This window comes from Microbacterium sp. zg.Y1084, from assembly GCF_024623595.1.
In the GTDB taxonomy this organism is placed as follows: domain Bacteria; phylum Actinomycetota; class Actinomycetes; order Actinomycetales; family Microbacteriaceae; genus Microbacterium; species Microbacterium wangruii.
Genome location: NZ_JANJGV010000012.1, coordinates 57,180 through 105,556, shown reverse-complemented (window position 1 = coordinate 105,556; position 48,377 = coordinate 57,180). Strand labels below are relative to the sequence as shown.

The window sequence follows — 48,377 nt, the reverse complement described above, 5'->3', positions numbered from 1 at the left end:
GCCCGCGAATGTGGCGCCGGTGGCGGTGTTCACGTCGGCGGTGTCGGGGTTGTCGGTGTCGGTGGATGGTTCGGGTTCGTCGGATGCTGATGGGTCGATCGCGTCGTATGCGTGGGACTTCGGTGACGGCGGCACGGGTGCCGGGGCGACGGCGTCGCACGCGTTCGCTGCGGCGGGGACGTACACGGTGCGGTTGACGGTGACCGACAACGGCGGCGCGGCGGCGACGACGACGGCTGAGGTGACGGTGGCGGCTCCGGTGGAGCCGCCGGCGGGTCAGCTGTTCGCGGATGCGTTCGGTCGCACGGTGGCGTCGGGTTGGGGTTCGGCGGACGTCGGAGGCGCGTGGACGCTGCGTACGGGGGCGAACCGGTTCGCGGTCGCTGATGGCGTGGGTCGGATCACGATGCCGGGGTCGTCGACGGTCAATGTCGACAGCGCGGTCATCGACAGCACATCGACGTCGTTCACGGGGGAGTTCGCTGTCGACAAGATCAACGACGCGATGTACATCGGGTTGATCGCGCGTCGGGTGGGAGACGACCAGTACATGGTGCGCATCCGCACGGCGGCCGACGGTAGTGCTCGGCTGAACGTGCTGCGGGGCGGAAGCACCGCGGTGGGTGCGGCGGTCGAGACGGGTGTCGTGATCGAGCCTGGTGCGAAGTATCTGTTCCGGGTCGATACGAAGACCGCCGCGGGGGTCACCACGATCTCGGCGAAGGTGTGGAAGGACGGCACGCCCGAGCCGGGCTGGCAGGTCGAGCGCACCAACAACGTCGCCGGACTGCAGGCGCCTGGTTCCGTCGGGGTTTACGCTTTCGTTCCGAACGCCGCCACCCGGGTGCCCGTCACCCTCACCTTCGACAACCTCCAGGTCGTGAATCCGGATTCCGTCGTGGTTCCGCCGGTCGATCCTCCCGTCGACCCGCCCGCGAATGTGGCGCCGGTGGCGGTGTTCACGTCGGCGGTGTCGGGGTTGTCGGTGTCGGTGGATGGTTCGGGTTCGTCGGATGCTGATGGGTCGATCGCGTCGTATGCGTGGGACTTCGGTGACGGCGGCACGGGTGCCGGGGCGACGGCGTCGCACGCGTTCGCTGCGGCGGGGACGTACACGGTGCGGTTGACGGTGACCGACAACGGCGGCGCGGCGGCGACGACGACGGCTGAGGTGACGGTGGCGGCTCCGGTGGAGCCGCCGGCGGGTCAGCTGTTCGCGGATGCGTTCGGTCGCACGGTGGCGTCGGGTTGGGGTTCGGCGGACGTCGGAGGCGCGTGGACGCTGCGTACGGGGGCGAACCGGTTCGCGGTCGCTGATGGCGTGGGTCGGATCACGATGCCGGGGTCGTCGACGGTCAATGTCGACAGCGCGGTCATCGACAGCACATCGACGTCGTTCACGGGGGAGTTCGCTGTCGACAAGATCAACGACGCGATGTACATCGGGTTGATCGCGCGTCGGGTGGGAGACGACCAGTACATGGTGCGCATCCGCACGGCGGCCGACGGTAGTGCTCGGCTGAACGTGCTGCGGGGCGGAAGCACCGCGGTGGGTGCGGCGGTCGAGACGGGTGTCGTGATCGAGCCTGGTGCGAAGTATCTGTTCCGGGTCGATACGAAGACCGCCGCGGGGGTCACCACGATCTCGGCGAAGGTGTGGAAGGACGGCACGCCCGAGCCGGGCTGGCAGGTCGAGCGCACCAACAACGTCGCCGGACTGCAGGCGCCTGGTTCCGTCGGGGTTTACGCTTTCGTTCCGAACGCCGCCACCCGGGTGCCGGTCACCCTCACCTTCGACAACCTCCAGGTCAACGCCCTGCCGTGATGAGCGTCTCCACTTCGCAGTTTCCACTCACACGCCCGGGGCGTCCGGTCGCCGATGCTGTCGGCCGGACGCCGAAGGTGAGAACGATCGTGCAGATCTACGAGGTGGTGCGCACCGCGCATCTCGAGCGCGCAGTTGAACTGGGCGAGGGGGTCACGATCCTTTACCGCGGTCGGCGCTACGACTTCGACGCCGACGTCGCCCGGGGCGTCGACGTGCTGCGGCGAGGCCTCCTGGCATCCACCTGGCATGCCCTTACACATCGCGTCGACGTGATCGAGGTCAACGAGCCGCTCGTGGTCAGAGCTGCCACGCGCAGCCTCGCCTTCATCGTCGCGGCTCGCCTGCGCGCCCGGGTCGTGGGAGACCCGCGGCCGGTGGCGGTGGCCTACGCCATCGGCAACATGCCTACCGCGCAGATGCTGCGCAACCTGCCGCTGAAGGCGGGGGCGAGGCATCGGCTGCAGCGGCTGCTCGCGCCCGCGGTGTGGCGGGCGCTGGATCGCGTCGCCTTCGGGACGTCACAGGCGGCGCAGCTCTACGGGGAAGAACTGAGCGGGCGTCGTGATCCCGAGACCGAGCTGATCGAGGCGCTTCCCACGCGTGACCCGGAGGCGACCGGGGACCCACGCCCGGAGACATTGGCATTCGTGGGCGATCTGTCCGAGCGCAAGGGATTTCCCGCGTTGCTCGCGGCTTGGCCGGCGGTGCGCGCATCGGTGCCCGGCGCGCGGTTGGTGATCGTGGGGCGGGGCGCAGGTGAGGACGACGCGCGGCGGCTGGCCGACGCCGACCCACAGGTGTCGCTGCTCATCGATCCGCCCCGCGAGGAGATCTACCGCGCGCTCAGAGGGGCGAAGGTGCTCACTCTGCCTTCTCGCCGTCGACCGCTGTGGCGCGAGCAGGTCGGCCTGCCCATCGCTGAAGCCCTCGCGCAGGGGTGCGCCGTCGTGACCACCGACGAGACGGGTATCGCACGCTGGCTTCGCGATCACGGGCACCACGTCGTGCCGGAGGAGGCCGTCGAGCGGGAGCTGTCTGCGGAACTCGTCGCAGCGCTGACATCACGCCGCACGCCGGAGGATGTCTGGTCCGATCTGCCCTCCCGCGATGGGCGGGAGTCGGCCCGCGCGTGGATGTACGCCGACGGCGAGGAGGAGCAGCCGTGACCGATGCAACCCACTCGAAGCGAGGCATCCTGCGACGGCTTCTGGCCCACCGTAAGCACCTTGTCGCCTACGGGCGGGGGGTGCTGCGGGGTCACCCCGGGGTGCGCATCGGGCGCGGCGTGAAGCTCGGCGGCCCAGGAGAGCGTCGGTTCGACCGTGGGGTCACGTTGACCTCTGGTGTGCAGATCTGGGTCGGCCCTGGTGCCGTGCTCACCATGCGATCGGGCTCGAAGATCGGGGACCGCAGCATCGTGAACGTGCAGTCCTCCGTCGTGATCGAGCAAGGCACCCGCATCTCGTGGGATGTGCAGATTCTCGACACCGACTTCCACTGGCTCGCCGATGAGACCGGACGGCGGCGCAGCCACACCCGACCCATCGTGCTGGGACCCCGCGCGCTGATCGGCGCACGGTCCATGGTGCTCAAGGGCGTCGAGGTCGGTGCCGGTGCAGTGGTCGGGGCCGGCTCCGTGGTGCGGCGCTCCGTGGAACCGGGCAGCATCGTCGTGGGCAACCCGGCCCTGCCCGTCGGAGCTGTGTCGGATTGGGGCAGCGCGGTGTGACCTGCGGCTACACCGAGCGGCGGGCGAGAGCGGCGAGTCGCGACGCGAGGTGGCGTGTGGTGAAGGTCGATTCCACCCGACGACGCGCTGCGGCACCCGCGCGCGCGGCGCCGGCCGGGTCGTTGAGAAGGGCCAGCGCGTGGTCGCTCAGTGCCGCGGCGTCCCCGAGCGGCACGAGGGCGGCGCCGCCCTCGGGTGTGAAGTAGTCGTCCATGCCGGCTGTCTCCGTGATGACGATCGGTCGACCCGTGGACATCACCTCGAGCCCCACCGTCATACCCGACACGTGGGAGTTGTCGCGCGTGGCGATGACCGCCACGCTCGCGCGGGCATACAGGTTCCGCAGCTCCGCGTGGGTCAGATAGGGGACGACTCGCACCCCGCTGGGCGGAGGTGCGGTGGACGTGCTCTGCACGACGATCTCGACGTCGGGACGCTGGGCGCGGATTCTCTCGAGGGCTTGGAACAGCGTGGCCGCATCGCGATCACGATCGCCACCGACGCTGACCACCAACGGTCGCTCAGGGTAGGGGTGAGCGGTGAAGAATGCCTCGTCGATCCCGAAGAGCACGTGATGCACGGGGGGACCGGCGGGCCCCAAGAACTCCCGCAGCGGCTGCACCTGCGCGGCGCTGAGTACCCACACGCCGTCCATCTTGCGCAGGGCGCGTCGCATCGGAGCGAGAGCCTGCGGTCCTTCGCGGTCCACGGCATCCGTCAGCCACACCACACCGCAGTATCGGGTGCCCACGCCTCGGGAGAACGCCAAGCGTGCGGCGCTGTTCTCGTCCCATGTGAAGGCGACCGCTCCCGACCGGCTGCGCCGAACGGGGGCGGCCGCCAGCACGCGCCGTGTCGCCCGCCGGATGGCGGAGTCAGTGGTGAGGTTCTGCGGGGTGACTGAGCCGAAATGGTCCCTTAGGTGGTTCAGCCCGTACGGCCATTCATCCGGCCCCTCGCCGCGGGCGTGCCGGTCTCGCCATGCGCCGAGATCCCGTCCCGACGGATACAGCACGATCGCACGTGACTGACCCCCACCCGATCGCCCCATGGGTCGATGCTAGCGTCGCCGCGGCGGGCCTCACTTCGTCGGCGCGGAGAAGGGACCGATGCGCTTCTGGCCGGCCGCGACACCGATCGCCGCCGCGACGTCTGCCGGCAGTCCTGCCAGGCCGGCCCGCGGAGCGGAGAGCACGTCGCCGCGCACGGTGAGGTCGCTGTTGATCACAGGGCTACCGAGCCATTCCGCGGAGTTCTTCTCATTGCCCGTGAAACTCGAGAACGACTCAAGGGTCTTGAAGCTGCGCGTGCCCGCCGTGCCGTTCGCCCAGCACGCGAAATTGGCGGGTGCAGTCGCACTCTGCCGGTAGAACACGTTGCTGTCGGACGAGATGCCGAATGCGCTCCCCAGGGCCTTCTGCTGGTAGTCCTGCGTCAGGTAGGCGCAGTTGCTGCCCTTCGGGCTGTACGAGATGACGTTGTTGCGGAATTGCAGATTGCGCATCAGCCACGGGATCTTGGTCGCGAGGGCACCGTCCGATTGCGTGCGACTGTCCTTGGCGAAGCTGAGCGCGCGACTGGTTCCGTCGATAGTGTTGTTCCACACCTTCACGTTGCCGGTGTTGTTGATGTGCAGACCCGTGTGGTTGCCGGCGATGTAGTTGTCGGCGACGATCGCCTTCTCGCTGATCTCCAATTGCACGCCACTGGTGGAGTTGCCGGTGACGCGGTTGCGTGTGATGCGCAGGTCATACGAGTTCACGTCGAACCAGAGGCCGGCGCTGTCGTTGTCGGAGATCACGTTCCTGGACACGTCCACGTTCTGGACGTGTGACAGTTTCAGGCCGCCGGACACGGGCGCTGGTTTGAACATCTGCGTGTTGTTGCCGCTGATGACGGATTCGGTGATCTTGAGGTTGTCGGTGCCGTTCGCGCCGAGGCCGAGCATGCCGTTGCCGGTCAGCGTGAGCTTGCGGAACGTCTGGTTGTCGTTCCAGGTGTACACCCCCACCGTGGCGTTGTCGCGCACAACCATGTTCTCGAGGGTGATCCCGTCCACCTCGGCGGTGACGGTGCCCATGAGGTTCAGCGTGGTGGCATAACGCTGCACACCGAAGCCGCGCAGGACGGTGCCCTTGCCCTGCACCTTGATCGCCTGAGCCAGAGTCGTGGCCTCTACGCGCTTGCCCGAAGGGTCGCTGCCGATGATGAGGCGCTTCCCGGCCTCATCGACGAAGAACGTGCCGGAGGTCACGGCCGACGCTGATCCGACCTGCCGCAGTGCCGCGCCGTTGATCCACACCTGCTCCGGGTACCCGGCGTAGGGGTTGCGGCTATCGACGAAACGGCTCGTCTCATCCAGGTTGGCGTTGAAGGAGATGCGTCGATCGAACTTGTGGTTCCAGCCGGTGCTGACCCAGGTGCTGCCGGACTTCGTCCAGTTGGTCACCGGAGAACTGCCGTCGAACCACACCGCTTCGCCGGGGTAGGCCTGGATCGTCAGCTTGCGGTTGAAGCCGACGTACACATACTCGCGGTAGGTGCCTCCGCGCAAGACGATCGTCGAGCCGTTAGGGGCCTTCGCCGCCGCGTGTGCGGCGCTCTGGTACGGATCGGCGAGGGTTCCCGACCCGGCATTCTTTCCCTTGGGAACGACGTACACCGCGCCGGCGGGAACGGGATAGGACGCGCTGCCCACAGGGAGGCTTCCCGCGGTGCCCTGCGCCGGAGCGGGGGCCGGGGCCGGGGCGGGAGCGGGTGCCGGTGCGGGGGCGGGTGCCGGGGCGGGTGTCGGCGCAGGAGCGGGTGTCGGGGCCGGTGCAGTCGTGCCCGCGGTGACGATGCGCACGTCGTCGATGCGTACCGCGTTGGCGGCCGACGCAGACGACAGGTGCGTGGCGACGACCGCGGACCCCGCCTGGGCGAGACGCTCGGCGCTGCGGTCCTCGTGCACCTGCTGCCACTCGGCGGGCTTGGGGGTGCCGTCGATCCAGATGCGCGCCTTGATCGAGACCGCGGTGTCTCCGGTGACGCTGAACTCCGCGCGGATGCGCTGCCCCTCGCGGAAGGCGGCGATCGGCTTCGTCGACGTCAGCACCGTCTCCTTCGCGGTCGAGCCGTCAAAGCGGCTCATCCACAGGTTCACGCCAGACGTCCCGAACCGCACACGTGCCTGGTACGACCGACCTCCGTCGGAGCGCAGACCCAAGGAGATCGTCGCGCCGTTGCCCGCGGCGGTCGCCTTCTCCGGCCACAGCAGCGCGCTGAAGACGGTGTCGCGATCGATGGTCGATGAGAGGGTCTGCGTCGCACCGGTGCCCGGCGTGTGGCTGACGCGCCCCGACCCGTCGACCACGCTGCCGCTGCTGCCGGCGCTGCTCGTCCATGTGAGACCAGATGCCGTCTTCCCCCATCCCTGCGATACCGATCGCGAGAAGTCGTCCGAGACATCCGTCGCGGCGGCAGCCGGAGCGGACGTCGCCAGCGCGAGCGAGGTGGTCATCAGCCCTGCGACCAGCAGAGCGAGAGCGCGAGGCGCGCGGAAACGACGGGGAGAAGGCATGCGGAAAAACGCTTTCGTCGGGGGAGAGCGGGACCGGGTTCGGCCGATCGGGCAATACAAACACGGGCAGGACACAGCGCGTCTCGGTATGAGACACTTCTCATTGGGGTGCGGGACTGGGGGTCACCGTGCATCTGTCGACCTGGGGGAGGTCACGTGCGGGCGTTGTGGCGGGCAGACGCGACAGGGGGACCCGCCAGAGTGCGCTGGGTCGACGCGGGCAAGGGGATTGCGATCGCGCTCGTCGTGCTCTTCCATGCCGCCCGATGGCTCGACGGCCTGCCTGCGGATACGGCGGCCTGGCAGCAGGTCAATGACACGCTGGCGACGATGCGCTTGCCGCTGTTCTTCACGCTTGCAGGGCTGTTCGCTGCGAAATGGGCCACGGCTCCCGTCGCTGACCTGTGGAACACCAAGCTTCGTCTTTTCGCCTGGGTCTTCGTTCTGTGGGCAGTGATCGATCTCGGGCCCTACTGGCTCGGCCAGGGGTTGCATGGCACCGGGATCAACTTCCGCCGGGAGATCTTCGACACGCTCATGGCGCCCGTGGTGCCCCGCTTCGAGCTCTGGTTCATCTGGGCGCTGGCGTTGTTCTTTCTGCTCAACCGCGTGACACGGCGGCTGCCGGCATCCATCGTGCTCATCGCGTCCTTCGCGGTATCGGTGGTCGGTTTCACCGGGCTGTTGCCTCTGCCCTCGCCGGGGTGGACGGGGCTGTGCAAGTACTACTTCTTCTTCTTCGGCGGCATGGTGCTGCGGGCGGCCCTGTTCCGCTACGCGGCGCACAGCGGGTGGCTGCTGCGCGGCGGCGTCTTCTTCGTCTGGGCCGCCGGCGCTGTCGCCGTCACCCACTGGGGACTGACAACGGTGCCGGGCATCATGCCCGCGCTCGGGGTGCTCGGCGTGCTCGCGGGTGTCGCCGCATCACAGGCGCTGCAGCACGTTTCCGTTGTCGTCTCGTTGGGGGCGAAGACACTGCCCGTATATCTCGCGCACACGCCGACCATCATCGTGCTCAGCGCCGTGGGGGTCATCGCGCCGCCGGCGCCCCTGCTCGAAGCAGCGGCGATCGTCTACCCGCCCTTGGTCGCGATCGCGGCGATCATGCTGTCGCTCGCCCTGTACCGCGTGAGCCGCCGTGGCGCCCTGCGGTGGCTGTTCGAGCCGCCGCCACGTCTGCTTCTCGCGAAGCGGCCCGAGTCCGCGCAGAGGAGTGTTTGACCGCCCGCACGGCGACCGGCACAGCGAGGAGCGCAAGCGTCAGGGGCAGCAGCTTCACTGACGACAGCGCGGGGCTGAAAGCGAGATCCCATGCGAAGCGCGCGGCGAGATACACCACGAGAGCGGAAGCCGTGCCCATACGCAGTTGGCGATCGATTCCGAGAGCCACGATGACGGCGATCGTGGCGCAGACGGCGAGTCCGGGCAGGCCGAACCAGACCCAGAAATCCCCCGCGAGGGAATGCAGCTCGATCGCACTGCCGAAGAGGTAGCGGTTGACGTAGCCGTTGTCGGGGTCGTAACCGATCCCCAGCATCGCCGTCTTGGCGGAGATGACGTCGGCCGACGAGGCGACGGTGCCCGACCCCAGGCCCAGTGGATGGTCGGTGATGAGGGCGATGGAAGCGGCGAGCTCCGGACGCCCGCCGAGCAGCAGCGAGCCGGAACCGGCGATCTGCTGCTCTGAGCGGGACTGCGCGGCTTCGCCGAAGAATCCCTCCAGAATCGCGGCCTGCGCGGTGAAGAAGATCGCGACGCCCAGCAGCAGCAGGGTCGCCAGGTTTCCTGCGCGGCGCCGCCCTTTCAGCAGGGACCGGTTCGCCCACTGCCACACCACGACGGTCGCCGCCAGAGCCAGCATGGCGGTGTTCGAGCGGGACCCGTTCAGTGCGCCCACGACGACCAGTGCGGTGATCACGGCGAGCTGGGTCGCCGGGTGGCCGCGCCGGGCGCTGATGGCCAGGGCGAGCACAGTGACGGGGATGGAGTAGGTGAACCGCCAGGAGGCGTCGCCGCCGATATCGGGGAGCACCCCCACCACGAGGCCGACGCCGAAGGCGATCGCGACGCCCGATGAACCGATCACTCCACGAGCCCACACCAGCGCGCCGACGACGGCGATCAGTCCGATCAGCATGGCCGAGCGTTCCACGAGCGCCGACGGCAGCACCTCTCGCATGGGAACGGCCGCCCAACTCAGCAGTACACCGCTCACCACCGCGACGACGCAGAGCGCCGTGAGTGCGAGAAGGAGGCGGAACCGGCGCAGCACCGGAAGCCACACGGGAACCATCGCCGCGGCGAGCATTGCCCCCAGGGGCACGTTGTACGGGAGGAGGATCCACGCGCCGCTCGCGACGGCGAGCAGCACGGCCACGCCGCGCGCGGCGCCGCGCTCGCCCGTTCGCGCCCGGACGGGGGAGGACATCACTCGGTGAGGACGGCGCGCGGCGTGCGCGAGCGCGAGCCGCGCTTGGCGGGCGCGTCGGCGACGTAGTAGGGGTTGCCCGCCGCACGCTTGGTCCCGTTGAGCACGAGCCCGAAGACTCGGGCGCGGGTGGATTCCAGCTCACCCAGTGCGCGCACCAGCTCGTCCCGCTTGGTGTATCGGTAGCGGGCGATCACGACGATCCCGTCGACGATCGGCGCGAGCCACATCGGGTCGCTCACGGCGAGCACGGGCGGGCTGTCGACGATGACGACGTCGAAGCGCTCTCGGGCTGCGGAGATGAGATCGCGCAGGTGGTCGGAGGCCAGCAGCTGGCCGGGGTTGGGTGGGATGGTCCCACTCGTCATGATCCGAAGGCTCGGCGAACCCCACTGATGCAGCGCTTCGTCTTCGGTTGCGTCGCCCAGGAGCACCGTCGTCACACCGACACCACCTTCGAGCCCGGTCAGGGTCGCGATGGACCCTCGGCGCAGGTCCGCGTCGATCAGCAGTGTGCGCTGACCCTGCTCGGCGAGGATGAGCGCCGTCGCCAGGGCGATCGACGACTTGCCCTCTCCAGAGACGGCCGACGTGATCAGGATGACCTTCGCATCGCCATCGATGTTGGCGAAGCGCAGACCCGCGGCGATGCCGCGCACCGACTCCGCGGCGGCACTCACCGCCGAATCCCGCACCGCCGCCGGCAGGGAAGTGCCGCCGGCGGCGCTCACCTCGCCGAGGATGGGCATGTCGGTGACGGCCGCCACGTCCTCCCGTGACGTGAGTCGCGTTGCGAGCAGTTGACGCAGCACCGCGTAGACGACCCCGAGCACGAACCCGGCGAGTGCGCCGGCGATGGCGATCAGCCGCGTGTTGGGCGCAATCGGGGCGCGCGGTGCGACCGCCTCGCTGATCGTCTCCACGCGCACGGCGGGACCGGAGGTCTGCGTCTGCGGGGCCAGATCCTCCACGGCATCCGCCAACTGGTCAGCGACCGCGTTGGCGATGTTCGCCGTCATCTCCGGATCCGCCCCGGTTGCTGCGATCTCGAGCACCGTCGTGTCCAGCGGCGAATCGACGGTGATGCGACCGGCGAGGGCACGGGGTGTCGTATCGAGCTCGAGTTCTTCGATCACGGGCCCCAGCACGGCGGGCGACGTCGCCACCACGGCGTAGGTCTGCACGAGGCCCTGCACGTAGTTCGATCCCTGCACGAGCTCCATCGTGCTGTCGCCTCGCGTGGGGATGACCACCACCGCCGCCTGTGCGCGGAAGGTCTCCGTCTGGGTCGAGGCATAGGCGAAGCCTGCCAGCCCGCCGAGAACCGTCAGCACCACGATGACGACCCAGCGTCTGCGAAGCGATCGGAAGTAATCCACCGCCGTCATCGACTGACGCCCTGGTTCGTCATGGACGTGCGCAGCAAGCGCATCCCGTGGTACATCGTCACTGGTCCCCCAACCGTGAGTGTGCGGCACTGCGCTACTGAGCGTAGCGGTCATCGGGCCGGGGCCGCGATGCGTTCGTCAGCGCCGAGCACCGACGTCGCGACGGCTGCCCGGTAGGCGGCGATCCCGTTGCGCTGTTCGGCCGTCGCTGCGCTGATCGCCACATCTCGGCAGAGGCTCGCCCAGCTCGCGCGCACAGTCTGGAGCGCGGTGGCCAGCGCTGCGGCATCGCCGGGCGCGGTGAGCAGGGCGGTCGGGTAACCGCCCGCCGCCTCCCGCAGTCCGCTGGTGTCGCTGACGATCACGGGGCGCCGTGCGAGCAGGCCTTCCACGGCGGTGTTGCCGAACGGCTCGTCTACGACCGAGGGCACGACGAGGACATCAGCAGCAGCCAGGCTCGGCCAGATATCGGAGTCGAACCCCGCGAACTCGACCTGGTCGTGCAAGCCGAGCAGATCCACGCGTGCGCGCAGTTGGTCCTCGAACCACTCGTATCCCGGATAAACGCTGCCCAGCAGCCGGAGCGAGCAAGGCAATCCCTCGTCGCGCGCGATTGCGAGCGCCTCGATGAGGACGTCGGGGCCTTTCCTCGGCGAAAGCCGCCCTATATAGAGGACGCGCAGCCCGTCGTCGACGCGCGGACGCGGCGGGTTCGCGCTGACAGGCGGACCGCTCACCCCGTTGTAGACGATGTTCGTCCGGCTACCGATACGCGGCGCCGACGAGAGCATGGTTTCGCGCGTGAATCGACTGTTGACGATCACCGCGTGTGAGGGGCGATGCGGTGTGTACAGCACCTTCTTCATCAGCGTGCCTGCGGAGGCCTCGGCCTCATGGAGGTGACTGACGATGCGCACGCCCTTCAGTCGCGCCACGACCGGCCAGACCGGCACGATCGCGGTGCTCACGTAAACGGCGTCGGGACGCCGTTCGTCGATGAGTCGTGTCGCGGCCCGCACGTTGCGTATCGCGGCGGCGAAGAGTCGCAGCAGGCCGAGGGGGGTGCGGAATGACTTGCGCAGCACCATCATCGGTATGACGTCGACCTGGGCTCCGGCTGCTCGCAACTGCTCCACCAGGGGGCCGGCCGACGCGAGGACGGCGATCACGTCGACGCCGCGCTCGCGCAGCCCGATGACGCTCTGGAGGAACATGCGGTCGGACCCGAACAACTCGGCGCCCGGGTGCACGGCGATCACGACGCGGCCGCTGTCCGGCGATCCCACGTTCACGTCTCCTCCGTCGATGCGCTCGACGACGCCACTTCGCGGACGCGGCGACGCACGAGGACGGCGTTCGGAATGAGCTGGAATGCCAGCACGCCGACGATCGACCCGACCACGGGGCCCAGGGAGCCGAGTGCCGGGATGAGAAGGATGGTCAACCCGAGGTTCACCGGCAGCATGCCGAGGATCAAGTAGGCCTGGAATCGCAGCCCCGACGCGTCGGTGAGGTACATGCCGAACGGGTACTTCGCCGATTGGATCACGATGAACACGCTGAAGGCGATGAGCAGGCTCGCGGGCAACTGAATCTGCCCTCCGGATGCCAGTTCGGCGAGCCACCCCGCTGCCAGGCTCAGCGCGAGGCATGCCGCCGCTGCGGCGACGGCGAACGCCACGGACATCTTCATGGGCGACACCGGCGCGGCCTTACCCGCGGCGCGGGCCTTCGCGAACACCGGCCACAGGGCGAACCCCGCGGCCGTCACCACTGCGAACACGGGGGAGAAGATCTGATTCGCGAGGCTGTACTGCGCGAGATCGTCCAGGGTGCCGATGAGGCTGAGCACGAGCCGGTCCGACGACATCGCGATCGGCAGCGCGACCATCTGGATGAGCATCGGCCACGCGGTGTTCATCACTCTCGCGCCGCGGATGCGGCGGTCCAAGGCCCCGCGCAGCGCGCTGCCGAGCATGGGCTTGAGCTTGCGGGAGGCGATGATCATCGCGATGAGGCAGATCACCGTCGTGGCCGCGTAGGACGCGACGGCGATGTACCCGCCGTCGGCAGAGGTGGCGATCATCACCCACAGCACGGCGAGCACGATCGGGGTCTGAATGGCGCCGAGCAGCACGACCAGCACGTTCAGTCCCAGGGCGGCGAGAATGCGCTGCCCGTAGGCGATCAGCATGTTCAGGCCGAAGATCGCCAGGCACAGAGTGGCGGCGAGGGCCCCGGATTCCGGGGTGAGCGCGCCGCCCAGCACGGTGGGCCAGAGCCCCGAGACGAAGAGCACCACGGCCACAACGATGACCACCGACGAGCAGATGAACAGCAGCCGCATGCACGAGATGAGCACGAGGCGCAGGTTGCTGTCGGTGCGTGGATCCTTCGCCCCGGCGACGGCGTTCATGATCGCGGCGGTCAGTCCCAGGTCGCTGAACGGAATGAGCCCCGCGATCGCCACGAGCAGGATGTACTGCCCGTAGGAGGCCACGCCGTAGTTGTCGATGATCAGCCGGGTGACCACGATGCCGAGCACCGCGCTGATCGGCAGCACGATGAAGCGCGCCGCGGCGCTGCTGCCGATCGACAGCAGCGTGCCGCGCCTGCTCCCGAGGTCTTCGATGGATGCCAGCCCCCGCCGGCGCCGCCGGGCAGGGGCAGCGGTGTCGGCGCCTGCCGCGCCATCGGGATGGAGGGTCGTCTGCTGTGTCATGTGATGCCGCCCCGGCTGTCGTCGCCGCGCGGATGTCCGTGAGATCGCTGCGCGCTCACGAGCTGGTCGTCGACCACGAGGTCACGGAGCGCGTGGTGCGGCGCATGCCGGAGTGCGCCGACTCGCCAGCGGCCAGGCGGAGCGCCAGGTCTTCGTACGCGTCGGCCACGTCGTCCCACCGGAACTGCGCTTCGGCTCGCCGCTTCAGCGCCTCGCCGCGGCCGTGCACGCCGTCGGGGTGCGCCTCGACAGCGGCGAAGTGGCCCGCGATGTCACCCTCGCCGAAGAAGAACCACCCCTCATCGTCGAGCACCTCGCGGTTGAAGGTGACGTCGTAGGCGATGACAGCGGTGCCGGCGCCCATGGCGCGCAGCAGCGACGGGTTCGTCCCTCCCACGGAGTGCCCGTGCACGTAGGTGAAGGCGTGCGCGTACAGCGCGTCGAGCAGTTCCTGGTCGTACACGCCGCCGAGCATGCGGATGCGCTCGTCGCCCTGGGCAGCGGCAGCGATCGCCTGGGTGTACTCGGCCGCATACGGCGCGGAGCCCACGACGATGAGCGGCTTTCGGCCCGCGCTGGCGCGGTAGCCCTTCACGATCTCGAGAACGTGGTTCTCGGGCTCGAAGCGCGCCACCACGAGGTGGTAGCCGCCGCTCTCCAGGCCCAGCGCCCGCACGCCCTCGTCGGACACCCCGTTGAGGATCGGCGCGCCGTAGCGGATGAGCTCGGTCGGCGCCTGGAACTCGTCCTCGTAGTACTCCGCGATCCCCGGCGCGTCGGCGATCAGCGCGTCGGCCGCCCGCACGCCGTGCTCTTCTGCCCACCGGTAGTAGGCGGCTCCGCCGCGGCCCCACTTCGAGCGGCGCCATTCGAGCCCGTCCATGTGCAGGGCGACGGGGATGCCGCGGGCACGCAGCATCGGGATGAACGGCGAGTTGGCCGCGTTGAACACGAATGCCGCGTCGGGGCGGCGGTGGGTCACGGCGTGCAGCACCGAGAAGCCGGTGTGGCTGAGTGTCTCGAGCTGCTTGACCGACAGTGCGGGCAGCTGAACGACGCGCATGCCGCGGTACTCGGTGAGGTCGCGCTCGCCGCCGCGGGTGTAGACCGTCACGCGGTGACCGCGCTCGACCAGCCGGTAGCCCACCTCTTCGACGGCGGTCTCGAAGCCGCCGTATGCGGCAGGAACCCCGCGGGTTCCGAACATCGCGATGGACAGATGTGCGGTCGGCCGCCGGCGTTCGGTGGACCGGGCGTGCGCCACCGCGCGCGGCGCCTCGCCCGGCGCCAGCTCGGTGATCGCCGAAGAAGCGGATGCCGTGGTCTGCTCAAGCACCATGGCATCCACCCGCCTCGGTTGCGGCTGCGTGCACGACGATGTCGAACTGCATGTTGCTCCCCCCCAGGAACATTGCGGCAGCGCCGCGATCCCCCAATGAGCGGCCGAAGCCGCTGATTCCCCAATGTCGTCGGATGATGCCCCCAGGCGTTCATCCGGTGCTCGGATTTCTCCGCGGCCGTCCCACCGGCCGTGCAAGGTGATTCTTACACTGATCCGCCGCGAAGCAAAGCATCTGCTCTTCGCGGACGTCCGCGCGCCGCCATCGAGGGGCGCGGGAGCCGAGTTGGCACACCGGCGGGTGAGGTGTACTGTCGGCGTCAGTCGACGTGGGGGAACTCGTCGACCTTGGGGAAATCGCGTGACCCGGTTGGGGCCGGGAGCGTGTGACATGCGTTTTGGGGGCGTCATGACACAACGAGTGGGCTATGCGGCGGGGGCGTTCGACCTGTTCCACGTGGGGCATCTGAACATCCTTCGTCTTGCTCGCGAGCATTGCGATCACCTCATCGCCGGGGTGGTGAGCGACGAGATGCTCTTGCAGACGAAGGGTCTGTCGTCGTTCATCCCCACGGACGAGCGCGCCGAGATCGTGCGCCACGTCGACTTCGTGGACGAGGTGCACATCGAGGCCGTCCCCGACAAGCTGCAGGTGTGGGAGGAGCTGCGCTTCACGCACTTCTTCAAGGGCGATGACTGGCGCGGCACCCCTCGGGGGGAGCAGCTCGAGCGCGAGTTCGCCGCGGTGGGAGTGGAAGTCGTGTACTTCCCCTACACCGCGCACACATCCAGCACACAGCTGCGTCAGGCGCTGGACGCCGCGGTGCACCTCGCCCGGGCGCGCAACGCGCGTGACGCGGCGTTGGTGGCGATGGCCTAGTCCGTCGTCGTCGGCTCCGTCGGCGCGCAGAGAAGCGGGGGGCCCCCCCCGCGGGCTCCGGCGGGTGAGGTGGGGGGGGGGTCGGTGTGGGTGGGGGCGCCCGCGCGCCCCCCCCCCCGCCCCCCCCCCCCCCCCGGGGGCCCCCCCGCTTCTTGTGGGTGCCTACTTGTCGGTGACGGCGTCCTTGACCTCGTCGACGGCCTGCTTGCCCTTGCCCTTGGCCTGGTCGACGTGACCCTCGGTCTCCATCGACTTGTCACCGGTCGCCTTGCCGATGCCCTCCTTGGCCTGACCCTTGAGCTCTTCGCCCTTGTGCTTCATGTCGTCTCCGATGCCCATGGCAATCTCCTTCTCTTGGGGGTCCACGACCGCGTCAGCGGTCTGTGGGGGTTTCTGTGGCGGCGCCGTCTTCGGAGGCCGCCGCGGGCGACGGGTCGGGTTCGAGCCGCACCTCTTCGCGGGTGACGGGCACGGTCACGGTGACCTGCTCCGTCACGACGTACCGCCGCAGCCGCAGGCCGCCGGATGCCGCCGGGGGAGCGGTGGCGGCGTCTCCGGCATCCGCGGGGCTCGCCTGGTCGTGGTCGTGGTCGTGGTCGTCGCGGTGAGCGTGCTCGTGCTCGTGGCTCTGCCCGTCGTGCTCGTGCTCGTGCGTGTGCCCTCGGTCGTCGCCATCCGTTTCTGGGGCGTCGCGCAGCGCGTAGTACGCGTAGAGCTCCTCCTCCTCGCGGTGGGTGAGCTCTGCATCCGAATCGATGCGCGGAGCGTGCTTGACGGCATCCTTCCCATAGGGGATGCGCACGCCGCCGTCGACCTCCTCCGCCTGCTCGAGGGGGACGAACGACTCGGACGTGCCGAACAGTCCGGTCTTCACGGTCATCCAGTTGGGGGTGCCGGTGGTCGGGTCGACGTAGACCTGTCCGACCGTGCCCACCTTGTCGCCGTCGGTGTCGACCACGTGGCGGCCCACCAGGCTGGCGATGTCATGGGATCCGATCATGTTCCGTTCTCCTGTCTGCCGAGGCCGACGCGGTCGACCCGGCGGTGATAACGCATTCCGGCTGCCCCGCCCAGCAGTGCGCCGAGGAGGGTGACGATCGCCACCCCCAGGGCGGTGAGGATGCCCGTCAGGGTCGCCGACTCGGCGTCGACGGGGATCTGCGGCAGCCCCTGCAGTCCGCTGAGGGCGCTGTCCCGGCTTCCGGTGATGGCACCCACGACCGCGATGACGATCGCAATGACCACCGCCCAGATCCAGACCGCCAGACCCTGCTTCACTCCGCTGAAGCGGGCCATGCGCCCGGCCACATAACCGCCCGCGACGTAGGCGACGAACAACACGACGGCCAGGACGATCGCGCCGACGATGCCCGCAGTGTCACTGGCGGCGGCATCGACGACCTCTTCGAGCGTCGCCTCTGACGCGACGGCGAGGCCGATCGCGCCCACGAGGGTGCCGAGCACCACCACTGCGCCGACCGCGGTCAGCCAGCCGAAGAACGCCGCCCCGAAGTGGAATCCGCCGAATCGCTCCTTCTCCCGCCCCACGACGTCGCGCTGCAGCGTGTGGGACGCATCGACTCTCGCCGCAGCGCCCGTGGATGCCGGGTCGTACACTGGTGCGCCGAGGTCGCCTCGCTCAGGTGTGCTCATGACCCGACGCTAACTTCGGCGTGCGGTGGTCTGCATGGGGTTGCGAGGATCTGGCGGCGGGCGTAGCCTCCCGGGTCGGCACCCGTGATCTCCGAATGCCGGGACGTGGCGTGCTAAGCTGTCTCTTTGGTGCAGGCCGCCTGCTGGCCGGCACCGCGAACGTGAGCCCTCCACTGGCGTGTTCGACCGCTTCTGCGGCGCGAACCACCCCGGAGTGGGATTCACGAACTCCTCCGTTCGACACAAGAAAGCAGCACTATCGTGACGCGCACTTTCACCCCCAAGGCTGGCGAGATCCAGCGCGAGTGGCTGGTCATCGACGCAACAGACGTCGTCCTCGGTCGCCTCGCCTCGCACGCCGCCGCCCTTCTGCGTGGCAAGCACAAGGCCACCTTCGCCAACCACATGGACTCCGGTGACTTCGTCATCATCGTCAACGCCGACAAGGTCGCGCTGACGGGCCAGAAGCTCCAGAAGAAGCGTGCCTACCGCCACTCCGGCTACCCGGGCGGCCTCAAGTCGGTCTCCTACGAGGAGCTCCTCGAGAAGAACCCGGCCCGCGCCGTCGAGAAGGCGATCCGCGGCATGCTGCCGAAGAACAGCCTCGGCCGCCAGCAGCTCTCGAAGCTGAAGGTCTACGCCGGCGGCGAGCACCCGCACGCGGCGCAGCAGCCCAAGACGTACACCCTCGACCAGGTCGCCCAGTAAGCGCCCCTCAGATTTAAGGACAACTGATGGCGAACATCGAAGAGACCCCGCAGAACTACTCCACCGAGACTCCCGCCGAGGAGACGCAGGCCGCCGTCGCGCGCCCCGTCCTTTCGGTTCCCGGCGCAGCGGTCGGCCGTCGCAAGCAGGCCATCGCCCGCGTGCGTCTGATCCCCGGCTCGGGCACCATCACGGTCAACGGCCGCACGCTCGAGGACTACTTCCCGAACAAGCTGCACCAGCAGCTGATCACCGACCCGTTCACGGTGCTCAACCTCACCGGCGCATACGACGTCATCGCCCGCATCTCGGGTGGCGGTGACTCGGGCCAGGCCGGCGCGCTGCGCCTCGGCATCGCCCGTGCGCTCAACCAGATCGACGCCGAGAACAACCGCCCGACCCTCAAGAAGGCCGGCTTCCTCTCGCGTGACGCCCGCGTCATCGAGCGCAAGAAGGCCGGTCTCAAGAAGGCCCGCAAGGCACCTCAGTACTCGAAGCGCTGATCACTCAGCAGATGGCGCTGTTCGGCACGGATGGTGTGCGGGGGCTGGCCAACGGCCCCCTCACCGCCGACCTCGCGCTCTCCCTGGCCCAGGCGACTGCCGTCGTCCTGGGCCAGGGGCGTATTGCGACGGCACGGCGGCAGGCGGGCAGACGACTGACCGCGGTCGTCGCCCGCGACCCCCGCATATCGGGGGAGTTCCTCTCGGCTGCGGTCGAGGCGGGTCTCGCCTCGTCGGGCGTCGATGTGCTCGACGCCGGCGTGGTGCCGACGCCCGCTGCCGCGTTCCTGGTGGCCGACCGCGATGCCGATTTCGGCGTGATGGTCTCGGCGTCCCACAATCCCGCGCCCGACAACGGGATCAAGCTCTTCGCCCGCGGCGGGGTGAAGCTGCCCGATGAGGTCGAGGCGCGCATCGAAGAGGCGATGTCGGGACCCAAGCTGCAGCCCACCGGCGGCGACGTCGGGCGCATCCAGCGGTTCGCCGACGCCGAGGACCGCTACATCGTGCACCTCCTCGCGTCGCTGCCTCACCGCCTCGACGGCCTGCACGTCGTGATCGACTGCGCCCACGGCGCGGCATCCGGCGTCTCGCCCGACGTCTTCACCGACGCGGGGGCCAAAGTGACCGTCATCGGGGCCGACCCCGACGGGCTCAACATCAACGACGGCTACGGCTCGACGCACCTCGATGTGCTCGCCGGAGAGGTCGTGCGCGTCGGCGCCGACATCGGCATCGCCCACGACGGCGACGCCGACCGCTGCCTGGCCGTGGACGCCGACGGCCGCATCGTGGACGGCGATCAGATCATGGCCATCCTCGCCCTGTCGATGAAGAGCCGCGGACGACTCAAGGACGACACCCTCGTCGCCACCGTGATGAGCAACCTCGGCCTGCACCGGGCCATGGCCGCCAGCGGCATCCATGTCGAGCAGACGGGTGTGGGCGACCGCTACGTTCTGGAACGGATGAGCGCCAGCGGGTTCTCCCTCGGCGGCGAGCAGTCGGGCCACGTCATCATGAGCGACTTCGCCACCACCGGCGACGGTCTGCTCACCGGCCTGCACCTGTGCGCCGAGATGGCGCGCACCGGCAAGACGCTCGCCGAACTGGCATCCGTCATGACCGTCTTCCCGCAGGTTCTCGTCAACGTGCGGGACGTCGACCGCTCCCGCGTCGACGACGACGAAGGCGTGCAGGAGGCGGTGGCGTCCGCAGCCGCCGCACTCGGCATGTCGGGTCGCGTCCTGCTCCGCGCCTCCGGAACCGAGCCGCTCGTGCGCGTGATGGTCGAGGCCGAGACCGCAGACGTCGCCAGCGACGTGGCGGCGCAGTTGGCAGCCGTCGTGAGCGAGCGTCTCGCCCTTCCTGCGTAGGTTTCACCGTGTCGCAGGGCCGGTTTCTTGGTTGTGGTGCCGCAGATGCGATAGAAATGAGGGCACCGGCACTGGAGCCGTGCTGACGTCGCATTCCCCCCACGCGTCGTCTCCTCGCTCTGACGCCGACTGGCCTGCGCTTGTGCACGAGCGCTGTGGCCGCGAGAGGGCCGCGCTCTGGGGGCCGGTCCTCTCCGCATTGGCGGGTGGCGGTTCTCTCGGGCAGGTGGTGCGGGGAGTGCTCAGTCGGTGGTGGGGGCGGTCCACGACAGGGACTCGATGTAGCGCAGCAGCACGCCTTCGCGCAGCGCCCACGGGCTGACCTCGAGCTCATCGACATCGAGGGCCTTCATCGCGCGGTGCAGCACGACGGCCGCCGCGACGATCTGGAACGTGCGGTCCGCGGTGATGCCCGGCAGCGCCTCGCGCGCGGCCGCCGGCATCTGCGCAAGGCGAGGGATCCACTCCTTCAGCGCTGAGCGGGGCAGCACCATGCGCTCGATCCCCGACCAGCCGGGCACGGGGTACCCCGCCAGCTTCGCCAGTGAGCGGATCGCCTTGGACGATCCGACGACGTGATCGGGGCGCGGCAGGTCCGCGAACATCTCCGCCACGGGGGCGAGCGTCTTGCGCGCGTGCTTGCGCAGGCGGTCGACCTCGTCGGCGCCGGGCGGGTCGTTCGGCAGGTACTTCACCGTCATGCGCCCGGCCCCCAGGGGCACGGAGGCCGCGGCATCCGGAAGCTCGTCCGCACCCGCGGCCAGCTCCAGCGAGCCGCCGCCGATGTCGAACAGCAGGATCTGTCCGGCCGACCACCCGAACCAGCGGCGCACGGCGAGGAAGGTGAACCGCGCCTCCGTCTCACCGCCGAGCACCTGCAGCTCCTGGCCCAGCGCCTCCTCGATCCGCGCGATCACCGCCTTGCCGTTCTTCGCCTCGCGCACGGCGCTCGTGGCCGTCGCCAGCAATTCGGCGACGTTCTCGCGGGCCACGGTCTCGCGGGCGTCGGTCACCGCGGCCACAAGGGCGTCCACGCCGTCGGCGCTGATCGACCCATCGGGCTCCAGGTAGCGCATCAGTCGCAGCACCGTGCGGCGGCTGGTCGTCGCGTGCGGCCTGCCGCCGGGGATCACATCCGCGATCAGCAGGTGGACGGTGTTCGAACCGATGTCGAGGACTCCAAGGCGCACGGGGTCAGCGTAGCGGCGCGGATACCCCGGCGTCCCGGCCTTGTGCGTCGCTTCGGCCGCGAGGCGGTCGGCCGTGCACGGCGTCGCCCGTGCGGGTGCGTGGACCCGCACCGTCGCACCGATACGATGGGCGCGATGGCCGAGACCACTGCCGCGCGCGACGCCGATGCTCCCGCTCCCGCACCTCTGGCGCGGGAGCTCTACCGCGAGATCGACCGACCCGAATGGGCGCGGCTGGCCGGCGGCATCCCGAACCCGCTGACCGAGACCGAGGTCGTGCAGCTGCGCGGCATCGGCGACCGGCTCGACCTCGACGAGGTGCGTCAGGTCTATCTCCCGCTCAGCCGGCTGCTGTCGCTGTACGCGGAGAACACCAAACGCCTGGGCGCGGAGGAGAGTGCGTTCCTGGGGGAGCTGGACACCACGACGCCCTTCGTGGTCGGGGTCGCCGGCTCCGTCGCCGTCGGCAAGTCCACCATCGCGCGCCTGCTGCGCGAGTTGATGAGCCGCTGGCCCGGGACTCCGCGCGTCGAACTGGTGACCACAGACGGATTCCTCTACTCCAACGCCGAGCTCGAGCGCCGGGGCATCATGCACCGCAAGGGATTCCCGGAGTCGTACGACCGCCGCGCCCTGGTGCAGTTCCTCACCGAGGTCAAAAGCGGAGCCGGCGAGGTGCGGGCGCCGTTCTACTCGCACATGCGGTACGACATCATCACCGACGCGCAGGTCACCGTGCGCCGTCCCGACGTCGTCATCGTCGAGGGCCTGAACGTGCTGCAGCCGCCGCCGTCCCCCAACGACGTGGCGGTCAGTGATCTCTTCGACTTCTCGATCTACATCGACGCCGATGCCGAACACATCAGGCAGTGGTTCGTCGAGCGGTTCCTGGCGCTGCGTCGCGCCGCGTTCACCAACCCGAACTCGTTCTTCAACCGCTTCGCCGGCGTCGGCGACGACGAGGCCGTGACCCTCGCGCTGGGCTTCTGGAACGACATCAACCTCCCCAACCTGCGGGAGAACGTCGAGCCCACCCGGCACCGTGCGACGCTCGTGCTGGAGAAGGGCGCCGACCACGCCGTGGAGCGGGTGCTGCTGCGCAAGCTCTGACCGGCGGATGCCGCCGGGCCGCCGCCTGAACCGGCGCTGGTGCCGCGCAACCACTTCTGGATACACTGCGAACGGGGATGTCGGTCCGTCCGCGCCAGGGGTGGCGCGGTCCGCGTCTCACCCGAAGCGCGGAGGACCGGATTCCTGCCGACCCCTGCGGGGTGGCAGGCGATGGGGGGATTCATGGGGAAATCGCCGGCACGTGTTCACTCCGCGGCGGAGAGGTGATGAGCACGCGGGTCACCTTCATGGTCCCCTGGCTGGGCCGCGAAGAGGTCGAGGCCGTCACCGAGGTCATCGCCAGCGGCTGGATCGCGCAAGGGCCGAGGGTGGCGCAGTTCGAGCGGGAGTTCGCCGAGGCCGTGGACGGGCGCTTCGCCGTGGCGACGACCAGCGGTACGACCGCGCGTCACCTCGCGCTGCGCGTTGCAGGGATCGGTCCGGGGGATGACGTCGTCGTGCCCTCGTATTGCTTCATCGCGACGATCAACGCCGTGCGCCATGTGGGAGCGAACCCCGTGTTCGCCGATGTCGACCCGATCACGGGGAACGTGACGGGAACGACGGTGAGCATGGCGATCACCTCTGCGACCAAAGCCGTGATCGCCGTGGACCAGGGAGGCGTGCCCGTCGACCTCGATGACGTGCGCAGCGCGACCGATCCGCTCGGGATCATCGTGATCGAGGATGCCGCGTGCGGCGCCGGTTCCACGTACAAGGGTCGGCCGGTGGGGGCCGGAGCGGAGATCGTGGCGTGGTCCTTCCACCCGAGGAATCTCGTGACCACGGGGGAAGGCGGCATGCTGACCACCGCGCGCGGCGATTGGGCCAAGCGCGCACGTCGGCTGCGCGACCACGCCGCGACGGTCTCCGGGGCCGAGCGCCGCGCGTCGGTGCTGCCGCTCGTCGAGGAGTACGCCGAGGTGGGATACAACTTCCGCATGACCGACATGCAGGCGGCGATCGGCCGGGTGCAGCTGCAGCGCCTGCCGCTGGTCGTCCAGCGTCGGCGCGAGCTCGCCGCGCGCTACCGCGCCGCCATCCGCGGGATACCCGGGCTGCGGCCCGTCGCGGATCCCGACTACGGGACAGGAAATGTGCAGTCGTTCTGGGTGGAGGTGCTCGATGAGTACCCCACCGACCGCGACGGGCTGCTGGCCGCGCTCGCCGAAGCAGATGTGTCCGCTCGCCGCGGCGTCATGGCATCCCACCGGCAGCCTCCGTACCGGGACGTCGTCCCCACGAACGGACTGCCCGCGACGGACCGTCTCACCGACCACACGCTGGTGCTGCCGATGTTCCACACGATGAGCCAGGACGATCAGGATCGGGTCATCGAGGTGCTGCGCTCGCCCGTGTGATCGGCGACACGGCACGGGCTGGGATCCGGCGACGGCGCCGGCCAGGCCCTGCCCGATGACCGGGGTGCCGGGGGAGTGGACGGCTCATGCCCCTCAGGGGGAGGGGGCAACGGATGCCCGGCCGGGCGGGCCGCAGGCCCCGTAGGGTGCTGGCATCCATCGCCCGGATCAGGACATGAGCCGCCACAACTGGTCCGTGGCCCGCCGCGGATCCCCGCGGAAGAGCACGGAAGCTCGAGAGCCGGGGGCGCCTGCGACCGTCCCCCGCATCAGTAGGCGCCCTGGGGCCGCACCATGACCGCCGCGGTGCGCATGATGATGCGCAGGTCGGTGGCCAGCGACCAGTTCTCGACGTAGTGCAGATCCAGACGGACGCTCTCGTCCCATGACAGGTCGCTGCGTCCGCTGACCTGCCAGAGGCCGGTGATGCCGGGCTGCACGTACAGCCGGCGCAGCACCGCGCGGTCATAGCCGCGCACCTCGTCGGGCAGCGGGGGCCGCGGCCCCACGACGCTCATCTCGCCCATCAGCACGTTCCAGAACTGCGGAAGCTCATCGAGCGAGAACCGCCTCAGCACCTTGCCCACCCTCGTCACACGCGGGTCGGCCTTCATCTTGAACAGCGGCCCGGCGCCCTCGTTGTGACCGATGAGCTCCTCCCGCTCGGTCTCGGCCGTTGCGCGCATCGTGCGGAACTTCAGGATGCCGAACTCGCGCCCATCGCGCCCGATCCGCTGCTGTCTGAAGAACACGCCCCCCGGAGTGTCCATGGTGATCAGCAGGGCGATGATCGGTGTGATCAACGCGATCGGGACGAGCGCGACGAGCGCGACGGCCACGTCGAGCGCCCGCTTCGCGCTCATCCGCGAGTGGTCGAACCGGGGGAGCCTGACGCGTGTCAGGGCCAGCCCGTGCGTCCGTTCCACCGAGATGCGGGAGCGGACCACGTCGGTCAGGCGGGTGGCGAACACCAGGTCGGTGGCCGCGCCCTCCAGGCTCCAGCTGAGCCGCCGGGTGAAGTCCGGGTCATCCGTCGCCCCCGCGACGATGACCGTCTCGACGCAGAGCTCACGGGCGATGTCCGCGGCCTGTCCCGGCGACCCCAGCACGGGGTAGGTGAGGCCGTCGACGGTCAGCACGCTGCTGTCCGTCTCCCGCAGGGCTGTGCCCACGACGTGGTGCTGAAGCCGCGGATCCATGCGCAGGGAGCGGATCGTGTGCTCGACGGCGTCGCGGTCGCCCACGATCAGGGTGCGCGGCGCGAGTTCCGCGTTGTCGCGCCGGCGCAGCCGTACGACCAGCCGTACAGCGCGCGCCCCCACGAGCCCTGTGATGCCGGCAGGCGCCGCGACCAGCGCGAGCTGCGGGACCATCGGCCACCCCATGGCGGCCGTCGTGATCGCGACCAGAGCCAGCGCGGCCGCGGCGGATTGAGCCGCGGCGATCACGCCGAACCGCCGACCGGCGTCGCGGCGGGCACCCGCCCCCCGCGCCACCAGCAGCCCCACGATCCACACGGCCGCGAAGACGCCCGCCTGCACGAGCGCGACGACGCCTGCGGCGCCGAAGGGCGGCATCACCGCGAGGGCGAGCGCCGTGCTCGAGAGGATCGCCGCCACGTCGACGGCAGCGCCGATCGCCCGCCGTCGCCGGACGACGGTGAGCCGACGCTCCAGCAGGGGCAGGAATCGGGGAGCGTTGACAGCAGTGCCGCCCCCCAGCGACGTCGTCACGTCCCCCAGCGGAGCGGTCGCTGCCCCCAGCGATACGGTCGCGCCGCTCACCGACGCGCTCCGGCGTCGAACGGATCCGTCTCGAGCCGACGGAGTGCGCGCGAATGCGTGCGCAGAACTAGCCGTTTCCCCATGAACGCGTTCCCCAGTGTCCCCCTGCGCGGACAAGTCCGCGCATCCCCCAGCAAGGCGCCCGTCCTGTCGCGGTCCGATTCCCACATCGGACCGAAGCGGAGTCCGACCCCTCGGAGCTCCGCGGCCCCCGAGGGGGCGGGCGTGGGTTGAGTATGCCACACGGGGCGGGCGGAGGGGAAGCGATTCGCCGGGGCGCGTGATCACCGCTGCGGCGCGACCACGCCCCCGAATACACGTTGTGCCGTGCACACGATCGTATGCACGGCACAACGTCCCCCCACGGTGCACGGTGTCCCCAATGCCCCCATGGTTCGACGGGAGGTGAATCGCCCGGGACTCCCCAAATGCCTCAGGCCCTCGCCCGTCGGCGGCCATATTACACAGATTGCCGTGGCCCAGAACAGGGGACTGCTCCCCATGGCGGGCGCAGATGACTCGTGTCAGTTCGGGCGCGCCGCATCCGCCCTCGGTCTAGGGACATCCGCTAGCATTGACGCGCCGACGCGAATAACTCAGCTGCCCCCCAAGCGGCGATTCGAGCGTGTACCGTCCCCAACGGAGCGCTCGAGAGTGCGCGGTATGGGGCCCTCTCGAGTGAATCAGTCCCCAAATGGCTGGCCCGAGAGGGCCCCGCTTCGCGCCCGGCTGCCGGCTGTTGTCGACACGCCGTGGTTACCCCCCATAATCGGTGATATGGGGGTTACCATCGCGCGCTCGAGATCCGCCTGATGGCGCATCATCGCCGCAGGTCGTCCACCCGTCGGACGTCTCTGCTGAGCGCCCGCACGAGCGCATCAGAGACGTCCGCTCCGGTGCGACCGGCGGCGAACGCTGCGGCCACGCAGAGCGCGTCGCCCCGGCGCCTCAGGGTGCCTGGCCGGCTCCGCGGTTCTCAGATCGCCCGCATCGCGCTGGGCCTGGTTGCGGTGATCGTCTACACCAGCTCAGGGGTGCCGTTGCCGTCGCATGCCGCCGCCGACGCCGCCCCGGCCGCAGAGCGCTCCACCGCGGCGCCTTCCGACCGGGCGGATGCGGCGCGGGGAACGCTGGTGAGTCTGTCCGATCCCGAGCGGGTCGCCGAGGCCGACCAGGCCGTGCTGTTCGTGCACGGCTGGTTGAGCACGTCCCTGCCGAGCGCCGACGGCGCCCAGCCGGGTATCGCCCAGTCCCCGTTCGCACATCACGCGGCGGCGGATGGCGGGAAGGTCTCGGCGGCCGCTCTCGGCCGTCCCATGGCATCGTCCGCGGCGCCCGGCTCGGTGCAGGAGGCGCTCGAGGCGCTCCCGGGGACGACGCTGCACGCATTCGATTACTCGCAGACCTCCTCGGCGTGGGTGGGTGGCGACGCGGTCGTGGACGGATTGGCGGATGCCATCCGCACCCTGGCCGAGCAGACCCAGGCCCCCGTCGACGTGGTCGCGCACTCGATGGGAGGCCTGGCGATGCGTCACGCGGTCTCCGCGCACCCCGACCTCGTGCCCCTGGTCGGGCAGGTCGTGACCGTCGGCACCCCCAGCCTCGGCTCGGATGCCGCCGCCCTCCTCGACGCCATCTCGCTGGTGACCGGCACCGTCATCGGCGCCGGCTCCGCCGCGCGGGCGCTCATCGTGCCGGCGCTGGTGGATCTGTGCAATCGCGACCTGGCGGCGGACGCGATGAACGGCTGCGGGCTGCCGACGTGGCTGCGCACCTCGATCGCCAACACGGGCGAGGCGGGGCGCGCGCTGCATGTCGGATCGGAGGAGCTGCGCTCGATGCCGGCATGGCCCGAGTCCCTCGCCGTGCACGCCGTGGCCGGCGACGCCCGGCTGCGCGTCGGCGAGATGGTGCTGTCGTTCGGTGACGGGTTGGTCTCTCGTGCATCCGCCGTCGCAGATGCCGACACCACCTTCGAGGCGCGCTGCGAGGAGCGGGTGTCTCCGGACGCGCTCGGCATCGCGGCCCTGCTCCGCGGTGACGCCGTCGTGCCGTTCGGCGGAGGCGAGTGCGCCCACGACGGGCTGCTGCGCAACCGCGACGTCGTCGACGACGTGGTGCGCGTGCTCACCGGGATGCCGGCGCGGGGTCCCATGGCCCGCGTGCCCTGATCGACGCGTGGCCCACGGGCATCGACGAGCGGACAGCGCAGCGGTGGTGCCCAGCCCGCGTGCGTGAGGTGCCCACGACGATCCGGTTTAGGATCGCAAGCATGTGCGGAATCATCGGATACGTCGGCCCGCGGCCGAGCCAGGACATCCTCCTCTCCGGCCTGGCCCGTCTGGAATACCGGGGCTACGACTCGGCCGGTGTCGCCGTGATCGACGACACCGGGCACATGGGCACCCGCAAGCGGGCGGGCAAGCTGAGCGTGCTCCGCGACGACCTCGCCGCGCACCCGATGCCCGACGGCACCACCGGGATCGGCCACACGCGGTGGGCAACGCACGGTGCGCCCACCGACGCCAACGCGCATCCGCACCTTGCCGACGACGACCGTCTCGCCGTCATCCACAACGGCATCATCGAGAACTTCGCCGACCTGAAGGCCGAGCTCGTGTCGGAGGGCTACACGTTCCGCAGTGAGACCGACACCGAGGTGGCGGCGGTGCTCCTCGGGCGGGCCTACCGTGAGCAGAGCGGCGACCTCGTCGCGGCATTCCGGTCCGTCGTGTCCCAGCTGGAGGGCGCGTTCACCCTGCTGGCGATGCACCAGGACAGCCCCGGCGTGGTGGTCGGCGCTCGCCGCAACTCGCCGCTGGTGATCGGCCTGGGTGAGGGCGAGAACTTCCTCGGCTCCGACGTCGCCGCGTTCGTGGAGCACACCCGCAACGCCCTGGCCATCGGTCAGGACCAGATCGTCGCGATCACGCCCGATGCCGTCACCGTCACCGATTTCGACGGCAACGACGTCGAGGTGGAGCCGTTCGAGGTGGTGTGGGACGCGTCCGCCGCGGAGAAGGGCGGCTGGCCGTCGTTCATGGCGAAGGAGGTCTCGGAGGAGCCCGAGGCCGTCGCCAAGACAGTGCTCGGTCGCATCCACGAGGGCGTCGTGCAGATCCCCGAGCTCGACGGACTCGACGAGCTGTTCCTCGGCGTCAACCGCATCGTCATCCTCGCGTGCGGCACCGCCGCGTACGCCGGGATGGTGGGCAAGTACGCCCTGGAGCAGTGGACGCGCATCCCCGTCGACGTGGAGCTGGCCCACGAGTTCCGCTACCGCGACCCGGTGATCGGACCCGACACCCTCGTGGTGTCGATCAGCCAGTCCGGCGAGACGATGGACACGCTGATGGCGGTGAAGTACGCCTCGGCGCACGGCGCGAAGACCCTCTCGATCTGCAACACCCAGGGCGCCACCATCCCCCGGGAATCGGATGCCGTCGTCTACACCCACGCCGGACCCGAGGTCGCCGTGGCCTCGACGAAGGCGTTCATCGCACAGATCACCGCGCTGTACCTGCTGGCGCTGCACGTCGGTCGCCTGCGCGGTGCGCTGACCGAGGTGCAGGTCGCCGAGCATGCGCGCGAACTCGAGGCGGTCCCCGCCAAGATCGCGCACATCCTCGCCGAGGAGCAGGCGCACATCGAGCAGTTCGCCCATTGGATGGCCGACACCCGCTCCGTGCTGTTCCTCGGGCGCCACGTCGGCTACCCGATCGCCCTCGAGGGAGCGCTCAAGCTCAAGGAGATCTCGTACATCCACGCCGAGGGCTTCGCCGCCGGCGAGCTCAAGCACGGCCCGATCGCGCTGATCGAGCCCGGACAGCCGGTCTTCGTCATCGTCCCCTCGCCGCGCGAGTCCGCCGAGCTGCACAAGAAGGTCGTCTCCAATATCCAGGAGATCCGTGCGCGCGGCGCTCGCGTCATCGCGGTCGCCGAAGAGGGCGACGCCGCGGTGCTGCCGTACGCCGACGAGGTGCTGCGCATCCCGTTGGCGGGGCCGCTGTTCGAGCCGCTGCTGGCGGTCGTTCCGCTGCACATCTTCGCGATGGGCCTGGCCACCGCCAAGGGACTGGACGTCGACCAGCCCCGCAACCTCGCGAAGTCCGTCACCGTCGAGTGAGCACGATCGCCCGCGGGGGAGTCATCCCTCCCGCGGGCGTCGGGGCGTGGGGCGCCGTGCCCCGGGCGTCCTTCTGCGGGTGGTCTGCGGTTTCTTTCCGTCGTTGCGTTAGATAAGTTGCTACTTATATAGTCCTGACGTGGACGTGTTCGATGTGCTGGCGGATGCCGCCCGGCGGCGGATCCTCGAGGTGCTCGCCTATGGCGCGCAGCCCGCGGGGGCGCTCGTCGAGCTGATCCGCAGCGAGTACGGCATCTCGCAGCCGGCGGTGTCGCAGCACCTGCGGGTGCTGCGCGACAACGGGTTCGTGACGTCGACGCCCGAGGGGACCCGCCGCATCTACGCCGTCGATCCAGCAGGGCTGGCGGCGGCGGAGGCTGCGCTCGCGCGCCTGCGGGCACCGTGGGCGCAACGTCTCGACGCCCTCCACACCGAGATCGCCCGCGGCGCACGTGCCACGGCGCGGTCGGCGGATGCCGCACCGGCGCGGCATCCCTCACCCCGACGAAAGGACGCCTCATGACACTCGGCAGCCCCCTCATCCAGCGGCACGGCGACGGCTACCGCCTCGTCTACGACGAGGTCTACGCCACCGACCTCGACGACCTGTGGGCAGCGGTCACCCAGCGCGACCGGCTGGCGCGGTGGATGGCGGACTACTCCGGCGACCTCGCACTGGGCGGCCGGTGGGAGGTCGCCGACGGCGACGGAGAGGGCGCGTGGGGCAGCGGAACCATCGCCGCATGCGACCCGCCGCGCGGGTTCACGACCGTCTGGCAGGCCGTGGGGGAGGAGCCGACCGAGCTGGTCGTGCGGCTGGAGACCGTCGACGGCGGCACCCGGCTCGTGCTCGAGCACACCGGCATCCGGTCCTCTTCGTACGCGGCCGGCTGGCGCGCCTATCTCGAAGCGCTCGACGCGCACCTGCGCACACCCGGCGCCGATCGCGACGGCGAGGGATGGCAGCGGCGGTACGAGGATCTCGCCCCCGGCTGCGAAGCGCGGTTCGCCGAGCTCTGACCGGGCCGCAGGGCGCTCCCGCCGCGTCGCGGAGTAGGCTGGCAGAGGCGGCGCACGGTCCGATCTGCGACGCCAGGGAGGCCCGCGTGATCGTCGGAATCGGCATCGACCTCGTCGACATCCCCCGGTTCGAACGGTCGCTCGAGCGCACGCCGCGCCTGGTCGAGCGCCTGTTCTCGCCCACCGAGCGGAAGCTGCCGGCGCGGTCGCTGGCCGCCCGCTACGCCGCGAAGGAAGCACTCATCAAGGCGCTCGGCGGCTCGGACGGCGTGCACTGGACCGAGATCGAGATCACGCCGGAGCCCTCCGGCCGCCCCTGGTTCACCCTCACCGGCTCGACGGCCGACGTCGTGGCCGAGCGGGGCATCACGACCCTGCATCTGTCGCTCTCGCACGACGGCGGCTTCGCCACCGCCTATGTCGTGGCCGAGGCGCTCGGCGCCGGTGCCGTGGGCGGCGTGGGCGTGGCCGCACCCGCCGTCGAGGGTGCATCATGACGCGGATGCCGGCCGGCCTCCTGCGCGAAGCCGTCGTCGATGTCGGTGCGATCGGCGCGAACGTGCGCCACCTGCGACAGCTCACCGGCGTCGAGGTGCTCGCCGTGGTCAAGGCCGACGGGTACGGGCACGGCGCGGCACGCACCGCGCGGGTCGCCCTCGCCGCCGGTGCCACCCGCCTGGGCGTCGTGGATGTGCAGGAGGCGCTGGAGCTGCGACGCGCCGGCATCGATGCGCCCGTGCTCGCGTGGCTGCACGCCCCCGGTGCATCGTTCGCCGACGCGGCGGCGCAGGGCATCGAACTGGGGATCTCGAGCGGCGATCAGCTGCGGGCCGCCGCCGCGGCGGCATCCGCCGATCGTCCGGTGTCCGTGCACCTGAAGGTCGAGACCGGACTGGGCCGCAACGGCCTGGCGCCGGCGGACTGGACCGAGGCGTTCGCCGAGGCTGCGCGGCTGGAGAGGCAGGGCGAGGTGCGGGTCGCCGGTCTGTTCAGCCACCTCTCCAACACTTCCGTCGAAGACGATCGCGTCGCGCTGAAGACGTTCCACGAGGCGGCCGCCCTGGCCTCGGCGGCCGGGCTCGCCCCGCAGGTGCACCACATCGCCGCGACGAATGCCGCGATCGCACTGCCCGAAGCCCGGCTGGACTGCGTGCGCATCGGCATCGGCATGTACGGGCTGTCGCCGTTCGACGACCGCACATCTGCCGACCTGGGGCTCCGTCCCGCGATGACGCTGCGCGCCGCCGTCGCCGCCGTCCGCCGCGTGCCCGCAGGCCAGGGGGTGTCGTACGGGTACACCCACCGCACCGAGACCGAGACGACGCTGGCCCTGGTGCCGCTGGGCTACGCCGACGGCGTGCCGCGCGCCGCCTCGGGTCGCGGCCCGGTCGTGATCGGCGGTCGCCGGTACACGGTGGCCGGGCGCATCGCCATGGACCAGTTCGTGGTCGACGTGGGCGATGCCCCGGTGGCGGTGGGGGACGAGGCGGTGCTCTTCGGCGACCCGGAGCGGGGCGTGCCGGCGGCGGACGAATGGGGCACGGCATCCGGGTCGATCAACTACGAGATCGTCACGCGCATCGGGCAGCGCGTTCCCCGCAGCGAGGTGTCGTCGTGATCGGGGCAGCCCGCACCGCGCCGGCCGCGCACAACGTCGCCATCGCGGGCGGGGTCGGCGCGCGCAACCGGTCTCTGCCCTGCCTGGCGCCCGGATCGGCGACGATGTGCACGGGAGGGCGGCGATGAGCGGACTGGATGGCTTCGTCGGCGAGCGCGAGATCGACTCCCCGGCCGACATGGAGGCCCTCGGCCGCGCCTTCGGCGAGAGCCTGCGCGCGGGCGACCTGGTGGTGCTCACCGGGGCGCTCGGAGCGGGCAAGACCACGCTGACGCGCGGGATCGCGGCGGGTCTGGGAGTGCGCGGTCCCGTGCAGAGCCCCACCTTCGTCATCGCCCGCACCCACCCGTCGCTCGTGGGCGGCCCTGCTCTCGTGCACGTCGACGCGTACCGGCTCGGCTCGGCGGCCGAGCTCGACGACCTCGACATCGACCTCGACGGCTCCGTCGTGGTGGTGGAGTGGGGACGCGACATGGTGCCCGGCCTGCGTGACGACTGGTGGGAGGTGGAGCTCGACCGCGAGTGGCACGGCCGCGGTGTCGACACCGCCTGCGGCACGTTCTCCCGCGCCACCGAGGAACTCGACGCCGACACCCCGCGCCGGGTCGTCGTCTCCCGTCGCCCCTGAACCGACGAGGGCCCGGCCGGTGCGCGCCTGCAGCCGGGACGAGGATGCCACGCGCCCGCGCGGGTAGCCTGGGAGGGTGATCCTCGGCATCGACACCTCGCTCGGAACGGCGCTCGCCATCGTCGAGGATGACGGCGTCGTGCGCGCTTCCGCCGCCGCCGCCAACCCGCTCGGCCACGCCGAGGTGATCGGCGACCTGCTGCGGCAGGTGCTCGACGAGGCGGCCTACGGGCCCGTGGGAGCCACCGGCGCACCCGAGCCCGTCGCGCTCACGCACGTGGCCGCGGGGATGGGCCCCGGTCCGTTCACCGGCCTGCGGGTGGGCATCGCCGCGGCGACCGCTTTCGCGCTGGCGCGCGGCATCCCGCTCGTGCCCGTCCCCAGTCACCACGCCGTCGCGCTGGAGGTGCTGCTCGCCGACGCGATCGCCGGGGAAGACACCCCGCGGTTCGCCGTCGTCACCGATGCCCGCCGCCGCGAGTTCGCGTACTCCGTCTACGAGGGGATGGACGACGACGGCCTGCCCGTGTGCGTCGCCGGTCCCGCCCTCGTCCCGCGCGACGACCTCGATGCCCGACTCGGCACCCTCGATGCCCGCCGCCACGACGCCACTGCGGTGCCGGCGACGCTGCTCGCGCTCGTCGCCGCACGCACCCTCGCCGCCGGCCGGCCCCTCGGCCCCGCCGAGCCGCTGTACCTGCGCACCCCGGACGTGTCCGTTCCGGCGCCGCGCAAGAAGGTCGGCGCGTGAGCGCGGGCGTGCGCACCGCCACGGTGGCCGACCTCGGGGCCATCATGGCGCTCGAGCGGGCCGCCTTCCCCACCGACGCGTGGAGCGAGACGGCCATGCGCGCCGAGATCGCGTCGCCGCACGGGCGCTACCTCGCCCTCGAAGAGGCGGGCGTGCTGGTCGGCTACGCCGGGCTGCGCGCACCGGCCGGGGCGAAGGATGCCGATGTGCAGACCATCGCCGTCGCGGCCGCCGCCCGTGGACGCGGCTACGGGCGCACCCTGCTGCGGGCGTTGCTGACCGAGGCGGCGAGCCGCGGCGCCGCGGAGGTCTTCCTCGAGGTGCGTGCCGACAATCCCGTCGCGGCCGCGCTGTACGCATCGGAGGGCTTCACCGAACTCGGCCGTCGCCCCCGCTACTACCAGCCGGACGACGTGGATGCCGTCGTGATGCGGCTCGACCTGCGCAGCTGGGCCACATCGTCCGTCCCCGACCCCGGCGTCGGTGACAGGCTCACGACGAGCGCCGACGTCGCCCTCACCGACGACGCGGCGATCGCGACCCGCACCGCCGACACCGCACCCCGGGAGGATCGCCTGTGAACCGTGTCGACCCGCTCGTGCTGGGCATCGAGACCAGCTGCGACGAGACCGGCATCGGCATCGTCCGCGGCCGGCGCCTGCTCGCCAACACCATCGCCAGCTCTATGGACGAGCACGCCCGCTACGGCGGCGTCGTGCCCGAGATCGCCGCGCGCGCCCACCTCGAAGCGCTGCAGCCGGCGATCGAGCGCGCCCTGGCTGACGCGTCCGCCGCCGAGGGACGGCCGCTCTCGCTGGCCGATCTCGACGCCGTGGCCGTCACCAGCGGCCCCGGACTCGCGGGGGCGCTCATGGTCGGAGTGGGCGCGGCCAAAGCCCTCGCGGTCGGGCTGGGCGTGCCCCTGTACGCCGTCAACCACCTCGTGGGGCACATCGCCGCCGACCTGCTGACCGGAGACGCGGTGGAGTACCCCACCGTGGCGCTGCTGGTCAGCGGCGGCCACACCTCGCTGCTGCTGGTGCGCGACCTCACCACAGATGTGGAGATGCTCGGCGAGACCGTCGACGACGCCGCCGGCGAGGCGTTCGACAAGGTGGCCCGCATTCTGGGGCTGCCGTACCCCGGCGGCCCCGAGATCGACCGCGCCGCCGCGGCCGGCGACCCGGCGGCCATCCGCTTCCCCCGCGGTCTCTCCCGCGCCTCGGACATGGCCGAGCACCGCTACGACTTCTCGTTCTCGGGGCTGAAGACCGCCGTGGCGCGCTGGATCGAGCAGCGCGAGGCAGCGGGGGAGCCGGTGCCGGCCGCCGACGTCGCGGCATCCTTCCGGGAGGCGGTCGTGGACGTGCTCGTCACCAAGGCGCTCGACGCCTGCGTGCGCCACGACGTGCCGCGGCTGCTGCTGGGCGGGGGTGTCATCGCCAACCGGCGCCTGCGGGAGGTGGCCCTCGCCCGCGCCGCCGAGGTGGGGGTGACCGTGCGGATCCCGCCGCTGAGCCTGTGCACCGACAACGGCGCCATGATCGCAGGGCTCGCCGCCGAGCTCATCACCGCGGGCCGGCCGCCCTCGACCCTGCACTTCGGTGCGGACTCGACGCTGCCGGTCACCGAGATCCAGGTGGCTGAGGAGGTGCCCGCATGAGCGACGAACGCCCGGATGCCACGCGCCGCCGCCGCCGCGACGCGGGTCCGACGGAGCCGGCCGCTCCCGTCGCGCCGGCCGCGCCGTCGGGCCCGGCTGTCCCGGCGCCCGCCGCAGCCGCGGTCCCGCCGCCCGCCACTGCCGCGTCGCCCGCCGCGGCCGTCCCGCCGCCGCCACCCGCCGTCTCACCGTCGTGGCCCGCCGTCCCCCCGCCGTTGCCCGACCCGTCGCCCGCCGCAGACCCGCCGCCCGCCGCAGACCCGCGGGTCGAGCCGCCGTCACCCGACGTCGTCCCCGCCGACGAGGCGCCGCGGCTGCCGGGGGAGCACCGGGGCGGCTTCCATCGCCTCCCGACCGCGCCGGTGGACGTCGCGGTCGCCACCACCGGCACGGTTCCCACCTGGACCGAGCCGCAGCGCCCCGGCGTCGGCATCGCCGGATGGGCCCTCGGATTCGCGATCGTCGCGGTCGTCGTCTCGTGGTTCGTCGGCTGGGGCTTCCCCCTCGGCATCGGCGCGGCCGTGGCCGCGATCGTCGCACTGTGCCGGCCACTGGAGAGCCGCCCCATCGCGGTGTGGGCGCTCGTGCTCGGCGTGCTGTCCGTGCTGTACAGCGCGGGGTGGCTCGTGTGGGCCGCACAGACGTCCGACCTGCTCGGCTGACGGCGCCCGGGGCGTCAGCGCGCCCCGCGGGCTCAGACGACGCGGTCTGCCAGCAGCGCCAGCCGCTTGCTGCCCACGCGGGTGAGCAGCAGGGTCGCCGAGGCGGTGCCCGACAGCTTGAGCTTCGTCCGCAGCGTCGCCGGGTCGACGTCGACCCCGCGCTTCTTGATCTCCAGGGTGCCGATGCCCCGCTCGCGCAGCGCCTTGGACAGATTCTTCACATCGGCCGGCAGACGCTCGCGCACCCGGAAGCTCGACACGAACGGGCTCGTCATGGCGGCATCGCCGGTGAGGTACGCGATGCCCGGGGCGAGCATCCCGGCATCCAGCCGCCGGGCGACCTCGCCGATCAGCCTGGCGCGGATCACGGCGCCGTCCGGCTCGTGCACGAACGCGCCGAGCTCGCGCACCGGTGCGTCGGGTGCGTCGGCGGCGGCGGTGATCTCATGGGCGGTGTCGCCGCGCAGCACGAGGGCGGCACGGCGGATGCCGGGACGCGCGAGGCGGCCGGTCCACACGACGAGTTCGATGGTCGAGCCGTCGACGCTGATCCACTGCGCCTCGACGTCGGCCGGCAGGGCCGTGCGGTCGAAGGCAGGACCCAGCTTGATGCCCGCCGGCGTTTGCTCGGCCAGCGAGAAGACCCATTCCAGCGAGGGCGACCAGGCGTCGGGGCCCAGTCGGGTGGTCTCGGTGTGACCGGCGGTACGACGGGCCGGATCGAGCCAGACCGCGTCGACCGAGGGGACGTCGAACGACTCCGCGCGACCGTGGTGCACCCGCACCTGCTGGCCGAACGGGGCGAGGTTGTACGCCGCGATCGCCGCGGTCACCTCGTCGGCTTCGACGGCCTCGACCTCCAGGCCCAGGGCGGCCAGGCCCAGCGCGTCGCCGCCGATGCCGCAGCCGAGATCGGCCACGCGGGAGAAGCCGGCGTCGCGGAAGCGGCCGGCGTGACGCGCGGCGACCGCCAGCCGCGTGGACTGCTCCAGGCCCGCGCGCGTGAAGAGCATCCGATCGGCGAACTCGCCGAACTTCGCCTCTGCCTTCACCCGCAGCCTGGCCTGGCCGACGACGGCGGAGACCAGATCAGGGGAGTGCCCCGCAGCCCGCAGTCGCGACACCGCAGCGGCCGCGTCGGCGGTGCTGCGGATGGGACCGGTCGCGTCGAGCAGCCGCAGCCCTTCGGGGGTCAGCAACGCGGTCAGCTCGGACAAGTCCACCCGTTCAGCCTAGGGTGGCCGGCCGTCGCGCGCCGCCACGTGGCTGCGCGACCGGCCGGCGTCACGGGGCGTCACCTCGACTGGCACTCGCGTTGCATGAGTGCCAGTGCGCCCGTACACTTGCGTTAGCACTCTCAACAGGTGGGTGCTAACGAGTCTTCAGTTCCAAGAAAGAGGTAGACCGTGTCGGTTTCCATCAAGCCGCTCGAGGACCGCATCGTCATCAAGCAGGTCGAGGCCGAGCAGACCACCGCCAGCGGGCTGGTCATTCCTGACACCGCGAAGGAGAAGCCCCAGGAGGGCGAGGTCGTCGCCGTGGGCCCCGGCCGCATCGACGACAACGGCAACCGCATTCCGCTCGACGTCGCCGTCGGCGACCGCGTGATCTACAGCAAGTACGGCGGCACCGAGGTCAAGTTCGGTAGCGACGAGCTGCTCGTGCTGTCGGCCCGCGACGTGCTGGCTGTCGTCGTCCGCTGATCGGACTGCTCTTCACTTCTGAAGGCCCCGGATGCCACTGGCATCCGGGGCCTTCGTCGTTGCGGCGGCTCTAGGCTGAGGCGGTGACGACAGCCCCTGCCGCCGACCCCGCCCGCGAGCGCCTGCTCGGCGGGGTGTACGCCTTCGCGTCCTACTTCCTGTGGGGCTTCATGCCCCTCTATTTCCTCGTGCTCGCCCCCACCGGCCCGTGGGAGGTCGTGTCCTGGCGGGTGCTGCTGTCGTTCGTCTTCTGCCTGCTGCTGCTGACGGTGACCCGGTCGTGGCCGAAGATCATCGCGATCGTGCGCCGGCCGCGCCTGCTGCTGTGGACGGCCGTCGCCGGGGCGCTGATCTACGTCAACTGGCAGGTCTTCCTCATCGCCACGCTCACGGGCCACGTGCTCGAGGCGAGCCTCGGATACTTCATCAATCCGATCGTGACGGTGCTGCTCGGGGTGCTGGTGCTGCGTGAGCGCCTGCGGGTCACGCAGTGGGTCGCCCTCGGCATCGCCGCAGCGGCGGTCGTGGTCATCGTCGTCGGCTACGGCGCCTTCCCGTGGATCGCCCTCACCCTCGCCGCCTCGTTCGGCCTGTACGGGCTGGTGAAGAAGCAGCTGGGTCCGGCGGTGGATGCCGTCAGCGGCCTGACCCTCGAGTCGTTCTGGCTGCTGCCGGTCGCGATCGTGCAGCTCATCGTCGTCGGCGCGACCACCGGTATCACGATGGGCACCGCCGGTATCGGGCACGCCGTGCTGCTCGGGCTCGCCGGGGTCATCACCGCCACGCCGCTGCTCTTCTTCGCCGCCGGCGCGCGGCGTGCGCCACTGACGGTCATGGGCCTGCTGCAGTTCGTCGCGCCCATCCTGCAGTTCGCGATCGGGGTGTGGCTCGGTGAGGACATGCCGCCCGAACGCTGGGCGGGCTTCGCGCTGGTGTGGCTCGCGCTCACCCTGCTCACCGCCGACTCGCTCCGTCATGCCCGGCGGCCGCGCGGGGTGGACGACCTCGGCGCGGTGACCTGAGCGGATGCCGTCGCTCCGGCATCCGCTCATATCAAATGCGGGCGCCGCCGTTATCGTTCCGAGACTGTTCTGTTTCAGACCGTTAACACATCGCAACATTGCGGGTGAGGAGCGGGGTTTAGGTTGGGACCCACTGGCACGGCGCCCGACCTTCCGTGTCTTTCACCACAATTAGGGAGCACTATGAGCGTCTTCACACGTTCGCGCCGTTCCTCGTTCCTCGGCGTCGTCGCCGTGGCCGGGGCGAGCGCGATGATCCTGGCCGGCTGTGCCGGTACGAGCGAGCCCGCAGAGACCTCCGCGGGGCCGACCGAGGAGCGCGAGGCACTCACCCTCAGCATCGGCACCGTTCTGCCGCAGACCGGCTCGCTGGCATACCTCGGCCCGCCGGAGGAGGCGGGTGTGGGCCTGGCCGTCGCCGAGATCAACGAGGCGGACAAGGGCATCACCGTCGAGGTGGAGTACGGCGACTCGGGTGACACCGACAACAAGGCCTACGAGACCACCGTGCCGCGCCTGCTCGGCAACGGGGTGCAGGCCCTCATCGGCGCCGCGTCGTCGGGTGTGACCAAGCTGTTCCTCGACCAGGCCGTCGGTGCCGGCGTCATCACGTTCTCGCCGGCGAACACGTCGCCGGACTTCACGACGTGGGACGACGACAACCTCTACTGGCGCACCGCCCCCAGCGACCTGCTGCAGGGCGAGGTGCTCGGCAACCTCATCGCGGAGGACGGCCACAAGGCCCTCGGCATCATCTACCTGAACGATGCCTACGGCACCGGCCTCGAGGCCGCGCTGAGCGAGACCTTCACCGCCACCGGTGGCGAGGTCGTCGCCAGCGAGTCGTACAACCTGGGTGACACGAACTTCAGCGCACAGGTCTCGTCGATCCTCGCCGAGAACCCCGACGCCATCGCGGTGATCGGGTTCGAGGAGACAGCGACCATCGTCCCGTCGTTCGTGAACAGCGGCTTCGACGGCGCGGACTTCTACTTCGTGGATGGCAACATCTCGCAGTGGGGCGCCGACATGCCGGTGTCGATCGAGGGATCGAAGGGCACCCAGCCCGGCCCGGTGCTTTCGGACGACTTCCAGGAGCGCCTGTCGGCCCAGTGGCTCGAGCAGGACGGCAGCGAACTGGTCGACTTCAACTACGCGGCGGAGTCGTACGACGCCGTCGTGCTGCTGGCGCTCGCCGCACTCGCGGCCAACTCCTCCGACCCGGGCGACATCGCCGGTGCGCTGGCGGAGGTCTCGGGCGGCTCCGGCGATGGTGAGAAGTGCGAGTCGTTCGCCGACTGCGCCGACATCATCCTCGACGGCGGCACCGCCGACTACGACGGCTACTCCGGTGGCGTCGCGTTCGACGAGGCCGGCGACCCGACCGAGGCGACGATCGGCATCTTCCAGTACGGCGCCGACAACATCCACACGCGCGTCAACTGACGCCGCTCGAAAGGCCCCGGAGCGCGTGCTCCGGGGCCTTTCCCGTGCCCGTGGCGTGCCCGTGCCCGCGGCCTGCCCGCGCCGGTGCCCGCCGGCGCTGCCCCGTGCCTGCGCGTGCACGCCGGTGGCCGCCCGTGCTGCTCGAGTGTCGCGTTTGGCTGGTTGCTGCGCGGGGCATGGTCCGTTTGCGACACCGGAACAGGCCGCGCGACGCCTCGCGGTTCGCGGTGCTGACGCGTGCACGCCGGTGCCCGCCCGTGCTGCTCGAGTGTCGCGTTTGGCTGGTTGCTGCGCGGGGCAGGGTCCGTTTGCGACACCGGAACAGGCCGCGCGACGCCTCGCGGTTCGCGGTGCTGACGCGTGCACGCCGGTGGCCGCCCGTGCTGCTCGAGTGTCGCGTTTGGTCGGTTGCTGCGCGGGGCATGGTCCGTTTGCGACACCGGAACAGGCCGCGCGATGCCCCGCGGTTCGCGGTGCTGACGCGTGCACGCCGGTGCCCGCCCGTGCTGCTCGAGTGTCGCGTTTGGCTGGTTCCTGCGCGGGGCAGGGTCCATTTGCGACACCGGAACAGGCCCGCGCTGGCCCGTGCCGCGGCGCCCGCGCGCGCTGGCCCGGCCCGCGGTGCCTGCCCGTGCACGGCTCACGCGCGCGAGAAAGGGGGGTGGATGCCGTGGCATCCACCCCCCCTCGTCCGGGCGCCCCGCGTCAGTCGTCTTCGCCGAGCGTGCCCAGGTACAGTCCGATGACCTTCGGGTCGCTCAGCAGCTCGCGGCCGGTGCCCTGGTACGCATCGCGCCCCTGGTCGAGCACGTATCCGCGGTCGCAGATCTGCAGGCAGCGGCGCGCGTTCTGCTCGACCATGATGATCGTCACGCCCGCCTTGTTGATGTCGGAGACGCGGATGAACGCGTCGTCCTGGCGCACCGGTGAGAGGCCGGCGCTGGGCTCGTCGAGCAGCAGCACCGCCGGGTCCATCATGAGCGCACGGCTCATCGCCACCATCTGGCGCTCGCCGCCCGAGAGCGAGCCGGCGCGCTGCTTGAGTCGCTTGCCGAGCTCGGCGAAGATCCCGGTGACGAATTCCAGCCGCTCGGCGTAGGCCTTCGGCCGCTGATAGAGACCCATCTGCAGGTTCTCCTCGATCGTCAGCGACGGGAAGACGTTGTTCGTCTGCGGCACGAAGCCCACTCCGCGCTGCACGAGCTTGTCGGATTTCAGTCCGACGATGCTCTCGCCGTTGAGCGTGATCTCGCCGCCCCGCACCTTCACCATGCCGAAGATCGCCTTGAGCAGCGTCGACTTGCCGGCGCCGTTGGGGCCGATGATGCCGATGAGCTCACCGCGATGCGCCACGAGATTGGCGTTGTTGATGATGTTGATACCCGGCAGGTATCCCGCGGTCAGATCGTCGACGCTCACCACGACTTCCGAAGACACCGCGGTGGCGCCGCCGGGGCCTGCGCCGGTTGAGGGCTCGCTCACTTCGTCTCCTCCTCGGCTTCGGCGATCGACGCCTCTTCCTCTTCGTGGATCTCCTCCAGCAGCGCCATCGCGGACGTGTCCAGCTCTCCCGCGACGCGACCGGTCACCACGCCGAGGTCGACGTCCTGATGCGCGCCGAGGTAGGCATCGATGACCGACTTGTCCTGCATGACGCTGTCGGGCGGACCCTCGGCGACGACCTTGCCCTCGGCCATCACCACCACCCAGTCGGCGATGTGGCGCACCATGTGCATGTCGTGCTCGACGAACAGCACGGTCATGCCGAGCTCCTTGAGATCGAGGATGTGGTCCAGCAGCGACTGCGTCAGTGCCGGGTTCACCCCCGCCATCGGCTCGTCGAGCATGACCAGGTTGGGGTCGCTCATCAGCGCCCGCGCCATCTCCAGCAGCTTGCGCTGACCGCCCGACAGCGATGCGGCGTAGTCGTCGGCCTTGGTGTCGAGCTTGAACCGCGCCAGCAGCTCGCGGGCCTTCTGCTCGATCTCGGTCTCCTGCTTGCGCCAGAGGAAGGGCAGCATGCTCGTCCAGAACCGCTCGCCGATCTGCTTGGTGGCGCCCAGCTTCATGTTCTCCAGCACCGTCAGGAGAGACAGTGCCTTGGTGAGCTGGAACGTGCGCACCTGGCCCATGCGGGCGACCTTGAACGACGGGATGCCGGACAGCTGCTGGCCGTCGTAGCTCCACGTGCCCGAGTTCGGCTTGTCGAAGCCGCAGAGCAGGTTGAACAGCGTGGTCTTCCCCGCGCCGTTCGGCCCGATCAGCGCGGTGATCGCGTTGCGCGGGATCTCCAGGTGCTCGACGTCGACGGCCGTCAGGCCGCCGAAGCGACGGGTGACGTTGTCGGCGATGAGGATCGGGTCGACCTTCGCGACGCCGGGGACCGGTTCGCCCTTGGCCAGGCCGCTGGTCTTCGGGCGGCGGATGCTGCCGGTCGACGGCGGCGGCTCGGGTGGCGACTGAGGCGTGTTACTTGACAAAGGTCAGCTCCCTCTTGTTGCCGAGGATGCCCTGCGGGCGGAAGATGACGAGCAGCATGAGCGCGACGCCGACGAAGACGAAGCGCAGGGTGCCCGCCTGGATGGGCGAGATCGGCAGGATGCCCTGGGACGCGAGTGCCGGGAGCACCCCGTCGAGGAATGCCATGATCACCCAGAAGATCACCGCGCCCAGTGCCGGACCGAACACGGTGGCGGCGCCGCCGAGCAGCAGGATCGTCCAGATGAAGAACGTGAGGCTCGTGGTGTACGTCGCCGGCACCACCGCCGAGGGCAGGGCGAACACGACGCCGCCCATCGCCCCGAAGATGCCGCCGAGCACGAGGGCCTGCATCTTGTAGCCGAAGACGTTCTTGCCGAGCGAGCGCACGGCATCCTCGTCTTCGCGGATGCCCTTGAGCACGCGGCCCCACGGGCTGCGCATCACCGACCACACGATGAGGATCGCCACGGCCAGCAGGAACAGGCCGAACACCCGCACCCACAGTTCGGTGGCGGTGTAGACCCACGGGCCGAATCCGTACGTCCCTTCGGGGAACGGGTTCGCCGCGCGGAAGCCGGCGTGGTAGCCGCCGAGACCGTCGGCCGAGTTGGTGTACTCGTCGAAGGCCGTCGTCGTGAACAGCAGGCGCACGATCTCCGCCGCCGCGATCGTCACGATGGCGAGGTAGTCCGCACGCAGGCGCAGCGTCGGGATGCCGAGGATGAGCGCGAACACGCTCGCCGCGACCATGCCGACGATGATGCCGACCCACCAGGGCAGCCCGAACGACAGGATCGAGATCGCGTAGCTGTACGCGCCGATGGCCATGAATCCGGCCATGCCGAAGTTGAGCAGTCCGGCGTAGCCGAAGTGCACCGCGAGGCCCGTCGCCGCGAGGGCGTAGGCGATCGTCGTCGGGCTGAACAGCCACCCCGCGGTGTTGTTGAGAATGCCTCCCCAATCCATGGTCGCCTCCTATCCGAGTCTCTCTTTGCGGCCCAGGATTCCCTGGGGCCTCACCAGCAGGATCAAGATGAGGACGACCAGCGCCCCCACGTACTTCAGGTCCGACGGCAGCCAGAGGGTCGAGACCTCGACCAGCAGACCGACGATGATGGCGCCGACGAGGGCGCCGAACGCGGTGCCGAGACCGCCGAGCGTCACGGCGGCGAAGATGAGCAGCAGGATGTGCACGCCCATGTCCCACCGCACGCCGGGGCGGAAGTAGCCCCACAGGATGCCGGCGAGCGCCGCGAGGGCGGCGGCCATCATCCAGACGATGCGGACGACCCGGTCGACGTCGATGCCCGACGCGGCGGCGAGCCCGGGGTTGTCCGAGATCGCGCGGGTGGCCTTGCCGACGCGGGTGCGCAGCAGCCACAGTGCCACCGCCACGATGACGATGATGCTGATGCCCATCGACATCAGGCTCACCGGAGACAGCTGCACCGCCCCGAACAGCGGGATGCGGGTGGAGCCGGCGCCGGGCAGCTGATACGTCGAACCGGTGAGGAAGTACTGATACAGGTATCGCAGCGCCAGCGACAGGCCGATGCTGACGATCATCAGCGGCACGAGGCCGATCCCGCGGCGGCGCAGCGGCCGCCACAGCCCGGCATCCAGCGTCCAGCCGAACGCTGCGCCGACGATGACCACGACCGGGATCGTGATCCACATCGGCACCTGCCAGAACGTCCCCATGACGATCGCGATGATCGCGCCGAAGGTCACCATCTCGGCGTGGGCGAAGTTCGTCAGACCCGTGGTGCCGAAGATGAGCGAGACGCCGATGGCGGCGAGGGCCAGCAGCAGACCGAAGTTCAGGCCGTTGAAGATGCGCTCGACCAGCTGGTCGATGAACGACGTGGTCTGGCGCACCCCCTCGCCGAGGAACAGGTTGACGATCTTCGAGCCGGTGAGGCCGAACTCCACCTCCTGCGACGCCGATTCGCCTTCGACGATCACGCCGTCGGGAAGCGTGGACTCGTCGACGGTGAGGGTGTACGGGTCCTTCTCGGGAACATAGAGGCGCCAGCGGCCGTCGGCGCCGGTGACGGTCTCCGCTTCGAAGCCACCACCCTCGATCCCGACGGTGACGTCGGGGACGGGCTCGTCGTCGAAGGTGATGACACCGCCGAAGTAGTAGTCGGTCTGCTCCTGATCGCCACCCGGGGTGTCGGGCGGTGTCGTCGCGGCGTGTGCCCCTGTCGGGGCTGCCAGCAGGGCCATAGCCGCAGCAAGGAGAAGACCGACGAGGACACCCAGCCATCGGGGGCTGCGTCGCTGCGTCGTCGTGGTGGAACTCACGGAACCTCCGCTTTCGGTACGGGAGGCCGATTCGCGGGTTCGACATCAGCCTCGATGTACGACGGTATGAGCGTAATGTGTCGGCGTTGTTTCGCCTACGGTACGTTTCCAAGCCGTTCTCACGCGGCGCGGCGCGACCCGGACATCGGCACGATGCGGTACGCGCGCGGGAATGAACGGGTCCTTCCGGCGCTTAGAATCAGTACAGGCGCCATCGCCGGCCGTCGTCGAACACCCGCACAACGCGCCGCGCGCGCAGGAGACACACCCATGGATCACAACGACCCCTTCGGCTTCGTCGGACTGACCTACGACGACGTGCTTCTGCTTCCCGGGCACACAGACGTCATCCCCAGCGACGCCGACACGTCCTCGCGCGTGACCCGCCGCATCACGGTGGCAACGCCGCTCATCGCCGCGGCCATGGATACCGTCACCGAGGCGCGCATGGCGATCGCCATCGCCCGCGAGGGTGGGCTCGGCATCATCCACCGCAACCTCTCCATCGCCGATCAGGCCGCGATGGTCGACCGCGTCAAGCGCAGCGAGTCGGGCATGATCACCGACCCGATCACGACCACGCCCGACGCGTCGATCGAAGAGGTCGACGCCATGTGCGCGCAGTACCGCATCTCCGGGCTGCCGGTCGTCGACGATGACGGGCGCCTGCTGGGCATCATCACCAACCGTGACATGCGCTTCGTCTCCGGCTTCGAGCGGCAGACCACCAAGGTGCGCGACGTCATGACCAGCGAGGGACTGATCACCGGCAAGGTCGGCATCGGGGCGAACGAGGTCATCGCCCTGTTCGCCCACCACCGGGTCGAGAAGCTGCCGCTCATCGACGATGACGGAAAGCTCGCCGGTCTCATCACGATCAAGGACTTCGACAAGAGCGAGAAGTATCCGCTGGCCACGAAGGACGAGCAGGGTCGCCTGCGCGTGGGTGCGGCGATCGGCTTCTTCGGCGACGCGTGGGAGCGCGCCGAGGCGCTGCGCGACGCGGCGGTGGACGTGCTGGTCGTCGACACGGCCAACGGCCAGTCGGCGGGTGTGATCGACATGGTGCGGCGCATCAAGGCCGACCCGACGTTCGACCACATCGACGTCATCGGCGGCAACGTCGCCACGCGCGAGGGCGCACAGGCGCTCATCGACGCGGGAGTGGATGCCGTCAAGGTCGGCGTCGGACCGGGGTCGATCTGCACCACCCGCGTCGTCGCCGGCGTCGGCGTGCCGCAGGTGACCGCGGTGTACGAGGCATCCCTCGCAGCGCGCGAGGCCGGCGTCCCGGTGATCGCCGACGGCGGGCTGCAGTACTCCGGCGACATCGCGAAGGCGCTCGTCGCGGGAGCCGACAGCGTGATGATCGGCTCGCTGTTCGCCGGCACCGACGAGTCGCCGGGCGAGATCGTGTTCGTCGGCGGCAAGCAGTACAAGCAGTACCGCGGCATGGGCTCGCTCGGTGCGCTGCAGACGCGCGGCAAGAAGACGTCGTACTCCAAGGACCGCTACTTCCAGGCCGACGTGCCCAGCGACGACAAGCTCATCCCCGAGGGGATCGAGGGGCAGGTGGTGTACCGCGGACCGGTGTCGGCGGTGGCCTACCAGCTCGTCGGCGGCCTGCGCCAGTCGATGTTCTACGTCGGCGCCCGCACGGTCGAGGAGCTGAAGGCCCGCGGCAAATTCGTGCGGATCACCCCCGCAGGGCTGAAGGAGTCCCACCCCCACGACGTGCAGATCGTGGTCGAGGCCCCGAACTACCGCAAGTAGCCTGCGCACCGCCGCCGCCTTCCGGCCCCCGAGCACGCACTCGGCGGGTGGGGAAGAGGGGGCGGGTAGGCTGGAGGGGTGAGCATGGAGATCGAGATCGGCCGCGCCAAGCGCGCACGCCGCGCCTACGCGTTCGACGACATCGCGGTCGTGCCTTCGCGGCGCACCCGCAACCCCGAGGACGTCTCGACGGGCTGGGCCATCGACGCCTTCCAGTTCGACATCCCGGTGCTGGGCGCCCCGATGGACTCCGTCGTCAGTCCGCGGACGGCCATCATGCTGGGCCGTCTCGGCGGGCTCGGTGTGCTCGACCTCGAGGGCCTGTGGACCCGTTACGACGACCCGGACCCCCTGCTGGCCGAGATCGCAGGGCTCCCCGCCGAGAACGCGACCGCCCGCATGCAGGAGCTGTACGCCGAGCCGATCAAGCCCGAGCTCGTGCGCGATCGGCTCGCCGAGATCCGCGCCGCAGGCGTCACCGTCGCCGGCGCCCTCACCCCGCAGCGCACGCAGGAGCTGTACGAGACCGTCGTCGCCGCCGGCGTCGATCTGTTCGTCATCCGCGGCACCACCGTCTCGGCCGAGCACGTCTCCAGCGTCGACGCGCCCCTGAACCTCAAGAAATTCATCTACGACCTCGACGTGCCCGTCATCGTCGGTGGTGCGTCGACCTACACCGCGGCCCTGCACCTCATGCGCACGGGCGCGGCGGGCGTGCTCGTCGGCTTCGGCGGAGGAGCCGCCTCGACCACCCGCGCGACGCTCGGCATCCACGCACCCATGGCGACCGCCGTCGCCGACGTCGCCGGCGCTCGCCGCGACTACCTCGATGAGTCGGGCGGGCGCTATGTGCACGTCATCGCCGACGGCAGCGTCGGCACCTCGGGTGACATCGTGAAGGCGCTCGCCATGGGGGCGGATGCCGTCATGCTCGGCGTCGCCCTCGCCCGCGCCACCGACGCCCCCGGGCGCGGCTACCACTGGGGCGCCGAAGCCCACCATCCCCAGCTCCCGCGCGGCAGCCGTATCCGCGTCGAGCAGAAGATGAACCTCGAGTCCGTGCTCTACGGGCCGGCCCCCGTCGCAGACGGAACCGCCAACCTCATCGGCGCGCTCAAGAAGTCGATGGCGACGACCGGCTACTCGGACCTCAAGGAGTTCCAGCGCGTCGAGGTCGTCGTCGCGCCGTACGCAGCCAAGTGATGCACGCGCACGACCCGCACACGCACGCCACCCCCGGTGCGGGGTCGGCGACGAGCGCGTCGACGGCGGATGCCGCGGCATCCGCCGTGCCGCTGCAGTTTCCGCCGACGCTGCGCGAGGTGATGCTCCGTCCCTGGTGGCTCGGCATGCTCGCCCTCGCCCTGGCGATCGCCGGCGTGTTCGCCTGGCTCGGCCAGTGGCAGCTGGGCAATGCCATCGACACCGACCCACCGCGCCCGGGGGCGACCGAGCAGGTGCGGCCCATCGCCGAGGTGACCGAGCCCGGGCAGTATCTGTCGCAGCCGCTGGGAGGCCAGAAGGTCGAGGCGTCCGGGAGATGGATCCCCGGCGACTTCCTCGTCGTGGGTTCCCGTTTCAATGACGGGACGGAAGGCTACTGGGTCACCGGCCAG

General features: G+C 70.3%; 44 protein-coding genes (1 of these 44 only partly in view). 27 read left to right on the top strand and 17 right to left on the bottom strand.

The window, feature by feature from the left end; genetic code table 11:
• The 3 genes from NQ165_RS13955 to NQ165_RS13945 all read left to right on the top strand — a co-directional run.
• The coding region (locus NQ165_RS13955) for a PKD domain-containing protein (protein ID WP_257526334.1) at window positions 1-1,825 on the top strand (1,825 nt) is incomplete at its 5' end.
• Window positions 1,826-1,914: 89 nt separating this feature from the next.
• Window positions 1,915-2,994 carry a glycosyltransferase gene (locus tag NQ165_RS13950; RefSeq protein ID WP_257533927.1) on the top strand — a complete coding sequence of 360 codons (1,080 nt, stop codon included), beginning with the start codon at window positions 1,915-1,917 and terminating at the stop codon, window positions 2,992-2,994.
• On the top strand, window positions 2,991-3,557 hold the full coding sequence (locus tag NQ165_RS13945) for a DapH/DapD/GlmU-related protein (RefSeq protein WP_257526336.1): 567 nt from the start codon (window positions 2,991-2,993) through the stop codon (window positions 3,555-3,557). The genes NQ165_RS13950 and NQ165_RS13945 overlap by 4 nt, the downstream gene beginning before the upstream one ends.
• Before the next feature lie 7 nt (window positions 3,558-3,564).
• Here the strand turns inward: NQ165_RS13945 and NQ165_RS13940 are convergent, their stop codons facing one another.
• Both NQ165_RS13940 and NQ165_RS13935 read right to left on the bottom strand, forming a co-directional pair.
• Window positions 3,565-4,404, bottom strand: coding sequence for a glycosyltransferase family 4 protein (locus tag NQ165_RS13940; protein WP_257526337.1), 840 nt, complete (start codon window positions 4,402-4,404; stop codon window positions 3,565-3,567).
• Between the two features lie 234 nt (window positions 4,405-4,638).
• On the bottom strand, window positions 4,639-7,119 hold the full coding sequence (locus NQ165_RS13935) for a right-handed parallel beta-helix repeat-containing protein (protein WP_257533926.1): 2,481 nt from the start codon (window positions 7,117-7,119) through the stop codon (window positions 4,639-4,641).
• Window positions 7,120-7,320: 201 nt separating this feature from the next.
• Between NQ165_RS13935 and NQ165_RS13930 the strand changes: the two genes are divergently transcribed.
• Window positions 7,321-8,340, top strand: coding sequence for an acyltransferase family protein (locus NQ165_RS13930; RefSeq protein ID WP_257533925.1), 1,020 nt, complete (start codon window positions 7,321-7,323; stop codon window positions 8,338-8,340).
• Here NQ165_RS13930 and NQ165_RS13925 read toward each other — a convergent pair.
• The 5 genes from NQ165_RS13925 to NQ165_RS13905 form a co-directional block, all read right to left on the bottom strand.
• Entirely contained in the window at window positions 8,222-9,547 is a 1,326-nt protein-coding gene (locus NQ165_RS13925; RefSeq protein ID WP_257533924.1) for a hypothetical protein, read from the bottom strand. The two genes, NQ165_RS13930 and NQ165_RS13925, sit on opposite strands and share 119 nt — an antisense overlap.
• Complete coding sequence (locus tag NQ165_RS13920) at window positions 9,547-10,935, bottom strand: polysaccharide biosynthesis tyrosine autokinase (protein ID WP_257526341.1); 1,389 nt, start codon at window positions 10,933-10,935, stop codon at window positions 9,547-9,549. The genes NQ165_RS13925 and NQ165_RS13920 overlap by 1 nt, the downstream gene beginning before the upstream one ends.
• 110 nt (window positions 10,936-11,045) lie before the next feature.
• A complete protein-coding gene (locus NQ165_RS13915) occupies window positions 11,046-12,221 on the bottom strand; it encodes a glycosyltransferase (protein WP_257526342.1) in 1,176 nt (391 codons plus the stop codon).
• Window positions 12,222-12,223: 2 nt separating this feature from the next.
• Window positions 12,224-13,657, bottom strand: coding sequence for a lipopolysaccharide biosynthesis protein (locus NQ165_RS13910; RefSeq protein WP_257526343.1), 1,434 nt, complete (start codon window positions 13,655-13,657; stop codon window positions 12,224-12,226).
• Between the two features lie 55 nt (window positions 13,658-13,712).
• The gene (locus NQ165_RS13905) at window positions 13,713-14,864 is read right to left on the bottom strand and encodes a DUF1972 domain-containing protein (RefSeq protein ID WP_257533933.1); all 1,152 of its coding nucleotides are present in this window, start codon (window positions 14,862-14,864) and stop codon (window positions 13,713-13,715) included.
• A 541-nt stretch (window positions 14,865-15,405) separates the two neighbouring features.
• Between NQ165_RS13905 and NQ165_RS13900 the strand changes: the two genes are divergently transcribed.
• The gene (locus NQ165_RS13900; protein ID WP_257526344.1) at window positions 15,406-15,876 is read left to right on the top strand and encodes an adenylyltransferase/cytidyltransferase family protein; all 471 of its coding nucleotides are present in this window, start codon (window positions 15,406-15,408) and stop codon (window positions 15,874-15,876) included.
• 162 nt (window positions 15,877-16,038) lie between these two features.
• On the opposite strand, the gene NQ165_RS13895 is transcribed toward NQ165_RS13900, so the two are convergent.
• Genes NQ165_RS13895 through NQ165_RS13885 form a run of 3 tightly spaced genes read right to left on the bottom strand, consistent with a single transcriptional unit; the run spans window position 16,039 to window position 17,529 of the window.
• Window positions 16,039-16,215 (bottom strand): CsbD family protein, encoded by a 177-nt coding sequence (locus tag NQ165_RS13895; RefSeq protein WP_257526345.1) that lies wholly within the window; start codon window positions 16,213-16,215, stop codon window positions 16,039-16,041.
• 34 nt (window positions 16,216-16,249) lie between these two features.
• Window positions 16,250-16,876 carry a PRC-barrel domain-containing protein gene (locus NQ165_RS13890; protein WP_257526346.1) on the bottom strand — a complete coding sequence of 209 codons (627 nt, stop codon included), beginning with the start codon at window positions 16,874-16,876 and terminating at the stop codon, window positions 16,250-16,252.
• A complete protein-coding gene (locus NQ165_RS13885) occupies window positions 16,873-17,529 on the bottom strand; it encodes a hypothetical protein (protein WP_257526347.1) in 657 nt (218 codons plus the stop codon). Before NQ165_RS13885 ends, NQ165_RS13890 begins: the two co-directional genes overlap by 4 nt.
• Window positions 17,530-17,790: 261 nt before the next feature.
• Here NQ165_RS13885 and rplM point away from each other — a divergent pair, with 261 nt between their 5' ends.
• Genes rplM through glmM form a run of 3 tightly spaced genes read left to right on the top strand, consistent with a single transcriptional unit; the run spans window position 17,791 to window position 20,116 of the window.
• Window positions 17,791-18,237: a 50S ribosomal protein L13 gene (gene rplM / locus NQ165_RS13880; RefSeq protein ID WP_257526348.1), complete on the top strand. Its 447-nt coding sequence runs from the start codon at window positions 17,791-17,793 to the stop codon at window positions 18,235-18,237.
• A gap of 26 nt (window positions 18,238-18,263) precedes the next feature.
• Entirely contained in the window at window positions 18,264-18,740 is a 477-nt protein-coding gene (gene rpsI / locus NQ165_RS13875) for a 30S ribosomal protein S9 (RefSeq protein ID WP_257526349.1), read from the top strand.
• Window positions 18,741-18,751: 11 nt separating this feature from the next.
• A complete protein-coding gene (gene glmM, locus NQ165_RS13870; protein ID WP_257526350.1) occupies window positions 18,752-20,116 on the top strand; it encodes a phosphoglucosamine mutase in 1,365 nt (454 codons plus the stop codon).
• Window positions 20,117-20,358: 242 nt separating this feature from the next.
• Here the strand turns inward: glmM and NQ165_RS13865 are convergent, their stop codons facing one another.
• Window positions 20,359-21,306 (bottom strand): Ppx/GppA phosphatase family protein, encoded by a 948-nt coding sequence (locus NQ165_RS13865; protein WP_257526351.1) that lies wholly within the window; start codon window positions 21,304-21,306, stop codon window positions 20,359-20,361.
• Between the two features lie 135 nt (window positions 21,307-21,441).
• Here NQ165_RS13865 and coaA point away from each other — a divergent pair, with 135 nt between their 5' ends.
• On the top strand, window positions 21,442-22,416 hold the full coding sequence (gene coaA, locus NQ165_RS13860) for a type I pantothenate kinase (RefSeq protein WP_257526352.1): 975 nt from the start codon (window positions 21,442-21,444) through the stop codon (window positions 22,414-22,416).
• A 227-nt stretch (window positions 22,417-22,643) separates the two neighbouring features.
• Window positions 22,644-23,777 (top strand): DegT/DnrJ/EryC1/StrS aminotransferase family protein, encoded by a 1,134-nt coding sequence (locus NQ165_RS13855; protein WP_257526353.1) that lies wholly within the window; start codon window positions 22,644-22,646, stop codon window positions 23,775-23,777.
• Between the two features lie 269 nt (window positions 23,778-24,046).
• Here the strand turns inward: NQ165_RS13855 and NQ165_RS13850 are convergent, their stop codons facing one another.
• Complete coding sequence (locus tag NQ165_RS13850; protein ID WP_257526354.1) at window positions 24,047-25,561, bottom strand: sugar transferase; 1,515 nt, start codon at window positions 25,559-25,561, stop codon at window positions 24,047-24,049.
• A 953-nt stretch (window positions 25,562-26,514) separates the two neighbouring features.
• Between NQ165_RS13850 and NQ165_RS13845 the strand changes: the two genes are divergently transcribed.
• The 11 genes from NQ165_RS13845 (at window position 26,515) to NQ165_RS13795 (ending at window position 36,029) form a co-directional block, all read left to right on the top strand.
• Window positions 26,515-27,732 (top strand): triacylglycerol lipase, encoded by a 1,218-nt coding sequence (locus tag NQ165_RS13845; RefSeq protein WP_257526355.1) that lies wholly within the window; start codon window positions 26,515-26,517, stop codon window positions 27,730-27,732.
• Between the two features lie 101 nt (window positions 27,733-27,833).
• Complete coding sequence (gene glmS, locus NQ165_RS13840) at window positions 27,834-29,687, top strand: glutamine--fructose-6-phosphate transaminase (isomerizing) (protein ID WP_257526356.1); 1,854 nt, start codon at window positions 27,834-27,836, stop codon at window positions 29,685-29,687.
• 139 nt (window positions 29,688-29,826) lie between these two features.
• Window positions 29,827-30,210, top strand: coding sequence for a helix-turn-helix transcriptional regulator (locus NQ165_RS13835; RefSeq protein WP_257526357.1), 384 nt, complete (start codon window positions 29,827-29,829; stop codon window positions 30,208-30,210).
• On the top strand, window positions 30,207-30,707 hold the full coding sequence (locus NQ165_RS13830) for an SRPBCC domain-containing protein (protein WP_257533923.1): 501 nt from the start codon (window positions 30,207-30,209) through the stop codon (window positions 30,705-30,707). The genes NQ165_RS13835 and NQ165_RS13830 overlap by 4 nt, the downstream gene beginning before the upstream one ends.
• 86 nt (window positions 30,708-30,793) lie before the next feature.
• On the top strand, window positions 30,794-31,204 hold the full coding sequence (locus NQ165_RS13825; RefSeq protein ID WP_257526360.1) for a holo-ACP synthase: 411 nt from the start codon (window positions 30,794-30,796) through the stop codon (window positions 31,202-31,204).
• Window positions 31,201-32,325, top strand: coding sequence for an alanine racemase (gene alr / locus NQ165_RS13820; RefSeq protein WP_257533922.1), 1,125 nt, complete (start codon window positions 31,201-31,203; stop codon window positions 32,323-32,325). Before NQ165_RS13825 ends, alr begins: the two co-directional genes overlap by 4 nt.
• Window positions 32,326-32,449: 124 nt before the next feature.
• Window positions 32,450-32,953 (top strand): tRNA (adenosine(37)-N6)-threonylcarbamoyltransferase complex ATPase subunit type 1 TsaE, encoded by a 504-nt coding sequence (gene tsaE, locus NQ165_RS13815; RefSeq protein WP_257526363.1) that lies wholly within the window; start codon window positions 32,450-32,452, stop codon window positions 32,951-32,953.
• Between the two features lie 76 nt (window positions 32,954-33,029).
• Window positions 33,030-33,704, top strand: a complete 675-nt coding sequence (gene tsaB / locus NQ165_RS13810) for a tRNA (adenosine(37)-N6)-threonylcarbamoyltransferase complex dimerization subunit type 1 TsaB (RefSeq protein ID WP_257526364.1) — start codon at window positions 33,030-33,032, stop codon at window positions 33,702-33,704.
• Window positions 33,701-34,285 carry a ribosomal protein S18-alanine N-acetyltransferase gene (gene rimI, locus NQ165_RS13805; RefSeq protein ID WP_257533921.1) on the top strand — a complete coding sequence of 195 codons (585 nt, stop codon included), beginning with the start codon at window positions 33,701-33,703 and terminating at the stop codon, window positions 34,283-34,285. The genes tsaB and rimI overlap by 4 nt, the downstream gene beginning before the upstream one ends.
• Window positions 34,282-35,367, top strand: a complete 1,086-nt coding sequence (gene tsaD, locus NQ165_RS13800; protein ID WP_257533920.1) for a tRNA (adenosine(37)-N6)-threonylcarbamoyltransferase complex transferase subunit TsaD — start codon at window positions 34,282-34,284, stop codon at window positions 35,365-35,367. Before rimI ends, tsaD begins: the two co-directional genes overlap by 4 nt.
• Window positions 35,364-36,029: a hypothetical protein gene (locus NQ165_RS13795; RefSeq protein WP_257533919.1), complete on the top strand. Its 666-nt coding sequence runs from the start codon at window positions 35,364-35,366 to the stop codon at window positions 36,027-36,029. Before tsaD ends, NQ165_RS13795 begins: the two co-directional genes overlap by 4 nt.
• A 32-nt stretch (window positions 36,030-36,061) precedes the next feature.
• Here NQ165_RS13795 and NQ165_RS13790 read toward each other — a convergent pair whose 3' ends face one another.
• Window positions 36,062-37,252, bottom strand: a complete 1,191-nt coding sequence (locus tag NQ165_RS13790; RefSeq protein ID WP_257533918.1) for a class I SAM-dependent methyltransferase — start codon at window positions 37,250-37,252, stop codon at window positions 36,062-36,064.
• Between the two features lie 183 nt (window positions 37,253-37,435).
• Between NQ165_RS13790 and groES the strand changes: the two genes are divergently transcribed.
• The 3 genes from groES to NQ165_RS13775 all read left to right on the top strand — a co-directional run bounded on the left by groES (window position 37,436) and on the right by NQ165_RS13775 (window position 40,200).
• A complete protein-coding gene (groES, locus tag NQ165_RS13785; protein WP_257526369.1) occupies window positions 37,436-37,732 on the top strand; it encodes a co-chaperone GroES in 297 nt (98 codons plus the stop codon).
• Window positions 37,733-37,815: 83 nt separating this feature from the next.
• Complete coding sequence (gene rarD, locus NQ165_RS13780; protein WP_257526370.1) at window positions 37,816-38,754, top strand: EamA family transporter RarD; 939 nt, start codon at window positions 37,816-37,818, stop codon at window positions 38,752-38,754.
• Between the two features lie 183 nt (window positions 38,755-38,937).
• A complete protein-coding gene (locus NQ165_RS13775; RefSeq protein WP_257533917.1) occupies window positions 38,938-40,200 on the top strand; it encodes an ABC transporter substrate-binding protein in 1,263 nt (420 codons plus the stop codon).
• Window positions 40,201-40,905: 705 nt separating this feature from the next.
• Here the strand turns inward: NQ165_RS13775 and NQ165_RS13770 are convergent.
• The 4 genes from NQ165_RS13770 to NQ165_RS13755 are packed head-to-tail and all read right to left on the bottom strand — an operon-like array spanning window position 40,906 to window position 44,988.
• Window positions 40,906-41,682: an ABC transporter ATP-binding protein gene (locus NQ165_RS13770; RefSeq protein WP_374679347.1), complete on the bottom strand. Its 777-nt coding sequence runs from the start codon at window positions 41,680-41,682 to the stop codon at window positions 40,906-40,908.
• Window positions 41,679-42,626 carry an ABC transporter ATP-binding protein gene (locus tag NQ165_RS13765; RefSeq protein ID WP_257533931.1) on the bottom strand — a complete coding sequence of 316 codons (948 nt, stop codon included), beginning with the start codon at window positions 42,624-42,626 and terminating at the stop codon, window positions 41,679-41,681. The genes NQ165_RS13770 and NQ165_RS13765 overlap by 4 nt, the downstream gene beginning before the upstream one ends.
• A 43-nt stretch (window positions 42,627-42,669) precedes the next feature.
• The gene (locus tag NQ165_RS13760; protein ID WP_257526372.1) at window positions 42,670-43,647 is read right to left on the bottom strand and encodes a branched-chain amino acid ABC transporter permease; all 978 of its coding nucleotides are present in this window, start codon (window positions 43,645-43,647) and stop codon (window positions 42,670-42,672) included.
• 9 nt (window positions 43,648-43,656) lie between these two features.
• Window positions 43,657-44,988, bottom strand: a complete 1,332-nt coding sequence (locus NQ165_RS13755; protein ID WP_257533916.1) for a branched-chain amino acid ABC transporter permease — start codon at window positions 44,986-44,988, stop codon at window positions 43,657-43,659.
• Window positions 44,989-45,258: 270 nt separating this feature from the next.
• Between NQ165_RS13755 and guaB the strand changes: the two genes are divergently transcribed.
• The 3 genes from guaB to NQ165_RS13740 form a co-directional block, all read left to right on the top strand.
• The gene (guaB, locus tag NQ165_RS13750; protein WP_257526374.1) at window positions 45,259-46,761 is read left to right on the top strand and encodes an IMP dehydrogenase; all 1,503 of its coding nucleotides are present in this window, start codon (window positions 45,259-45,261) and stop codon (window positions 46,759-46,761) included.
• A gap of 84 nt (window positions 46,762-46,845) precedes the next feature.
• Window positions 46,846-47,964, top strand: a complete 1,119-nt coding sequence (locus NQ165_RS13745; RefSeq protein ID WP_257533930.1) for a GuaB3 family IMP dehydrogenase-related protein — start codon at window positions 46,846-46,848, stop codon at window positions 47,962-47,964.
• Window positions 47,965-48,086: 122 nt separating this feature from the next.
• Window positions 48,087-48,377: the 5' end (the start) of an SURF1 family protein gene (locus NQ165_RS13740; RefSeq protein ID WP_257533929.1), read on the top strand. The gene runs 501 nt beyond the window's last position; 291 of the gene's 792 nt are visible here — the first part of the coding sequence; the start codon lies at window positions 48,087-48,089; the stop codon falls past the right edge of the window.

Coding starts and splice junctions, on each gene's coding strand:
- NQ165_RS13935 (WP_257533926.1), bottom strand. CDS start 7,119: ATGCCTTCTCCCCGTCGTTTCCGCGCGCCTCGCGCTCTCGCTCTGCTG.
- NQ165_RS13925 (WP_257533924.1), bottom strand. CDS start 9,547: ATGTCCTCCCCCGTCCGGGCGCGAACGGGCGAGCGCGGCGCCGCGCGC.
- NQ165_RS13920 (WP_257526341.1), bottom strand. CDS start 10,935: ATGACGGCGGTGGATTACTTCCGATCGCTTCGCAGACGCTGGGTCGTC.
- NQ165_RS13910 (WP_257526343.1), bottom strand. CDS start 13,657: ATGACACAGCAGACGACCCTCCATCCCGATGGCGCGGCAGGCGCCGAC.
- NQ165_RS13905 (WP_257533933.1), bottom strand. CDS start 14,864: ATGTTCGGAACCCGCGGGGTTCCTGCCGCATACGGCGGCTTCGAGACC.
- NQ165_RS13900 (WP_257526344.1), top strand. CDS start 15,406: ATGACACAACGAGTGGGCTATGCGGCGGGGGCGTTCGACCTGTTCCAC.
- NQ165_RS13895 (WP_257526345.1), bottom strand. CDS start 16,215: ATGGGCATCGGAGACGACATGAAGCACAAGGGCGAAGAGCTCAAGGGT.
- NQ165_RS13890 (WP_257526346.1), bottom strand. CDS start 16,876: ATGATCGGATCCCATGACATCGCCAGCCTGGTGGGCCGCCACGTGGTC.
- NQ165_RS13885 (WP_257526347.1), bottom strand. CDS start 17,529: ATGAGCACACCTGAGCGAGGCGACCTCGGCGCACCAGTGTACGACCCG.
- rpsI (WP_257526349.1), top strand. CDS start 18,264: ATGGCGAACATCGAAGAGACCCCGCAGAACTACTCCACCGAGACTCCC.
- glmM (WP_257526350.1), top strand. CDS start 18,752: ATGGCGCTGTTCGGCACGGATGGTGTGCGGGGGCTGGCCAACGGCCCC.
- coaA (WP_257526352.1), top strand. CDS start 21,442: ATGGCCGAGACCACTGCCGCGCGCGACGCCGATGCTCCCGCTCCCGCA.
- NQ165_RS13855 (WP_257526353.1), top strand. CDS start 22,644: ATGAGCACGCGGGTCACCTTCATGGTCCCCTGGCTGGGCCGCGAAGAG.
- glmS (WP_257526356.1), top strand. CDS start 27,834: ATGTGCGGAATCATCGGATACGTCGGCCCGCGGCCGAGCCAGGACATC.
- NQ165_RS13830 (WP_257533923.1), top strand. CDS start 30,207: ATGACACTCGGCAGCCCCCTCATCCAGCGGCACGGCGACGGCTACCGC.
- alr (WP_257533922.1), top strand. CDS start 31,201: ATGACGCGGATGCCGGCCGGCCTCCTGCGCGAAGCCGTCGTCGATGTC.
- tsaE (WP_257526363.1), top strand. CDS start 32,450: ATGAGCGGACTGGATGGCTTCGTCGGCGAGCGCGAGATCGACTCCCCG.
- NQ165_RS13795 (WP_257533919.1), top strand. CDS start 35,364: ATGAGCGACGAACGCCCGGATGCCACGCGCCGCCGCCGCCGCGACGCG.
- NQ165_RS13775 (WP_257533917.1), top strand. CDS start 38,938: ATGAGCGTCTTCACACGTTCGCGCCGTTCCTCGTTCCTCGGCGTCGTC.
- NQ165_RS13760 (WP_257526372.1), bottom strand. CDS start 43,647: ATGGATTGGGGAGGCATTCTCAACAACACCGCGGGGTGGCTGTTCAGC.
- guaB (WP_257526374.1), top strand. CDS start 45,259: ATGGATCACAACGACCCCTTCGGCTTCGTCGGACTGACCTACGACGAC.
- NQ165_RS13745 (WP_257533930.1), top strand. CDS start 46,846: ATGGAGATCGAGATCGGCCGCGCCAAGCGCGCACGCCGCGCCTACGCG.